A 57,671-nucleotide genomic window follows, 5' to 3' on the forward strand; every position below is an offset into this window, starting at 1 on the left:
ACCGCGAACGGGGCGAAGCTCGCCGCCGCCGCGACGGGACTGCTCCGCGCCGCCCTCGAGGACACCGCTCCTCCGGCGCGGACCATCACCCTCCTCCCGCCGACGCCCGCCCCGGCCGGCGCCCGCGCGTCAGGCCAGGCGCAGCAGGCGGCAGCCGTGCGGCTCGAGCTCGAGCTCGACGGCGCCGCCGAAGATCGGCAGCTCGGCGCCGCTCCACACGTCGACGGCCGAGGCTGCGCCGAAGCAGCCCAGGTCGGTCAGGTGCGCGGAGTAGGACCGCGCCGACGAGCCCAGCCAGAACACTCCGCGCCACTGCTCGTCGCCGCGCCACGCCGACCACACCACCAGGTCGCCGTCGCGGACGATCTCGCGGCTGCCGTCGCTGCCGAGGAGCGCGAGGACGTCGCCGTTCGTCAGCAGCGCGAGAGTGTCGGCGGGCGTGTCCGGGAGGTGCCCGCCCATCATCAGCGGCGAGCGGAGCAGGCACCACAGCGTCACGAGCGTCCGCTGCTCCGCGGGCGTGAACCGCGAGAGCCGGTCCTCGCCCACGTGCGCGCGCACGCCGATCCGCCCCAGCGGCAGCATGTCGGCGTCGGCCCAAGCGCCGGGGCGCTGGTGCGGCGCCCAGCGCGCGGCCCGCTGGAACTGCTCGTGCAGGTGCGCCCAGTCGTCCCAGAAGTCGTCCGAGATCCGCCACATCTGCGCGGTCGACCGCAGCAGCTCGAGGTTCTCGAGCGAGAGCTGCTTGCCGGGCGAGAGGCTCAGCACCATCGGGCGGCCGGTCGCGTCGATCGCGCGGGAGAGGGCGGCGATCTCCTCCGCCTGGATCGGCGGGTAGAGCACGTCGTCGAGCTTCACGAAGTCGACGCCCCACGAGGCCAGCTGCGCCATCACGGAGTCGTAGTACTGCTGCGCGCCGGTCGCGCTCATGTCGACGCCGTAGTTGTCGGGGTTCCACGGGCAGACGTTCCCGCGGTCGGCGATGTCGGTGCAGGTCGCCTCCGCCCCGAGCGCCGGCAGGCCGAGCTCGACGGCCCGCCGGGGGACGCCGCGCATCAGGTGCACGCCGAAGCGGAGGCCGAGGGCGTGCACGCGCGCGGCCAGCGCCGTGAATCCGCCCGTCGCCGCGGAGGGGAAGCGTCCGACGGCGGGCTGCGGGCGTCCCCAGTCGTCGAGCACCGGCTCCGACACCTCCTGGTAGTCGCTCGTGCCGGGATCGGGCTCGTACCACTGGATGTCGACGACGACCGTGTCCCAGCCGTGCGGCAGGAGGTGCTCGGCGAGGTACTCGGCGTTCGCGAGCACCTCCTCCTCCGTCACCGAGGCGCCGAAGCAGTCCCAGCTGTTCCAGCCCATCGGCGGGCGGCGGGCGGCCTCCGTGCGCGCGGCGATCACGAGAGCTCCAGCGTCACGGTCGCGAAGGAGTGCGGGGGCAGCGTGACGCGCAGGCCCGTCGCCGTGGTCTCGATGCCCTCGAGGGCGACGGGGCTCACCTCGTCGGCGGCGCCGGGCCGGTTGTGCGCGTCGGGGCGGTCGGCGGTGAGGAGGCGGCCGGTCGCGCCGGTCACGGTCCCACCGCGGAAGTCGAGGGAGACCTCGAGCGGCTCCTCCAGGTCGACGTTGGTCAGCGAGACCAGGACGCGGCCGTCCTTCGTGGAGGCGGAGGCGGAGGCGACGGGAATCTCGCGGCCGTCGACCGCGTGCGTCGGGCCGGCGACCGTGGTCGGCAGAACCGTCGCGTCGTGGTGCCCCTTGTTCATCTCGAACACGTGGTACGTCGGCGTGCGGACCATCTCGCCGCCGTCCGGGTCGGTCAGCAGCATCGCCTGCAGCACGTTCACCGTCTGCGCGATGTTCGCCATCGTCAGGCGGTCGGCGAAGCCGTGGAAGACGTCGAAGTGCCAGGCCGCGACCATCGCGTCGCGGATCGTGTTCTGCTGGAAGAGGAAGCCCGGGTGGGTCCCCGGCTCCACGTCCCACCAGGTGCCCCACTCGTCGAGCACCATCCCGTACTTCTTCTCGGGGTCGTGGACGTCCATCACCGCGGCGTGCGAGCGGAGCAGCTCCTCGATCCCCTGCGCGGCCACGATCGTGCTCCAGTAGGTGTCCGCGTCGAAAACGGTCGCGCTGCCCTTCGCGTGCCAGCTGCCGCCGATCGTGTAATAGTGCACCGAGACCGACTCCCACGGCACGGAGGAGAAGGGGTGTCCCTCGATCTCGGGGATCACCTCCATCAGCGTCTGCGTCCAGTGGGTGTCGGCGCCGTCGGCTCCGGCCGCCACGCGGTAGAGCGGAGTGTCGTTGCCGCTCTGCACGAAGGTCCCGAACTGCCGCGCCAGGTCGGCGTAGGCGCCGGCGCGCATGTTGCCGCCGCAGCCCCAGGTCTCGTTGCCGAGCCCCCAGAAGCGGACGGTCCACGGCTCCTCCCGGCCGTGGGAGCGGCGCAGATCGGCCATCGGCGACTTCCCCGCGCCGGTGAGGTACTCGGCCCAGTCCGCCATCTCCTGCACGGTGCCGGATCCGATGTTGCCCGAGATGTAGGCGTCGGCGCCGAGCAGCTCGCAGAGCGCCATGAACTCGTGGGTGCCGAAGGAGTTGTCCTCCGCGACTCCGCCCCACTGCGTGTTGATCAGGCCGGGGCGCTCCTCGCGCGGGCCGATGCCGTTGGTCCAGTGGTAGCGGTCGGCGAAGCAGCCGCCGGGCCAGCGGAGGTTGGGGATGTCGAGGGCGCGGAGGGCCTCGACGACGTCCAGGCGGATCCCGCCCTCGTTCGGGACGGGCGAGTCCTCCCCGACCCAGAAGCCGTCGTAGATGCACCGGCCGAGGTGCTCGGCGAAGTGGCCGTAGAGGTGGCGGCTGATGGTGGCGCCGGGGCGGTCGAGGTCGACGGTGACGGTGCTGTTCACGGGGTGCTCCAGGGTCGTGGCGGACGGGTCGGCGGCGGTGCCGGCGGTGTCGAGGACGCCGGGGTCGGCGGCGGTGCTCACGCGGTCTCGCGGACGAGCCGCAGGACGATCGCGCGGTCGGCGTGGAAGGTCGGCAGGTCCAGGCCCGCCTCGCCCAGCAGGCTCCCCGAGTAGGCGGGGGCCGGGGCGTCGGAGTCCAGCGGCACCGTCGACTCCAGCCAGTGCGGGCTCTGCCAGGGCGGGCCGAGCGAGCCGGGGCGCGCGGTCTCGATCCGGTAGCGCGCCCGCGGATCCAGGCCCGGGAGGCGGACGCGGCGGCGCGAGTCCGGGGTCAGCGCGGGCGTGACCAGCGTGTACAGCGCCTCCGAGCCGTCCGGCGCGACGACGCCGCGCAGCGACGGCGCGTCGGGGTCGGAGTCATCGCCCCCGACGACCCGGCCGGTCGCGATCAGGCCGCGGTGCTCGCGGTACGCCGCGATCCAGCCCGCCAGCACGGGCTCCTCCTCCGCGTCCAGCTCGCGGAGGTCCCACTCGATCCCGAAGTGGCCGAGGAAGGCGATCGCGCAGCGGGTGTGCAGGTCGCTGGTGCGACCGGTGACGGAGTTGACCGGCGAGGCGACGTGCGAGCCGAGCATCTCCGGCGGCACGAGCAGCCCGGTCCAGCGCAGCATCCGCGAGCGGTCCAGCGGGTCCTGGTTGTCGGAGGTGTGCACGCGGTCGGTGCGCTCGAGGATCCCCAGGTCGACCCGGCCGCCGCCGGAGGCGCAGCTCTCGATCTCGAGCTCCGGGTGCCGGGCGCGCAGCTCGTCGATCAGCCGGTACAGCGCGAGCGTCTGCTCGTGCACCGCGGCCGTCCCGGTGGCGGGGTGGCCCGCGTCGATCAGGTCGCGGTTGTGGTCCCACTTGAGGTACGCGACGCCGAGGTCGGCGACCAGGCCGTCGAGCACGCCGAGGATGTGCGCGAACGCGTCGGGGTTCGTCAGGTCGAGCACCTGCTGGAAGCGGAACCGCGGCGGCAGCTCCTCGCGGGCCCGCAGGATCCAGTCGGGGTGCGCGCGGGCGAGGTCGGAGTCCTCGTTGATCATCTCGGGCTCGACCCAGAGGCCGAACTCCATGCCCAGGCCGCGGACGTGCTCGGCGAGGGGGAGGAGGCCGTCGGGCCAGGCGACGGGGTCGGGCGTCCAGTCGCCGAGGCCGGCGCGGTCGTCGCTGCGGCCGAGGAACCAGCCGTCGTCGAGCACGTAGCGCTCGACCCCGAGGGCGGCGGCTCGGTCGGCCAGCTCGGCGAGGACGGCGAGGTCCTGGTCGAAGTAGACCGCCTCCCAGACGTTGAGCGTCACCGGGCGCGGCCGGCGCGAGGAGCGGGAGACCCCGCGGAGGTGGGCGTGGAAGCGGGCGGCCGCAGCGTCGAGGCCGTGGCCGAAGCTGCCGGAGATCCAGGGGGAGGAGTAGCTCTCGCCGCTCGCGAGGCGCACCTCGCCGGGCAGGAGCAGCTCGCCGCCGCGGAAGGCGAGCCAGCCGTCGCCGCGCTCCACCGCGTGCTCGTGGTTGCCGCCGATGCCGACGTGGCAGAGCCAGACCCGCCCGTCGGCGGAGTCGAAGCCGGGGGTGCCGACCGCGACGACCGTCGTCGCGTCCAGGCCGGTGCGGCCGCGCCGCGAGGAGCGGGAGTGGGTGCCGGTGACGACGGGGTGGCGCTGGGGGATCTTCTCGGTGCCCCAGCGGCCGGAGAAGTCCAGGATCTCGCGGGCCTCGGTCGGGATCCGGAGGGCGGGGTCGACGCCGATCACCTCGAGGTGCCCGGCGCCGTCGTTGCGGACCGAGACGCGGGTCCTGAGCAGTCCGGCAGGAGAGAGAACGATCTCTAGGACGACCCCGATCCGGGCCTGCGCGTCGTGCGCCTCGATGGTCACGGCGGCGCTGCCGGCCTGCGCGACCGCGCCCTCCGCGAGGGCCTCCCCGTCCACCGAGACGGTGTCCACGGTCAGCCTCGGCGACCAGCCGGCGCCCTCCCGGTGCACACGGAGACCCGGCAGGCCGGCCCAGCCGAAGGTGTGCTCGGGCAGGATCCCGGGCTCGTAGGGGACGTCGGAGGAGCCCTCGATCCCCGTCCGCACGGGAGTTCTTGCGAAAGCTGCGAGATCGTCGTCGCTCGCGTCGAGTCGCGGACCCCAGTGCAGCAGCACGGGCAGGTCGCCTCCCGACTGAGTGAGGAGGGCGGACACGTCATCGGCGACGAGATGGATCACTCTCGGGGATTGCATGTCCCCATTCCTATCGTCGATCCTGGTCTGAGTACAGCGAGAGATCGATCTCGACCCTCGGTCGGAGGGACCACCGCGCGGATCGACCCGCGCCGATCGACCACCGCTCGCACCGCTCACCCCCACCACCCACCGCCTCGACGAGGAGCACCCATGCCGCTGACCCACCCGGCCCCGCACGAGACCCGCCTGGAGCGCGGGGTGCTCGACGCGCGGCGGCGGCTCAACCGCGACTACCTCCTCTCGCTCACCGACGAGGGGCTGCTGCAGAACTTCCTGATCGAGGCCGGGATCGGCGACCAGGGCTGGCACCTGCACCCCTCGCAGGACTCGCGCGAGGCCCGCGGCCTCGACCGGCACTGGGGCTGGGAGACGCCGGGCTCGCAGCTGCGCGGGCACTTCCTCGGCCACTGGCTCTCCGCAGCGGCCCGCGAGGTCGCGGTCACCGGCGACCCGCTGCTGCGCGTCCGGATCGACTCCGTGCTCGACGGACTCGAGCGCTGCCAGGAGGAGAACGGCGGCGGCTGGATCTGGGCGATCCCGCGCGGCTACCTCGACCGCCTCGCGACCGGCCGCCCCATCTGGGCGCCGCAGTACGCGATGCACAAGCTGCTGATGGGCCTCGTCGACCTGCACCTCGACCTCGGCGACGAGCGGGCGCTGCGGATGGCGCGGGCCGCCGCGGTCCCGCTGCTGGAGTGGGTCCGCGGATTCGACGACGCCGCGTTCCAGGAGATCCTCGAGGTCGAGACCGGCGGCATGCTCGAGGTCTGGGCCGACCTCCTCGCGATCACCGGTGACCCCGTCTACACCGAGCTGCTCGGCCGCTACGACCGCCGCTCCCTCTTCGAGGGCCTGCTCGAGGGCCGCGACGTGCTGACCAACATGCACGCCAACACCACGATCCCCGAGGTCCTCGGCGCCGCCCGCGCCTACGAGGTCACCGGCGACGAGCGCTGGCGGAGGATCGTCGAGGCCTACTGGGAGCAGGCGGTCACCCTCCGCGGCACTTTCTGCACGGGCGGTCAGACCTCCGGCGAGATCTGGACGCCGCCCTTCGCGTTCGCCGCTCGCCGCGGCGAGAAGACGCAGGAGCACTGCGTCGTCTACAACATGATCCGGCTGGCCGACGTGCTGCTGCGCTGGACCGGCGACCTCGCCTACGCCGACTACATCGAGCGGAACCTCTGGAACGGCCTCCTCGCCCAGCAGAACCCGCGGACCGGGATGGTCGCCTACTTCCTGCCGCTCGAGGGCGGCGCCCGCAAGGACTGGGGCAGCCCGACCGAGGACTTCTGGTGCTGCCACGGCACGCTGGTGCAGGCGCACACGCGCCACTCCGGGCTCGTCTTCTACCGCGGCGGCGACGCCGAGCTGACGATCGCGCAGCACGTCGACGCGAGCCTGCGCCTGCCGACAGCCGCCGGCGACGCGGCGGTGCGGGTCGAGGTGCTCGACACCGCCGGCTACGTCGGCCCGGACGCCAACGCGGGTGCCGCGGGCGACGTGCACCGCCCCACCGCCTCGCGGATCCGGGTCGAGATCGTCTCGGAGGAGGGGGTCACGCTGCACGTGCGGCTGCGGGTGCCGGAGTGGACCGTCGGCGAGCCGGGGGTCGCGGGCGACGCCGAGCGCGTCCGGGCGGGCGACGGCGCGCTCCTGATCGAGCACCCCGGCGGCCGCACGAGCGTCGACCTCGCCTTCGGCACCGAGATCCGCGCCGAGCCGATCCCGGACGAGCCGGGCACGGTCGCCTTCGTCGAGGGCCCGATCGTGCTGGCCGGCCTCGTCGACCGCGAGATCGCGCTGCGGGGGCGCCTCGAGGACGCCCCCGCCCTGCTCGCCCCCGACAACGAGCGGCAGTGGACCCAGTGGCTGCGCGGCTACCGCGCCGTCGGCCAGCCCGCCGCCGTCCGCTTCCGGCCTCTGCACGAGGTCGTCGACGAACCCTTCTCGCTCTACTTCCCGGTCTCGGCCGGGAGCTGATGGACAGGATCCCCTCCGTGACCTGCGCTCCGCGCTCATGACCGCCTCCACCGCCTCCCCCGCCGTCCAAGCGATGCCCCGCGGCCGCCTCCTGCTGCCGATCTTCGCGATGCTGGTCGGCTTCGGGCCGCTCACCATCGACCTGGTGCTGCCGTTCCTGCCGACGCTGCAGGACGATCTCGGCGTCTCGGTGGCGACCGCCCAGCTGGTCGTCACCGGCGCCACCTTCGGCTTCGCGGCCGGCCAGCTCATCTCCGGACCGCTCAGCGACGCGGTCGGCCGCAAGTGGCCGCTCGGCGTCTCGGCGGCGCTGCACATCGCGGCGAGCCTCGTCGCGGCGATGACCTCCGACACCGCCGTGCTGCTCTCGGCCCGCTTCGTCCAGGGCGCCGCCTGCACCGCTGCGGGCGTCGTCGTCACCGCCATCGTCCGCGACCTCTACAGCGGCAAGCGGCTCGTCACGATGCTCGCGAACCTCGCCGTGATCGTCTCGGTCTTCCCGATCCTGGTGCCCTCCGTCGGCGCGCAGCTGACCAAGGTGATCGACTGGCGCGGCTCCTTCCTCGCGGTCGCCGCCTGGGGAGCGCTCGCGACCGTGATCGCGCTCCTGGTGCTGCCCGAGACGCTGCCCCGCGAGCGGCGGCACCAGGGCGGGCTCGGCCCGTCGCTGCGCAACTCCTTCGGGATGCTCCGGCGGCCGCGCGTGCTGGCGCTCGCCGCCGCCTCGGCCGCGGGCTGGTCGGTCGGCTTCGCGTATCTCGCGACCGCTCCCTTCCTCTACACGAACGTCTACGCGGTCGGTCCCGACCTGTACGGGCTGCTGTTCCTGGTCACCTCGCTCGTGACGATCGCGGTCGGGCAGACGACGGGACGGGTGATCGTGCCCCGGTTCGGACCCCGGTTCGCGATGTTCGCCTCGGCGATCGTCACGGCGCTCGGCGCCGTCGTGGTCGCGGTGCTCGCGCTCACCGGCACGCAGCCGCTGCTCGTCGTCGTCGGCGCGCTGACGTTCGCGCTGGCCGGCCGCTCGCTCGGCTTCGCCCCGGTGCAGTACCTCTCGCTGCAGGGCCCGTCGAGCGAGGCGGGCAGCGTCACGGCGATCCTCGGCACGGTCAGCTTCACGGCGGCCGGACTGGTGATGCCGGTGATGGGCGCGTGGGCCGAGATCTCGCTGATCCCGTTCGCGATCCTGCTGCTGCTCGCGGGCCTGGTCGAGGGCGGCGTGGCGCTGCTGTTCCGGCCGGGCTCGCGGCGCTTCGATCCCGGGGCGCAGCGGATCGAGGACGAGCGGGCGGGGGCCGCCCCATCGGCCGGCCCCCGCGCGCACGACGAGAAGAGCTGAGATGACCCTCCGGGAAGGAACCACCGTGGAACTGCGCTCCGGCGACTACACCCTCCGCGTCGAGGCGGGCGGCCTCGAGGTGCTCAAGGGCGAGCGCGTCCTCTACGCGAACGACCGGCCGCTGCGCGTCACGGTCAAGACCGTCGCCGCGATCAGCGAGTACTCCGGCGCGCCCTACGACGACGTCTCGCTGTCGGAGGGGGCGATCACCGCGAGCGGGACGATCACCGTCCGCTCCGGGTCGGCCTTCGCCGTCACCGACGTCTGGCGCGTCGCGGGCGACGGATTCTCCGTGCACCGCGACGTCGAGGTGCTGGCGGCCGGCGGCGACCTCGGCTTCTCCACCGCCGTCTCGCTCGGGCTGACCGGGTCCGACGACCTCCGCGACTACGAGTGCTTCGCCCCCGGCGCCTGGTACCGCGACAACGCCTTCGGTCCCGCCGACGCGATGGGCCGCGACCCCGGCAGCGAGTACTTCTGGCGCACCGAGACGCACTATGCGCTGCCGCTGTTCGCCGCGCAGAGCCTCGCGACCGGCGAGACCGTGGCGCTCTCGCGCTGGGCGGCCGACGCGACGCTGCCGCGCCTGGACGTGGTCCGCTCGGAGAACTTCACCGACCCGGAGTGCACCGTCGGCTCGATCGGCCTGAGCCGCCCGCAGGGCACGACGCTGAACTACCTCTACTACGGCTTCGGCGTGCGGACCCCGCTCGACGTGCCGCCCGCGGGCCTGTCGATCGACTACGTCCACCCGGGCGCCGACGGCGAGCGCCCGATCGACAACCCCTACTCCGGCCTCGACTACGACGCCGCCCCGAAGGCCCTGCAGCGGGTGAACCACCCGGTCGAGGTCGGCTTCCGCCAGCGCTACGCCGTCGCGGTCGACCTCGGCCGGTACGACGACTTCGCGACGATGATGCGCGCCACCTGGCGCAGCACCTACGCCCGGCTCCGCGACGACCTGTTCGAGGTCGACAACGAGCGGCACTTCCACCACGGCATGGCGATCCTCCAGCGCCTCACCCGCCGTTACGGCGACTCCTGGGGCCTGCCGTTCGCCTGTCAGCTGCCGGACCTCGACGTCTCGAGCGTCTCCTTCCAGTTCGGCTTCGTCGGGCAGCAGCCGGGCATCGGCTACCAGCTGCTGCGCTACGGCGACCGCGAGGGCGTGCCGGAGGCGTTCGAGCAGGGCGTCGGCATCGTCGACTTCTGGGCGCGGACCGCGCTGCCCGAGTCGGGCCCGCCGCGGATGTGCTTCAACCCCTCGCTCGGCGGCTTCGAGCCGTACCCGCACTACCTGCGGATGCTCGCCGACGGCGTCGAGGCGATCCTCGACGCCTACCTGCACCTGCGGGACCTCGGCGACGAGCGCCCGCTCTGGCTCGAGTTCTGCCGGCGGACCGCCGACTGGCTGCTCGAGGTGCAGGACGCCGACGGCAGCTTCCACCGCGCCTACAACGCCGACGGCTCGGTGCGGATGGACTCGCGCTCGAACACCCCGAGCGTGATCCGCTTCCTCGTGCAGCTGCACCTCGTGACGGGGGAGGGGCGCTACCGCGCGTCCGCCGTGCGCGCCGGCGAGTGGTCGTTCGCGAACATCCACCGCACGCTGGAGTACCGCGGCGGCACCTGCGACAACGCCGACATCCAGGACAAGGAGGCGGGCATCTACGGACTGTTCGGCTTCCTCGCGCTGTACGACCTGACGGAGGAGCCGCGCTGGCTGGAGGGCGCCGTCCGCGCCGCCGACTACACGGAGACCTGGACCTACGCGTGGTCCTTCCCGGTCCGCGCGCCCTGGGCGCATCCCTTCAACCGGTACTCGATCAGCGGACAGAGCATCATCACCCTCGGCGGCGGCGCCGACGTCTACATGGCGGCCTGCTCTTACAGCTACTACCGACTGCACCTGATCACGGGCGACGAGCACTACCTCGATTTCGCCGAGTTCCTGCACCGCAACACCCGCCAGTCGACCGACGTCGACGGCAGCATCGGCTACGCGATGCCCGGCCTCGGCCACGAGAGCGGCGACTTCGCGACCCAGACCCTGCGCAGCCACCACCACTGGCTGCCCTGGTGCACCTTCGTCGAGGTCGACCCGGCCTCGCGCCTGCGCGACACCTTCGGCGTCTACGAGATCGCCGATGCGCAGCGCCTGCCCGCCGCCGAGCGGGCGGCTCGCAACCGCGTCTACGACCGCTACGGGCACTCGCGGAGCTGAACCGACCCCACCGCATCCGGCGCGCGTCTCGTTCTCACGTCGACGCGGCCACACGGCGGGTCCGGCGGCCAGCGGGGACGACACCCGGTGCGCTGCTCCGCCTCCGTCGGCGGACCGGAGCTCGTTCCGCGTGCCGCAGCCGGACCCTCCGCAGCGCCCTCAGCCGCGCCACTCCACGTCCACGCGCACCGCCTCCGCACCGAGCTCCAGCCCGCTCGACACCTCGCGCCCGTCGACCCGCAGCACCGCGTCGCGCAGCGTGCGCACCCGCGTCCCGCCCGCCGGTGCCAGCCACTCCGCGCCCGGCACCCGCCGCACCCACAGCGACGCCCGCCCCGGCGACCACTCCAGCCGGTCCACGACCACCCCGCCGCGCGCGCGCAGCCCCGTCACGGCACCCCGCGCCCACGCGGACGGCAGTGCCGGCAGCACCGTCAGCGTCTCGTCATCCGATCCCAGCAGCATCGCCGCCACGAGCCCCGGCAGTCCGCCGCTGGCGTCGAGGTTGAAGATCCGCCCCGCGTCGTGCCGGGTCGTCAGGGTCGGTGACCAGTGCTCGACCGCGAGCCACTCCGCGCAGGTCAGCGCCGCCTCCCCGTCACCCAGCGCCGCCGCCGCGACGCCCACCTGCACCAGCCCGAACGCCATCTCCATCCGCCCGGGAGGAGCGGTCGGCGCCTCGGCCCGCCACGCGATCTTCGCCGCCACCGTCGCCGCCGCGGCGGCCCGCAGCCGCACCGCGGAGGCGCCGGGGCCCTCGAAGGCCGCGTCGCCCGCGTACCAGAGCGGGTACAGCTGCGACGCGTGCCGGTGCGCTATCTCCTCCGCGAACCGCGGGTCGATCCACTCCGCCAGCGTGCCGTCCTCGGCGACCCGGTACTCCGGCAGCTCCGCGACCACCCGCGCCCAGCGCTCGTCGAGCGAGTCGTCGCCGCGGGCCCGGCCGAGCAGCGCCGTCGCCCGCGCGGCGTCCCGCAGCACGGCGACGTCGATCGTCGCATCGACCGCTATCGGCGAGCGCGCACCACCCGGTGTGTTCTCGGGGGAGTAGGAGGGGACGATCCGGCGCACCCCGTCGACCACGGTCGTCCCGGTCTCGGCGAAGCGCAGCACGCCCTCGGCCAGCTCCCACAGCCGGTCGTCGACGATGCCGCGGTCTCCCGTGGCCGCGACGGCGTCGGCGGCCAGGCGCAGCACCCAGCCGCCGCAGCCCGTCCAGAAGAGGTGCGGGTAGCTCGCCGCGAAGTGGTCCGCGCGGCCGTGCGTCGACATCCGCGACGGCAGCAGCATCCCCTCCGCCCCGTAGACCCGGCGCGCGTTGTCGCGGTAGTCGTCGAGGTGCGGGAGCACCAGCTCCAGGATCGACAGCGCCAGCTCGGGCGTGCCGGTCGGGATCATGCCCGCCATCGCTCCGTTCTGGACGTTGCCGTTCAGCGTGTAGTCGGCCGACCACGCCGGCCGCCAGGTGCCCTGCCAGACGCCCTGCAGCGTCGGCGGCAGCTCGCCGGTCGACGCGACGATGTTGGCCCGGCCGCTCAGCCAGGCCAGCTCGACCACGCGGCGACGGGCGCCCGCGTCGCCGGAGCGGGCGGCGTCCCACAGGTCCTCGGTCAGCTCGGCGTCGGAGGCGCCGTCGAGATCCAGCACGGAGGCGCCGACCAGCCGGCCGTGCCCCTCGCGCTGGGCGTCGCGCAGCTCCTCCCAGGAGAGGTCGGCGGAGGCGTCGGGAGCCGCGCCGATCGCGACGTCCAGCCGGAGCACGCGGGCGACCCCCGCGGAGATCTCCACGTCCGAGACGGCGGCGCCCCCGGCCACGCGCCACGTCGCTCCGCTCGTCGCCCGCGTCACGGCGCGGATCGCGGTCGGGCCCTCGCCCGCCTCGGCCGTGAGCACCGCGGAGGCGCCGCCCTCGACGTGCGACGAGACCACGGCCGAGGCGTCGGGCACGCCGGTGTCGAAGGAGGTCGCCTCGCCGGCCCCGAGCGCGAGCTCGACGGTGACGACGGTGTCCGCGGAGGACTCCAGAGCCAGCCGGACGCCCTCGCCGCCGTGCGGGGCGAGCAGGCGCACGGCGTGGCGGCCGCCGTCCTCGTCGGTCCACTCCACCGCGGCCTCGCCGCCGAGCGGATCGATCAGGCGGACCGCGGAGGCGACGCCGCCGGGGGTGCGCAGCGTGACGGTCGCGCAGAGGCCGAGCGGGTCGGTCCAGATCAGGCCGCCGTCGTAGCCGCTGTCGCGGGCGGCGCGGGCGAGCAGGGCGGTGGCGGTGTCGGAGTCGCCGGCCAGCAGGGCGCCGCGCAGCTCGTCGCGGACGCCGGCGAGGTCGGGCGCGTCCGGGCGCGGATTGACGGGGAGGAACCAGCGCTCGTGGGCGAGCGGGACGGTCAGGGAGTCGGCCGGGCCGTGCACCACGGCGCCGACGCGGCCGCTGCCGACGATCAGGCCCTCCTCCCAGGTCGGGGCCGCAGTGGCGGTGACGAGGGTGGGCGTGCGCGACAGTGCGCCGGCGATCGGGGCGATGATCGGTTCCTTTCGGGCTCGCGGGAGTGCCTGATATGTTGCGTGAACCCTCAAATTACCTCTCCCGGTGCGACGGCGCGCGGGAGTCGAGAGTTAGGAATCCGCGATGACGCGACCGATCACCCTCTTCACCGGCCAGTGGGCGGACCTCCCCTTCGAGGAGGTGGCGCGCCTCGCGGGGGAGTGGGGCTACGACGGCCTCGAGATCGCCTGCTGGGGCGACCACATCGACGTGGCGCGCTGGGACGACGCGGAGTACGTGCAGAGCCGGAAGGACATCCTCGAGCGCAACGGCCTCCAGGTGTTCGCGATCTCGAACCACCTCACCGGCCAGGCGGTCTGCGACGACCCGATCGACGAGCGCCACCGCGACATCCTCAGCGACCGCGTCTGGGGCGACGGCGACCCCGAGGGCGTCCGGCAGCGCGCCGCCCAGGACCTCAAGGACACCGCCCGCTTCGCCGCCGCGCTCGGCGTGACGCAGGTCAACGGCTTCTCCGGCTCGTCGATCTGGAAGGGCGTGGCCATGTTCCCGCCCGCCTCCGACGAGTGGATCGCCGCCGGCTACCAGGACTTCGCCGACCGCTGGAACCCGATCCTCGACGTCTTCGAGGAGGTCGGCGTCCGCTACGCGCTCGAGGTGCACCCGAGCGAGATCGCCTACGACTACTGGACCGCCAAGCGCACCCTCGAGGCGATCGGCCACCGCGCCTCGTTCGGCTTCAACTTCGACCCGTCGCACTTCGTCTGGCAGCAGCTCGACAGCGTCGCGTTCGTGCTCGACTTCGCCGACCACATCTTCCACGTTCACGTGAAGGAGTCGGTCACCAACCTCGACGGCCGCAACGGCGTCCTCGGCTCGCACCTGCCGTGGGCGAACCCGCGCCGCGGGTGGACCTTCGTCTCGACCGGGCACGGCGCCGTCCCGTGGGAGCCGGTGTTCCGCGCGCTCAACGCGATCGGCTACACCGGCCCGACCAGCGTCGAGTGGGAGGACGCCGGCATGGACCGCCTCGACGGCGCCCCCGAGGCCCTGGCCTTCGTGCGGAAGCTCAACGCGATCACGCCGCCGGCCGACGCCTTCGACGCGGCGTTCTCGACCTCGCGCGACTGACCGTCCGCCGCACGCCTGCGTCCCGGAGGCCGGAAGGACCGACTGCCCGCGAGGGCCGTCCGGGCCTCCCGGCCTCCGTCGTGCTGCGACCGCGTCCGCAACCGGGGCCAGGACGCTGCAGCGGGCGCCGAACGGGCCGGAGAGGGCGATCCGACCTCGATCGCCGACGTGATCCAGGTCGGTCTCGGCGGCGGGCCCCCCGCCCCGACCCGGCGGCTCGCCGGGAACGACGGAACGGCCGACCCCCGCAGGGAGCCGGCCGTCCGGCCTCGCAGGATCTACAGGCCCTGGGAGAGGCGGTAGTACGCCGCGTTCGAGCGGATGTCGGACTCGAAGCCGCGGAGGGTGGTCGACTCGTCGATCACGAGGAGCTCGACGCCGGCGATGCGGGCGAAGTCCTCCCACGCCTCCAGCCCGATCTGCGTCGTCATCACCGTGTGGTGCGCGGCACCGGCGGTGATCCAGGCGGCGGCGCTGGTGCCGAAGTCCGGGGCGGGCTGCCAGACGGCGCGGCCGACGGGCAGGTGCGGGAGCGTCTGGGGCGGCTCGACGTTCTGGACCTTGTTCGCGACCAGGCGGAAGCGCTCGCGGACGTCGCTCAGGGCGACCACCACGGCGGGGCCGGCGTCGGCGGTGAAGACCAGGCGCACCGGGTCCTCGCGGCCGCCGATGCCCAGCGGGTGGATCTCGAGCGAGGCGCGCTTCGACGACAGGGACGGCGACACCTCGAGCATGTGCGCGCCGAGGATGAGCTCCTCGCCGGGCGTCATGTCGTAGGTGTAGTCCTCCATCAGGCTGGTGCCGCCGGGGAGGCCGGCGCCCATGACGGCGGCGATGCGGATGAGGACGGCGGTCTTCCAGTCGCCCTCTCCGCCGAAGCCGTAGCCGTCGGCCATGAGGCGCTGCACGGCGAGTCCGGGGAGCTGGCGGAGCCCGCCGAGGTCCTCGAAGCTGTCGGTGAACGCCTCGAAGCCGCCCTCCTCCAGGAACGAGCGCAGGCCGATCTCGACCGCGGCGCCGTAGCGGAGCGACTCGTGGCGCTCGCCGCCGGGGAGCAGCTCGGGGACCACGTCGTAGCTCTCGACGTACTCCGCGACGAGGGCGTCGATCTGCTCGGAGGTGGCGGCGTCGACGCGCTCGACGAGCTCGTTCACGCCCCAGGTGTTGACGCTGACGCCGAGGCGGATCTCGGCCTCGGTCTTGTCGCCCTCGGTGACGGCGACGTTGCGCATGTTGTCGCCGAAGCGGGCGACCTTCATGCTCTGCGAGGCGGACCAGCCTGCGGCCGCGCGCGACCAGGTGCCGATGGCCTCGGTGACGCGAGCGTCGCTCGCGTGGCCGACGACGGTCTTCCGGGGCACGCTCATCCGGCTGAGGATGTAGCCGTGCTCGCGGTCGCCGTGCGCGGCCTGGTTGAGGTTCATGAAGTCGAAGTCGATGTCCTGCCACGGCAGGGCGACGTTCGCCTGGGTGTGGAAGTGCAGCAGCGGCTTGGCGAGCGCGTCGAAGCCGTGGATCCACATCTTCGAGGGGCTGAAGGTGTGCATCCAGGTGATGACGCCCACCACGGAGTCGTCGGAGTTCGCCTCGATCATGGTGCGGCGGATGGCGTCGGAGCTCTTCAGCACCGGCTTCCACTCGACGGTCACGGGGATCGCGCTCGCCTCGTTGAGCTGCGCGACGACGGCCTGCGACTGCTCGGCGACCTGGCGGAGGGTGTCCTCGCCGTAGAGGTCCTGGCTGCCGGTCAGGAACCAGACGGTGCGGGTGGCGAGGTCGGGGATGATGCTCTGGTACACGCTCATGCGATGGCTCCGGTGGGGTTCTGTCCGTAGACGTTCTGGTAGCGGTCGAACAGGGCGTCGATCGACTCCTGCGGGATGGGGACGAGCTCGCCGCCCTGGCGCGCGAGGTGCACGGTGCGGGCGACGTCCTCGGCCATGACGGCCGCCTTGACGGCGTCCTTCGCGTCCTTGCCGATGGTGAAGACGCCGTGGTTCTGCATCAGGACCGCCCGCGAGCGGTGCCCGCTGAGGGTCGCGACGATGCCGCGGCCGATGGAGTCGTCGCCGATGATCGCGAACGGGCCGATGGGGATCTCCCCGCCGAACTCGTCGGCCATCGCGGTGATGACGCAGGGGATCGACTCGGCGCGGGCCGCCCACGCGGTCGCGTAGGTGGAGTGCGTGTGCACGACTCCGCCGACCTCGGGCATCTCGCGGTACACGTAGGCGTGCGCCGCGGTGTCGCTGGAGGGGCTGCGGTCGCTGCCGGGGGTGCCGGGGACGACGTTCCCGTCGAGGTCGCAGAGGATCATGTTCTCGGGCGCGAGGTCGTCGTAGGAGACGCCGCTGGGCTTGATCACGAAGAGGTCGGCGCCGGGCACGCGGCCCGAGATGTTGCCGCCGGTCCAGATGACGAGGCCGTAGCGGACGAGCTCGGAGTGCAGCCGCGCGACGTCCTCGCGGACGCGGGCGATCGCCTCCTCGACGGCGGGGGTCTGGGTGGTCATGCGGTGGCTCCCTGGTTCTGCGGGTCGGTGAGGGTCTCGACGGCGGTCTGCTCGACGGCGAGGCCGGCGCGGTAGCGCTCGAGGTAGGCGGAGAAGCCGGCGACGTCGTCCGCGTCGGGGGCGACGGTCTCGAAGCCGGAGTCGCCGAAGACCTGATCGGTGAGGTACGCGTCGAGCGCGACTCCGCTCTGCAGGCGGTAGGCGGCGAGCACCGCCATGCCCCACGGGCCGCCCTCGGAGGCGGTCGCGGCGACCGAGACGGGGGCGTCGAGCGCGCCGGCGAGGAAGCGCTGGGCGACCCCGGCGGTGCGGAACATGCCTCCGTGCGCGAACATCTCGTCGATCCGGACGCCCTCGCCCGCGAGGACGCGCATGCCCAGAGCCAGCGTGCCGAACACGCCGTAGAGCTGCGCGCGCATGAAGTTGGCGAGGGTGAGGCGCGAGTCGGGGGTGCGCACGACGAGCGGGCGGCCCTCGACGAGCCCGGCGATGGGCTCGCCCGCGAGGTGGTTGTAGGCGAGCAGTCCGCCCGCGTCCGCCTCGCCCTCGAGCGCCTCGGCGAAGAGGGTGCCGTAGACGGCGTCGCTGTCGGAGGGTCCGCCGGACGCGGCGGCGAACCGCGAGAACAGGCCGACCCAGCCGGCGAGCTCGCTGGCTCCGTTGTTGCAGTGGACCATCGCGACGAGGTCGCCGGCGGGGGTCGCGACGAGGTCGAGCTCGTGGTGCACGCTCTCCAGCGGGCCCTCGAGGACGACCATGGCGAAGATGCTGGTGCCGGCGCTGACGTTGCCGGTGCGCGGGGCGACGGAGTTGGTCGCCACCATGCCGGTGCCGGCGTCGCCCTCGGGCGGGCAGGCGGGGGCGCCGGGCCGGAGGGAGCCGGTGGGGTCGAGCAGGAGCGCGCCCTCGGCGGTGAGCGAGCCGGCGTCGGCGCCCGCGGGGAGCACGGCGGGCAGCAGCTCGCGCAGGGGCTTCACGGCGCCGGCCGCGCGCTCGTCGTAGAGGTCGACGACACGCTGGTCGTAGTCGCGGGTCGCCGGGTCGGTCGGGACCATGCCGGAGGCGTCGCCGACTCCGAGGACCTTCTCGCCGGTGAGGCGCCAGTGCACGTATCCGGCGAGGGTGGTGAGGAAGTCGATCCGCTCGACGTGCGGCTCGGAGTCGAGGACCGCCTGGTGCAGGTGCGCGAGCGACCAGCGCAGCGGGATGTTGGCGCCGAACAGCTCGGTGAGCTCGGCCGACGCGGGGCCTGTGCTGGTGTTGCGCCAGGTGCGGAAGGGGACGAGCAGCCCGCCGTCCGCATCGAAGGGGAGGTAGCCGTGCATCATCGCCGAGACGCCGAGCGCCCCGACGGAGGAGAGCTGCACGCCGTGGCGCGACGAGGCGTCGGCGACGAGGTCCGCGTAGGCGGCCTGGAGGCCCGCGTGGACGGCGTCGAGGGAGTAGGTCCAGCGGCGGTCGACGAACTGGTTCTCCCACTCGTGGCTGCCGACGGCGAGGACCACGGACGGGTCGGCCGCGTCGACCAGGCACGCCTTGATCCGGGTGGAGCCGAGCTCGATGCCGAGGGCGGTGGCGCCGCTCGTGATCACGTCGGCGGGGGTGGGCCTGCGCTGGTCCATCATGCTCCTCGCTCGGGCGATGTGACCGTTCACAAAGCCCCGGGTCAGCGTAGGCGAAACGGCTCGGGGTCGGCAAGCGAGGGGCCCGCCCGACGGGGTCCGACTGCTCCTCCTCCGCCGCAAGCCCCTTCCGCCGGGGGCCGCCCGCTTGGTCGCATGAGGCATGCGTGAGATCAGACTCGTCAGACTCGTCACCCGCCTCGAGAACGCCGCCGCCCTCGATCCGCTCGTCGGCCGGGTGAAGCGGGCCGTGAACGCGGTGGTCCGGCCGCAGCCGGTGCGGGACGTGCTGCACGGCGTCCCGGTCGGCCACCCCGTCCATCCGCTGCTCGTCCTCGTGCCCACCGGCGCCTGGGTGTCGGCGGCGGTGCTCGACCTGCTGCCGGGGAACCAGCGGGCGGCGCGGACCCTCGTCGGCGTCGGCGTGATCAGCGTCCTGCCGACCGCCGCCTCCGGCTTCACCGACTGGTCGGAGCTGCACGAGCAGCAGACCCGCGTCGGGCTGGTGCACTCGGCGGCCAACGTGGTCGCGACGGGCCTCTACGCCGCGTCGTGGGTGCAGCGCCGCCGCGGGCGCACCACGAGCGGGAAGGTGCTCGGGATGCTCGGGCTCGCCGTCGTCTCGGGCGGCGGCTACCTGGGCGGCCACCTCAGCTACCGGCAGGCGGCGGGGGCGAACCACGCGGAGGACGTGCCGCACCGCTTCCCCTCGGGCTGGCAGGAGCTCGGCGCCCTGGCGGACCTGCCGGAGCGCACGCCGGTGAGGAGGGAGGTCGCGGGCTTCCCCCTGCTCGCCTTCCGGCGGGGCGAGCGGATCGACGTGCTCTCGAACGTCTGCAGCCACCTCTCGGGCCCGCTCGACGAGGGCGAGGTCTCGGCGGACGGCTCGGGCGAGGCGTGCGTCGCCTGCCCGTGGCACGGCAGCGCCTTCTCGCTCGAGACCGGCGAGGTGCTGCGGGGGCCGGCCACCTCGCCGCAGCCGCGGTTCGAGACGCGGGTGCGCGAGGGGCGCGTGGAGGTGCTGCTGCCGCACGCGGGGTGAGGCGGGGGCCGGTGCTGCTCAGGCCTGAGCCGTCGACGCCCGCTCCACCAGCACCGGCGGCACCGGGCGGTCGACGGCGGGCTCCTCGCCGCGCAGCTCCGCGAGCACGACGCCGATCGTGCGGCGGCCGACCTCCGCGAAGTCCTGGCGGATGGTGGTCAGCGGCGGCGGGTAGTGCGCCGCCTCGGGGACGTCGTCGAAGCCGACGACGCTGAGGTCCTCGGGCACGCGCAGTCCCCGCTCGGTGCAGGCGTGCAGGAGTCCGAGGGCCATCTGGTCGTTGCCGGCGAACACCGCGGTCGGCCGGGGCGAGGAGTCGAGGAGGCGGAGGCCGGCGCGGTAGCCGGACTCGGCGCTCCAGTCGCCCTCCACGACGGCGACGGGGTCGAGGCCGGCCGCGCTCATCCCGGCGCCGAAGCCCTCGAGCCGCGCCTGCGCCTCCACCCAGTGCTGCGGACCGGCGAGGTGCGCGATGCGGGTGTGGCCGAGGCCGACGAGGTGCTCGGTGGCCAGTCGCGCTCCGGCCGCCTGGTCGACGAGGAGCAGGGAGTCGGCTCCGCGGTCCGTCGCGCCGAGCGTCACCGACGGGACGCCGATCGCGAGGCTCTCGATCGCCTCCAGCGCGCGCTCCTGCGGGGCGAGGACCACGATCGCCTCCACCGACTCCCGCTGCAGGTGGGCGAGACCGTCGGCCAGCGACTCCGCGTCCGGCGCCGCGTTCACGACCGGGACCCGGTAGCCCGCGTCGCGCGCCGCCTGCTCGATCGCGGCCATCGCGGTGGCGGTGCCGTAGAAGCTGTGGCTCTCGGCGGCGAGGATCCCGATCAGGCCGGAGCGGCTCGTCGCCAGGGCGCGGGCGGCGGCGCTGGGGCGGAAGCCGAGGTCCTCGATCGCGGCGAGCACGCGCTCCCGGGTGCGCGGCCGCAGCTGGGGGCTGTCGTTGAGCACCCGCGAGACCGTCTGGTACGACACTCCGGCCCGCACCGCGACGTCGCGGATGGTCGGCGCGCGGTCGAGGGGCATGGCCACACCGTAGCGGTGCGTGCGCCCCCGTCCCCTCCCGCGAGATGCCTCCCGGGTGCGCGTTCGTCGGCGGGTCGCGTACCGGAGCGGCGTCCCGCGGAGGGTGTCCGGGCGCGGGTCAGGGGCCGCCGAGCCAGTGGTCGATGCGGTGGTGGTCGGGGGTGAAGCCGTGGTCGACGCCCCAGAGGACGGCCTGCGTGCGGCTGGTCGCGCCGATCTTGCCGTAGACGCTGCGGATGTAGGACTTCACCGTGTTGGGGCTGAGATAGGTGAGCGCGGCGACGTCGGCGTTGCTCTTGCCCTGCGTGATGAGCGCGAGGATCTCCGACTCCCGGTCGGTGATGCCCTCGTGGCGGCCCGGCCAGTCGAGGCCCGGTGCGCTGCCCGCCCGCCGCGGAGGATCGCTGACGACGACCTCGCCCGCCGCCACCCGCTCGAGCGCGGCCACCAGCTCCCGCGCCGGCAGGGTCTTGGAGAGGTAGCCGTGGACGCCCTGCTCGAGGGCGTCCGCGATGAGCGTCGGCGCGAAGTTCCAGGTGTAGACGACCACGTGCTCGGCCCGCTCGTTGCGCACCAGCTCCGCGATCTCGTGGTGGTCCGACTCCGGCTGGGCGAACGAGTCGTAGAGGACGACGTCGATCCGATCGGAGAGGGAGGCGTTCGCGTCGATCTCGGCGACGACCACCCGATCGCGGTAGTGGTCGAACATGTGCGCGAGGCCCGTGAGGACGACGTCGTAGTCGTCGACGAGCGCGACGGTGAGGGGCGCGCGGCGGGTCATGGTCGGACGCTACCGCACGACTCGTCGGGGCGAGCACACCCCCAGGGGTGTACCGCCGCCTCCTCCGGGGTGGTTGCGTAGCCACCGGTCCCGCAACCGCGGAACCGATCAGCGGGCCCCCGCCCGCACAACGGAAGGACGACCGCCATGCTCGGTCTCATCATCAGCCTCATCGTCGTCGGACTCATCGCAGGAGCGCTGGCCCGCCTCATCGTCCCCGGGAAGCAGAGCATCAGCATCGGCATGACCATCGTGCTCGGCATCGTCGGCTCGTTCGTCGGCGGCTTCCTCGGCTTCCTGATCTTCCAGCACGACCCGATGGACGGCTTCTTCCAGCCCGCCGGCATCATCGGCTCGATCATCGGAGCGATCATCGTCCTGCTCGTCTACACCCGCTTCGCCGGCCGCTCCGCCGCGCGCCGCTGACCCGCAGCGCACGGCGACAGCGAGGTGGCTGCCGACCCGCGCTCCGCGGGCATGCAGGCACCACGCTGACCGGCGGCCCCGGCCCGGCTCCCTCCACGGGCCGGGCCGTCGTGCTGTCCGCGGGGTGCCCGGGCGACGACCGCGGTCTCCGACGCTGCGTCCGCGGGTTCCGACGCTCCGTCCGCGGAGCCCGCGCCGCGTCCTCCGACCTCCGTGGATCGGCGGCCGAGTCCGTCGACGCCGCGTCGGTGGCGGCCGAGTCCGTCGCCCCAGAGTCGGCAGCCGCGCAGCCCGTCGCCGCCCAGCCGCCGCGCACCGGGGTGCGCGATGCTCGGGCGATGCCGCTCGTCGTCCCCGATGCCCTCGTCCCGCTCGCGCTCCGGCTCGCCCGTGCGAACCGCACCTTCGTCAGCGCGGAGGGAGCCCGTCGCCGCATCCGGGAGCGCGCGCTCCGTCCCGCCTCCTACGGCCCGCCGCCCCGCCTCCGGCCCGGCGTGCGCGTCGACGTGGAGCAGGTCGGCTCCTGGCCGGTCTACACGATCCGCCCGCGGGTGATCCGCGGCGGCGTCGTCTACGTCCACGGCGGCGGCTGGGTGAACGAGATCGCGCCCCAGCACTGGTGGCTCGCCGCCCGCATCGCCGACGAGGCCTCCGTCGCGGTGACCCTCCCGATCTACCCGCTCGTGCCCTTCGGCACGGCGCTCGAGGCGCGCGACGGCGTCCGAGGCCTGGTGCTGCGAAGTCTGGAGCGGCACGGCGCGACCTGCCTCGCCGGCGACTCGGCGGGCGGCCAGATCGCCCTCTCGACGGCTCTCGCCCTGCGCGACGACGGGGTGGTCCTGCCGCGCACCACCCTCGTCTCGCCCGCGCTCGACCTCTCCTGGAGCAATCCGCGCATCCAAGAGGTGCAGCCGACCGATCCCTGGCTCGGCACCCCGGGCGGTCGCGTCCTCGCCGAGAGCTGGCGCGGCGCCCTCGACCTGCTCGATCCCGCGGTCAGCCCGCTGTTCGGCGACCTGGCGGGTCTCGGTCCGCTCACCGTCTTCAGCGGCACGCGTGACGTCCTCAATCCGGACGCCCACGTGCTGGCCGAGCGGGCGGCGGCCACCGGGGTCCCGTTCGAGCTCCACGAGGCCGTCGGGCAGGTCCACGTGTACCCGCTCGTGCCCACGCGGGCCGGCCGCGAGGCGCAGCACGACCTGGTCGAGGGGCTCCGCGCGGCGGTCTGACCACCGGCCGGCCCAGGCGTCCGGCAGGCTCCTCTCAGTCCGTCTTCCGGACGGCGGACGGCGCCTCCGCCCGCTCGTCCACGACGTCGAGGCGAGCCAGCGCGTTCGCCGTCCCCCGGCGGCCCCGTGTCGCGACCAGGCCGATCATCGCGGCCGCCGCGAGGACGAAGGCGAGCAGCGACCAGAAGCCGCCCTCGACGGCGAGCAGGGTCGACCAGCCGCCCGATCCCGCCGCCCAGCGCACGAGCCGCTGCCAGAGGAGCGGTCGCGGCTCGGGACGCAGGCGCACCACCGTCTCGCCGAGGGTCCGTCCGGACCGCAGCACGATCACGAGCTGGAGCAGCGGAGCGACGAACGGCAGGGCTCCGACAACCACGTCCCCGGGGCTCGAGCGCGTGTCCACCCCCGCGAGCACGAGGCCGACCCCGGTGATCGAGACGAGCGCGCCCGTGATGAGGCTCAGCGCGAGAACGTCGCAGAACATGCCGAACGCGCGGCGGCGGATCGTGACCGGGCGCGCCAGCTCCGGCACCGCGCCCTCGGTCCGGCGGGTGAAGAGGAGGAGGACGGGGGAGAGGAGGGTGCCGAGCAGGGCGCCGGCCGTGTTGGCCAGCAGGTCGTCGACGTCGAAGAGCCGGTAGGCGCACGGGTAGAGGAACCAGTCGCCCGTGAGCTGCGTGACCTCGATGAGGAGCGAGACGGCGAAGCCGACGGCGGTGCCGCCGATCATCCCGGCGACGAGGCGCCCGCGCAGAGCGAGGTGGCGGACGAGCATCCCGAGGGGGACGAAGAAGACCACGTTCAGGAGCACCTGCGCGGACGCGGGGTTCGTCAGCAGCGCGCGGGGCCCGTCGATCCCGCCCTCCTTCGCGATGTCGCCGACGAAGGCGAACAGGCGCAGCTGCGGACCCGATCCGGTGCGGCAGGCGGCGGTGACCGTCGCCTCGTCGGGCAGGGGGAGGAGCGTGTAGGTGACGAGGGCGAGCGCGTAGACCACGGCGGCGAAGGCCAGCACCGCGTTGCCGATCCCGAGGACGCCGCGCCGCCGGTACTGCAGGGCGGCCCAGGGCACGAGGCCCACGAGGGCGACGGCGGAGCCGAACAGGAGGGCGAGCACGGCGGAGGTCATGCGTCGACAGTAGGAGAGCGGAGGCCCTTCTCGACCGCCCGGCGCATCAGGGGCCTCTGACAGCGCGGTTCGTCCCTCCCCAGCGCGGGATCCGGGCGCTCCTCCACGGATCCGAGCGATCCCCGTCCGCCGCCTCCACGCCCTGCTAGCGTTTCCTGGGTCGCGTCCAAGAAACGCGTGCACCCCCGACCCCTCCACGAAAGACGTCATGCCGCTGCGCTCCCGCCTCCTCGCCCTCCCCGCCGCCGTCGCGGCCGCCGCGCTCCTGCTCAGCGGCTGCAACGCCGAGACGCCCGACGCCTCCAGCACCCCCGTCGACGGCGGGACGCTGACCTACGCGTCCGGCGACGCCGAGCCCACCTGCCTCGATCCGCACGTCGGCGGCAACTACCCGCAGGCGCTGCTCGCGACGCAGGTGCTCGAGTCGCTCGTCTCGCGCGACGCCGACGGCACCATCACGCCGTGGCTGGCCGAGTCGTGGACCGTCTCGGACGACGCGCTCAGCTACGACTTCACCCTGCGCGAGGGCGCGACCTTCACCGACGGCACCGCCCTCGACGCGGAGGCGGTCGCCGCGAACATCGCGCACCTGCAGGACCCGGCGACCAAGTCCTCCACCGGCTACCTCGCCGTGGCGAAGGTCGCCTCCGTCACCGCGGTCTCGCCGACCGTCGCCCGCTTCACCCTGACCGCGCCGGACAGTGCGCTGCTCGAGTCGCTCGCGCAGCCGTGGACCGCGATCGAGTCGCCCGCCGGCATCGCCCGCGGCGAGGCGGCCAACTGCGAGGCGCCCGTCGGCACCGGCCCCTTCACCGTCTCGGAGTGGGTCAAGCAGGACCACGTGACCCTCACCCGCAATGAGGCCTACGACGCGTCGACCGGCCCGACCGGGGACGGCCACGAGGGCCCCGCGCACCTGGCGAGCATCACCTGGCGCTTCATCCCCGACTCCGCCACCCGCTATGCGGCGCTGCAGTCGGGCGAGGTCGACGTGCTCGACAACGCCCAGCCCGACACTCTGAAGGCCGCGACCGGAGCCACCGACCTCGTCGAGCTCGACGCGCCCCGGCCCGGCTCGGTCAACCGCCTCGAGCTCAACTCCGGGCAGGCGCCGTTCGACGACGAGTCCGTTCGCGAGGCCTTCGTCCGCGGCGTCGGCGTGAACGACGCGATCGACTCCCTCTTCTTCGGCACCGCCGAGCGCTCCTACTCCCCGCTGTCCAGCCGCGAGGCGACCGCGTACTCCGACCCGTCGCTCTTCGAGGACGCCGGGTCCGACTCCGAGACGGCCGCCGCCGAGGATCTGCTCGAGAAGGCCGGCTGGGTGGACTCGGACGGCGACGGCATCCGCGAGAAGGACGGCACGCCGCTGACGCTGCGATTCCCCGTCAGCACCAACCAGTCGATCCCGGCCGAGCAGTCGCTGTTCGAGCAGATCCAGGCCTCGGCGAAGACCCTCGGCTTCGACGTGCGGATCAGCCTGCTCGACCTGTCGAGCTGGTACACCGCGCTCGCGTCGAACGAGTACGAGCTGGTGAGCGCCCCGTACACGAAGGTCGGACCCGACGTGCTGCGGATCCTCTACTCCTCCTCGGGCATCACCCCCGCGCCGAGCGGCTACTTCGCCAACCACGCGCAGATCGCCGACCCCGCGCTCGACTCGCTGCTTGAGCAGGCGAGCGCCACGACCGACGAGGACGCCCGCGCCGACCTGTACGAGCAGGCGCAGCGGATCGTCCTCGAGGGCTACTGGATTCTGCCGCTCTACGACCAGCAGAACCACTACCTGCACCGGTCGGCCGTCCAGGGCCTCGTCGCCCTCGACACCGTGTCGACCCCCTGGTTCGCCGACGCCTGGGTCTGACCCGGCCCCGGAGAGCCGCCTGCACCGATCGAAGAGCGGACGCATGCCGGTCGAGTAGTCGCCGCGGCGGCGCATCGAGACCCCGCGATCGGGACGGGCGGATCTCGATGCGCCCGCTCCGCGGGCTGCTCGATCAGCAGGGATCCGTCCTCCATGCTGGTCGAGTAGCCGCCGACGGTCGCGCATCGAGACCCCGTGCTCCGGAGGGAGCGGACCTCGACGAAGCCCCGCCCCTCCATCGCCCCGACCAGAGAGGACGCCCGCCCGCATGATCCGCCGCGTGCTCCTCCGCCTCGGCGGCGCCCTCGTGGTGCTGTGGGCCGTCGCGACCGCCGTCTTCGTCCTCATCCGCCTCGTCCCCGGCGATCCGGCGCAGGCGATCCTGGGCGGTCCGGGCTCGCAGGCGTCGCCCGAGGCGCTCGCCGCGGTGCGGGAGCAGTACGGCCTCGACCGGCCGCTCCTCGTGCAGTACCTGGTGCAGCTCGGCAGGCTCGCGCGCGGCGACCTCGGCACCTCCTACTCCCTGCGCACTCCCGTCGCGCAGATCCTCGGCGAGCAGCTGCCCGGCACCCTCCTGCTCGCCGTGCTCGCGCTCACCGCCGCATGGATCCTGGCGCTCGCGACCGCCCTCTGGTCGACCCGGGGCGGCCGCCTCGCCGCCGCGGTCGGGTCCGGCCTCGAGCTCACGGCGGCCGCGCTCCCGCACTTCTGGCTGGCGACCGTGCTGATCGCCGTCTTCGCGACCGCGCTGCGCTTGCTGCCCCCGGTCAGCACCGGGTCGCCCGCCGGGCTGGTGCTGCCGACGCTGACCCTCGCGATCCCGCTGGCGGGCTTCCTCGGCCAGGTGATGCGCCGCTCCCTCCTCGATGCGCTGGAGTCGCCGTTCGTGCTCGCCGCTCGGGCGCGCGGCGAGGGCGAGCTCGGCGTCCGCGCCCGCCACGCCCTGCGCCACGCGGTCCTGCCGGGCGTCTCGCTCTCGGGCTGGGCGTTCGGCTACCTGATCGGCGGGGCCGTGGTGGTCGAGACGATCTTCGCGAGGCCGGGGCTCGGCCGGACTCTGCTCGCGGCGGTGACGATCCGTGACGTGCCGGTGGTGACGGGTGTCGTGCTGGTCACGGCGCTGGCGTACATCGTCGTGACCCTCGCCACCGATCTGCTGACCCGCGTGATCGACCCGCGGCTGGCCCGGCGGGAGGCGGTCGCGTGAGCGAGCTCGAGCTGCGCGCCGCCCGCCCGCTCCGCCGGGGTCCCTCCCGCCTCCGCGCCGGCGAGGTGCTGGCCGCGTTCTTCGTCGTGCTGCTCCTGCTCGCCGCCGTCGCGCCCGGGCTGCTCGCCCCCTCCGATCCGCTCGCCGTCGCCCCGCGCGACGCCTTCAACCCACCGGGTGCCGCGCACCTGCTCGGCACCGACGAGTCCGGTCGGGACGTCCTCAGCCGCCTCATCGCGGGGGCCGGCGCGTCCCTCCTGATCGGCGCCAGCGCCACCGCGATCGGCCTCGTCCTCGGCGCGGTGCTCGGGGTGGTCGCGGCTTTCGGCGGCCGCGTCGTCGACGGCGTGATCGGCCGCGTGCTCGAGGTGCTCTTCGCCTTCCCCGCGCTCCTGCTCGCGCTGCTCGTGATCGTGGTCACGGGTCCCGGAGTCGTCCCCGCCACCATCGCGGTCGGCCTCTCGACCGCGCCGGGGTACGCCCGCATCCTGCGCACGCAGCTGCTCGGCATCCGCGACTCCGGCTACGTCGAGGCGGCGCGCGTGCTGGGCCACGGACCCGTCCGCATCCTCGTCCGGCACGTCCTCCCCAACACCTTCGGGCCGCTCGCCGTGCTGGCGACCCTCGGCGTCGGCCAGGCGATCGTCTGGGCCTCGGCCCTCAGCTACCTGGGCCTGGGCGCCGAGCCGCCCGCGCCGGAGTGGGGCGCGATGCTCTCGGCGGGCCGCACCTACCTCGCGAGCGCGTGGTGGCTGACCGTGTTCCCGGGGCTGGCGATCGTGCTGACCACGATCGCGACGACGGTCCTCGGCGGGCGTCTGCGGGGTGCGCGGTGAGCGCGGTCGTCGTCGAGGGGCTCCGGGTCGCCTTCGACGGAGTCGAGGTGGTGCACGGGGTCTCGTTCCGCGTGGAGCCGGGGGAGTGCGTCGCGATCGTCGGCGAGTCCGGGTCGGGCAAGAGCGTCACCGCGCGAGCGCTGCTGGGGCTGAGCGGAGGCGCCGTGACCGGGAGCGTCCGCGTCGGCGGGACCGAGGTGGTCGGAGCGGGCGAGCGGGAGCTGCGGCGGCTGCGCGGCGGATCCGTCGGCTTCGTCCCGCAGGACGCGCTGCTCTCGCTCGACCCGCTGCGCCCGATCGGCCGCGAGATCGGCGACGTGCTCCGCCTCCACGGCCGCCTCCCCGCGGCCGAGCGCGCGCAGCGGACGGTCGAGGCCCTGGCGAGCGTCGGCATGCCGGAGCCGGCCGAGCGGATGCGGGAGCACTCCGGCGACCTCTCCGGCGGTCTCCGCCAGCGCGCCCTCCTCGCGGCGGCCGTGGCGCTCGATCCGCCGCTGCTCGTCGCCGACGAGCCGACCACCGCGCTCGACGTGACCGTGCAGGCCCGCGTGCTCGAGCTCTTCGCCGAGCAGAAGGCGCGCGGCCGGGCGCTCGTCCTGGTCTCGCACGACCTCGCGGTGGTGGCGGGCCTCGCGGACCGCATCCTCGTGCTCGCCGACGGCCGCGTGGTGGAGGAGGGGACCGCGGCCGAGGTGCTGCGCGCGCCCCGCAGCCCCGAGGCCCGCGCGCTCGTGGCCGCTGTCCCCGCCGGGCGCCCGCGCGGCTCCCGGCTCACCGACCCGACCGCACTGGCGACCCCGCCCGAGACCCCCGGCGAGGTCGTGGTCGCGGCCCGCGGACTCGCCGCCCGCTTCCTGCTGCCCGGCGGAGGAGTGCGGGTCGCGGTCGACGACGTCGACCTCCGGCTGCGGCGCGGCGAGACCGTGGGGCTCGTCGGCGAGTCCGGGTCGGGCAAGAGCACGGTGGCCCGGCTCGTGCTGGCGCTGCGGCGTCCGGACGCGGGCGCCGTCGAGCTGTTCGGCGAGCCGTGGTCGGCAGCGACCGAGCGCTCCCGCCGTCCCCGCCGCCCGCGGATCGGCGCCGTCTACCAGGACAGCCTCTCCTCGTTCGACCCGCGCTGGAGCGTCGGCCGCCTCCTCCGCGACGCCGGCGCAGCCTCCGTGCCCGCGCTGCTCGAGAGCGTGGGGCTCGACCCCGCCCTGGAGCGGCGCTCGCCGCGGACCCTCTCCGGCGGTCAGCGCCAGCGCGTCTCGATCGCCCGGGCGCTGGCGACGCGCCCCGACGTGCTGATCTGCGACGAGCCCGTCTCGGCCCTCGACGTGTCGGTGCAGGCGCAGATCCTCGACCTGCTCGACGACCTGCAGCGCCGTCACGGCCTCGCCCTCCTCCTCATCTCGCACGACCTCGGCGTGATCGCCCACATGAGCGATCGCATCGCCGTGATGCGCGAGGGTCGGATCGTCGAGGCGGGGCCGGCCGCGTCGCTCCTCGCCGCACCGCAGGAGGAGTACACGCGCCGCCTGCTCGCCGCCGCCCCTCGCCTCGAGCGCTGAGCCGTCCGCGGCGCGGCGCCCGCCCGCACCACCGAGGCGCCGCGCTGCCCGCCGGGACACCGCCTCAGCAGCGGTGTCCCTCGAGCGCAGCGGTGTCTCGAAGCGCCCCCGCGCAAGCCCGCGCCGCGAATCCGCCGCACCTCCACCACGTGTCGGACCTGCGGCGTAGCGTTGCCGAGGTGATGCGCCCGACGACCCAGACCCTCGGCCAGCTCCGTGCCTCCGGGCACGTGCAGAAGAGCCTCCGCACCGAGATCCGCGACAACCTGCTCGACGCCCTGCGCGAGGGCCGCGACCCCTGGCCGGGCCTGCACGGCTTCGCCGAGACGGTCATCCCGCAGGTCGAGCGCGCCGTCATCGCCGGCCACGACATCGTCCTGCTGGGCGAGCGCGGCCAGGGCAAGACCCGCCTCCTGCGCACCCTCGTCGGCCTGCTCGACGAGTGGACGCCCGTCATCGAGGGGTCCGAGCTCGGCGAGCACCCCTACGAGCCGATCACCACGGAGAGCCGCCGCCGCGCGGAGGAGCTGGGCGAGGACCTGCCCGTCGCGTGGAAGCCCCGCGAGGAGCGCTACGTCGAGAAGCTGGCCACCCCCGACACCAGCGTCGCCGACCTCATCGGCGACGTCGACCCGATGAAGGTGGCCGAGGGCCGCAGCCTGGGCGACCCGGAGACCATCCACTTCGGCCTCATCCCGCGCAGCCACCGCGGCATCGTCGCGATCAACGAGCTGCCGGACCTGGCCGAGCGGATCCAGGTCGCCATGCTCAACGTGATGGAGGAGCGCGACATCCAGATCCGCGGCTACGTCCTCCGCCTCCCCCTCGACGTCCTCGTCGTCGCGAGCGCGAACCCGGAGGACTACACGAACCGCGGCCGGATCATCACGCCGCTGAAGGACCGCTTCGGCGCCGAGATCCGCACCCACTACCCGACGGCTCTCGTCGACGAGGTCGCCGTCATCCGGCAGGAGGCGGACCTCGTCGCGACCGTGCCCGATGCGCTCATCGAGATCCTCGCCCGCTTCACGCGGGCCCTGCGCGAGTCGAGCTCCGTCGACCAGCGCAGCGGCGTCAGCGCCCGCTTCGCCATCGCCGGCGCCGAGACGATCGCCGCCGCCGCCCTGCACCGCGCCACCCGCCGCGGCGAGGAGGAGGCGGTCGCCCGCCCCATCGACCTCGAGACCGCCGTCGACGTGCTCGGCGGCAAGATCGAGTTCGAGTCGGGGGAGGAGGGCCGCGAGGACGAGATCCTCGACCACCTGCTCCGTCAGGCCACCGCCGAGACCGTCCGCGCCCACCTGCGCGGCGTCGACCTCGGGCCGCTCGTCGAGGCGGTCGAGAACGGCGCGATGATCACGACCGGCGAGCAGGTGACCGCCCGCGAGTTCCTGGCCGGCCTGCCGCTGCTGGGCGAGGCCCGCGTGTACGACGAGGTCGCCGAGCGCCTCGACGCCGTGGGGGAGGGGCGCCGCGCCGGAGCGGTCGAGCTCGCCCTCGAGGGCCTCTACCTCTCGCGCAAGCTGAGCAAGGAGACGGGCGGGGGCGAGGCCGTCTATGGCTGATGCTCCGCGCGGCAACCGGCGGCTGAAGCGCGACGCGCGCTACGCGAAGTACGACGGGGGACCCGATCCGCTCGCTCCTCCGGTCGACCTGAAGGAGGCCCTCGACGCGATCGGCGAGGACGTGATGGGCGGCACCTCGCCCGAGCGCGCCCTGCGCGAGTTCCTCCGCCGGGGCACCCGCGACCGCGAGGGCCTGGACGACCTGGCCGCCCGCGTCGCCGAGCGGCGTCGCGAGCTCACGCAGAGGAACAACCTCGACGGCACGCTCCGCGAGATCCGCGAGCTCCTCGACAAGGCCGTCCTCGCCGAGCGCAAGCAGCTCGCCCGCGACACGCAGATGGACGACGGCGACCGCGCGCTCGCAGAGATCCAGCTCGACAGCCTCCCGCCCTCGCCGGCCGCGGCCGTCTCGGAGCTCCGCGACTACCGCTGGCAGAGCCCCGAGGCGCGCGCCGACTTCGAGCGGATCCGCGAGCTCCTGGGCCGCGAGATGCTCGATCAGCGCTTCGAGGGGATGAAGCAGGCCCTCGAGAACGCGAGCGACGAGGACCGCGCCGCGATCGACGCGATGCTCCGCGACCTGAACGAGCTGCTCGAGGCGCACGCGCGCGGGGAGGACACCCCCGAGCAGTTCGACGCCTTCATGGAGCAGCACGGCGAGTACTTCCCCGAGGGCCCGGAGTCGGTGGACGAGCTGATCGACGCGCTCGCCGCCCGCGCGGCCGCGGCCCAGCGGTTGCGCAACTCGATGACCGCCGAGCAGCGCGCCGAGCTCGACGCCCTCGCCCAGGAGGCCTTCGGCACGCCGGAGCTCATGCAGTCCCTCGGCCGCCTCGACGAGACCCTGCGGGGGCTCCGTCCCGGCGAGGACTGGGGCGGCTCCGAGCGGATGGACGGCGAGCAGGGGCTCGGCCTCGGCGACGGGACGGGCGTGTTCCAGGAGCTGGCCGACCTCGACGCCCTCGCCGACCAGCTCGCGCAGACGGACCGCTCCTCCCTCGACGACCTCGACCTCGACCTGCTGGCGAAGCGCCTCGGCGAGGACGCCTCCGTCGACGCGCAGACGCTGAAGCGCCTGGAGCGGGCCCTGCGCGACTCCGGGACCCTGCGCCGCGGCTCCGACGGCCGCCTCGCCCTCAGCCCGAAGGCCATGCGCCAGCTCGGCAAGGCGCTCCTGCGCGACATCGCCGAGACCGTCTCCGGCCGTCAGGGCGCTCGCGACGTCCGGCGTGCGGGCGCGGCGGGCGAGCGCTCCGGAGCGACGCGCTCGTGGGAGTTCGGCGACACCGAGGCCTGGGACATCCCCCGCACGGTGACCAACGCCCTCACCCGCAGCGCCGGCGAGGGCCGACCGGTCGGCTCGGGGGTGCGCATCCTGATCGACGACGTCGAGGTGCAGGAGACGGAGGCGCGCACGCAGGCCTGTGTCGCGCTCCTCGTCGACACCTCGTTCTCGATGGCGATGGACGGCCGCTGGGTGCCGATGAAGCGCACCGCGCTCGCCCTGCACACCCTGATCAGCAGCCGGTTCCGCGGAGACGCGCTGCAGCTCGTCGCCTTCGGCCGACGCGCCGAGGTGATGGACGTCGAGCAGCTGGTGGGCCTGGACGCGGAGTGGGACAAGGGCACGAACCTGCACCACGCGCTGCTGCTGGCCAACCGCCACTTCCGCAAGCACCCGAACGCGCAGCCGGTGCTGCTCATCGTCACCGACGGCGAGCCGACCGCGCACCTCGAGCCCGACGGCGGCGTCTTCTTCGACTACCCGCCGGACCCGCTGACGGTCGCCGTCTCGGTCCGCGAGCTCGACGCGTCGCTCCGCCTCGGCGCGCACACCACGTTCTTCCGCCTGGGTGACGACCCGGGCCTCGCGCGCTTCATCGACTCGCTCGCCCGCCGGGTCGGCGGCTCGGTGGTGAACCCGGAGGCGGAGGACCTGGGAGCGGCCGTCGTCTCCTCCTACCTCGGCGCTCGCGGCGCGGGTCCGGGAGGCGGCGGGACGCCGGGCGAGGAGCTGTTCGGCCGCGGCTGGAGCTTCTGAGCCGTTCAGGATGCAGGAGGGATCCGCTCCCGCGCCTGAGGATCAGCGCGTCTCCGCCGCTCCGGAGGCGTTCGTCCCGAGTTCCGACCGCGCCCGGCTCAGAACAGCGGCCAGGGCACCGCGGGCATCCCGCCCCGCGGGCCCGGGAAGCGGCCGAAGGAGCCGAGCCGCTCGCAGCGCTTCGCGAACGCGGCGACCTCGTCCTCGGTGAGCAGCTCCGAGAGCGCCTCGCCGAGCGGTCCGTCGATCTGCGCGCGCAGGAGCGCCAGCGCCGTCAGCTCCTCCTCGAGCAGCGGTTCGCCGATCCAGCCCCAGAGGACCGTGCGCAGCTTGTGCTCGGAGTGGAAGGTGAGGCCGTGGTCTACCCCGTAGCGGTGGCCGTCGGGCAGCGCGAGCACGTGCCCGCCCTTCCTGTCCGCGTTGTTGGCGACCACGTCGAACACGGCCATCCGGCGCAGCGCCGTCGAGTCCTCGTGCACGAGGGAGATGTCGCGGTCCTCCTCGTCGCTGCCGTCGAGGACGTGCCGCCATCCGTCGGGCACGGCGTCGGCGGGCACCAGGTCGACCGCGTCCTGGTCCGGATCGATGTCCTGCCAGAGCTGGACCATGCCCGGCCCGAGCGGACCGTCGCGGAGCCACGTGCGCGGCACCACGTTCCAGCCGAGCGCCTCCGAGACGAGGTAGGCGGCGACCTCGCGGCCCGCGAGCACGCCGTCCGGGAAGTCCCACAGCGGCTTCTCGCCCGAGATCGGCTTGTAGACGACCGATGTCTCGCCGAGCTGCGCGAGGAACGTCGCGTTCGAGGCGATCGTGATCCGGCCGGCCAGCTCCAGCTCGCCGTCGAGCCCGCCCGGGTCGCTCATGCGAGCGGGCAGTCGTGCCCGTCGGGATCCATCGGCTCGCCGCAGCGGGGGCAGAGCGGACGTCCGGCGCCGACGACCTCGAGGGTGCGCTTCGCGAAGGCGCGCGCCGTGCCGACCGGGATCTTCACCTGCAGCATCTCGGTGGGCTCGGGCTCCTCCTCGGAGTCGTCCTCCGCCTCGGTCAGCGGGTAGGCCTCGATCACGATCTGCGCGGTGGACGGGTCCCAGCCGAGGCTGAGACCGCCGACGCGGAACTCGGGCTCCACGGGCTGGTCGAGGGGGTCGTTGTCGACGAGCTCCGGGGGAGTGCCGGCGGGGACGCTGACCGGGTTGCCCTGGGCGGTCATCAGCTGGTCGAGGATCTCGTCGATCTTCTCGGCGAGGAGGGCCGACTGCTGCTTCTCGAGGCCGACGCTGACCACGCGTGGCCCGGTCTTGGCCTGGAGGTAGAAGGAGCGCGAGCCGGGTGAGCCGACGGTCCCCACGACGACGCGATCGGGCCAGTCGAATCCGTGCACGATCGGAGGCATGCCCCCAGTCTACGAGCGCCCGCCTCCGCAGTGGCTGCGCGCGTCGGGCTCGGGCGGCCTGCTGATCGAGTCGCCGTCTCTTCTGCTGACCGAGCCCTCCGCGGAGCGGACGCATCGAGATCCGCCGCCGCCGAGCACCCGCATCCCTGCCGCTCGATCGAGCCTTGAAGCGGCCCTCCGGAACCCCGCCTACTCGTGCCCCGCCCCGCCCCCCACGGCGGCGTCCGCCACGGGGGCCGCCTTCCGCAGCCAGCCCAGGTCCCCGGCGTCCGTGTTCATCGAGACGACCTCGGGTCGCCCCGCGCCGTAGCGGATGATCGACACCGACGCCGGTCCGACGCTGAGCCTCTGGAACAGGTCGAGGTGCATGCCGAGCGCGTCCGCGAGGATCGCCTTGATCGTGTCTCCGTGGCTGACCGCCGCCCACGCCGCGCCGGCCCCGTGCTCCTCCGCCACCGCCGCGTCGTGCCGGCGGATCGCCGACACGGCCCGGGCCTGCATCGCGAGCATCCCCTCGCCGCCGGGGAACACCACCGCGGAGGGCTGGTTCTGCACCGTCGCCCAGAGCGGCTCCGTCGCGAGATCCCGCAGCGAGCGCCCCGACCAGTCGCCGTAGTCGCACTCGGTGATGCCCTTGTCGATCACCGTCGCCGGCGATCCCGTCTGCCGCTCGAGGACGAAGCGCGTGGTCTGCCGGCACCGCTCGAGCGGGCTCGACACCACGGTCGCGAGCTCGACCGCCGAGAGCCGCTCCCCGGTGCGCGCCGCCTGCGTGCGTCCGACGTCGTCGAGCCGCACTCCCGCGGTGCGTCCGGCGAGGATCCCCGCGGTGTTCGCGGTGGTGCGTCCGTGCCGGACGAGGAGGAGCGTGGGCATGGGGCCAGCGTAGGCGGCCGTGCTCCGCCCCGCCCCGCCGAGGGGCCGGGGCCGCGCGACTCCATCGCGGGACGGATGCCCCGGCCGCAGCGCCTGCCTAGGGTGGAGGGGCGGCCGCCCACCGCGGCCCGGAAGGGACACACATGGACGGGACGACGCCCCCCGGCATTCCCCAGGACGGCACGGACACCGAGAGCCCCGCCGCGCGCACCGCCGCCGACGGCACCGCTGCCGAGCACACCGACTCCGCGCACACCGACTCCGCGCACACCGACTCCGCGACCCCCGCGTGGGCCGCCCCCGAGGCCTCCGGCCGCCACGGCGAGGTCGCCCTGCGGATCCGCGGCCTCCGCAAGCGCTTCGGCGACAAGGAGGCCGTGAAGGACATCGACCTCGACGTCCCCGCCGGGTCCTTCTTCGGGCTCGTCGGCCCCAACGGCGCGGGCAAGACGACGACCCTCTCGATGGCCACGGCCCTGCTCCGCCCCGACAGCGGCGTCGTCACGATCCACGAGGTCGACGTCTGGAAGGACACCCTCGAGGCGAAGCGGCTGATCGGCGTCCTCGCCGACGGCGTCAAGCTGTTCGACCGCCTCACCGGTCTCCAGCTCGTCACCTACTACGGCCTGCTCTGCGGGCTCGAGCGCTCCGTCGTCGTCGAGCGGACCGACGACCTCCTCGCCCTGCTCGGCCTCGATCCGGCCGACCGCACGCTCGTCGTGGACTACTCCGCGGGCATGACCAAGAAGATCGCGCTCGCCTGCGCGCTCGTGCGCGCCCCGCGCCTCCTGGTGCTCGACGAGCCGTTCGAGTCGGTCGACCCGGTCTCGGCGGCGAACATCCGCGACATCCTGACCGGCTTCGTCGCGTCGGGCGGCACGGTCATCGTCTCGTCCCACTCCATGGACCTCGTCGAGCGGATGTGCGACCGCGTCGCCGTCATCGCCGACGGCCGCGTGCTCGCCTCCGGCACCCTCGAGGAGGTCCGCGCCGGCTCCAGCCTCGAGGAGCGCTTCGTCGAGCTGGTCGGCGGCCGCACCCACCAGGAGGGACCGGCATGGTTGCGCATCTCCTGAGGCTGCGGCTGCTCCTGCTCCGCAACTCGCTGACGCGGAACGTGTGGCAGCTGATCGGCGTGATCCTCGGCGGTCTCTACGCGATCGCGGTGCTCGGCCTGGTCTCGGCCGGCCTGGTCGCGCTCGGAGGCACGGACCCGGCGTTCGCGAACGTCGCGATCGTCCTCGGCGGCTCCGCTCTGATCCTCGGCTGGGTGCTCGGGCCGATCTTCCTGTCCGGCTCCGACCAGAGCCTCGACCTGCCCACCCTCGCGACCTTCCCGATCCCGCTGCGGACCCTCCTCCTCGGGCTCGCCGCCGCGGGCCTCGCGGGCATCCCCGGCGTGGTGACCACGCTCGGGGCGCTCGCCTCCGCGGCCGCCTGGTGGAGCCGTCCGATCGGCATCCTGCCCGGCCTCGTCGCCGCGGTGATCGGCGTCGCGACCTGCGTGGTCGCGTCCCGCCTGATCGGCGCGCTCACCACGGGCCTGGGCTCGAGCCGCCGCTACCGCGAGGTGATCGGCGGCGTCGTGCTCGTCGTCGTCATCCTGCTCGGACCGCTCTTCTTCGGCCTGACCAACGTGATCCGCGACGGCCTGGACGTCCTGCCCGTGATCGCGGGCGCCCTCGGCTGGTCGCCGCTCGGCGCGATCTGGGCCGTCCCCGGATCCGTCGTCGCGGGCGACTGGGTCGCGGCGATCGCGCGCCTGCTGATCGGGCTCGCGACGCTGGCCGCCCTCGTCTGGGCGTGGGCCCGGGCGCTGCGGCACGCGCTCGCGGAGCCCGCCGCGTCCGGCGCGCACTCCGCCTCCGGATCCGCGGGCCTCGGCCTGTTCGGGCGCTTCCCCGGCACCCCGACCGGCGCCGTCGCCGCGCGTGCCCTCGGCTACTGGTGGCGCGACCCGCGCTACAGCCGTGGGCTCCTCGTCATCCCCGCCGTCGTCGTCCTCGCGGTGTTCTACTCCGCGATCGGCAGCGGCGGCGACACCTTCGTGCTGCTCTCGGCCGTGCTCGTCGGCCTGATCTTCGGCGTGACCCTCTGCGCCGACGTGTCGTACGACGGCACCGCCTGGGCGGCGCACGTCAGCTCCGGAGTGACGGGGTCGGCCGACCGCGCCGGTCGCGTCATCGCGGCCGCGATCATCGGCGTCCCTGCGGTGGTCGTCGTGGCGGTGGGCACCGCGCTGTACGCGGGACGCGCCGACGCGATCCCGGCCGTGCTGGGCATGGCGCTGGCCCTCGTTCTCAGCGGGTTCGGAGTGTCGAGCGTCGCCTCGTCGCTCGTCGTCTACCCCGTGCCCGGGCCGGGGGACAGCCCGCTGAAGACGCCGCCGGGCTCCGGGATGATCTCGAGCGTCGTCATGCTGGGGAGCATGGCCGCGACCGGCCTGCTGGCGCTCCCGTCGATCGTCCTCGGCGCGATCTCGCTCATCGGCGGCGACCCGGCCTTCGGCCTGATCGGACTGGCGGCCGCCCTCGTGCTGGGCTCCGTCTTCGCGCTGGTGGGCATCCGCGTCGGCGGTCGGATCGTCGACCGCCGAGCGCCGGAGCTGTTCGCCGCCCTCGTGACGATCGGCTGACGCGGGGGCGGGGCGCGGGTGGGCGGTTCCCGCCCGCCGCCCGTCTCCGCCCCGCTCCCCGCCCCCGCGAGTGCGCGAAAGTTGTCGCACTCGAGCTCGAGTGCGACAACTCCTGCACACTCGCGGGAGCGCCGAGTGCCGAGTGCCGAGTGCCAAGCACTCAAGAGTCGTCGTAGTCGAGCGCGAGCACGATGACTTCTGCGCACTCGAGGGTCGCTCGAGTGGACGAGTGTCGAGTCTCCAAGAGTCGTCGCAGTCGAGGGCGAGTGCGACAACTCCTGCGTGCTTGCGAGTGCGACGACTCCTGCGCACTCGCGGGAGCCGACGAGGACCGCGCGCGCCCGCGAGTGGCCGCGCGCCTGCGAAGGCCCGCACACAGGAGCCGCGGCAGAATGTGGACATGCGCAGCCTCGAAGTCCTCCTCGATCCGGAGTCGGAGGCTCGCGTCCGCAGCCAGTGGGAGGCGCTCGAGGCGGCCGGCGTCCCGAGCCTCGCACTGCACACGTCCGCCAGCAACCGCCCGCACCTCACCCTTATCGCCGGGCCCGAGCTGACCGCCCCGGAGCCGGGCGCGCTCGGTCCGCTGCCGGCGACGGCCGACCTCGGTGCCGTCCTCCTCTTCCCGCACGCCGGGCGCTTCGTCCTCGCCTGGGGAGTGGTCCGCTCGCCCGCCCTCGACGCGCTGCACGGCCGTGCCACGCGCCTCGTGCCGGGCGGCGTCGACACCTCGCTGCCGGACGCCTGGACGCCGCACATCAGCGTCTCTCGCCGCCTCCGCGCCGAGCAGCTCGGCGACGCCGTCCCCCTCCTCGGCGAGCCGTTCACCGTCGGCCTCGCGGGCGTCCGCTTCTGGGACGGCGACACCCGCACCCTCACCGACCTCTGAGCCGGGCGCCGCAGAAGACCCCCGACCTCCCCGCAGCCGCCTCCCCAGCTCCCTCCCTGCGGCCCTTCTCCACAGTTCCCCGGACCCCCGGGGCGGCGTCGGAGGCGGCGGGTAGAGTTCCCCGGGTGACAGAGCCCACCGCGACAGCCCTCCCCGCCCCGCCGCTCGCCGACCTCTCGGCGGAGTCCCGCGGCGGCGTCCGGAGCGACGCGGCGAGCGGCGCCCCGGGATCCGGATCCTCCGAGGCGCAGGCGATCCTCGAGAAGGTCTTCGGCTACGGCTCCTTCCGCGGCGAGCAGCAGGCCATCGTCGAGCAGGTCATCGGAGGCGGCGACGCCGTCGTCCTGATGCCCACCGGCGGCGGCAAGTCGCTCTGCTACCAGATCCCCGCCATCGTGCGCCCCGGCACCGGCGTGGTCGTGTCCCCGCTCATCGCGCTGATGCAGGACCAGGTCGACGCCCTCCGCGCGAACGGCGTCCGCGCCGAGTTCCTCAACTCCACCCAGGACGCGGGCGAGCGCAGCCGCGTCGAGCGCGCCTACCTCGACGGCGAGCTCGACCTGCTCTACGTCGCCCCGGAGCGCCTGGGCAACGAGGGCATGAAGCAGTTCCTCGCCCGCGGCCGGATCGCCCTCTTCGCGATCGACGAGGCCCACTGCGTCAGCCAGTGGGGCCACGACTTCCGCCCCGACTACCTCGCACTGGGCGAGCTCGCCGAGCGCTGGCCCGACGTCCCGCGCATCGCCCTCACCGCGACCGCCACCGAGGCGACGCACCGCGAGATCACCTCGCGCCTGCACCTCGGCGCCGCCCGCCACTTCGTCTCGAGCTTCGACCGCCCGAACATCCAGTACCGGATCGTCAACAAGGTCGAGCCGCGCAAGCAGCTGATCGACTTCCTGCGGCGCGAGCACGCGCACGACGCGGGCATCGTCTACGCCCTCTCCCGCAAGAGCGTCGAGGCGACGGCCGAGGCGCTGCGCTCGGCGGGCTTCGACGCCGTCGCGTACCACGCGGGCCTCGACTCGCGGGTGCGCGCCGCCGCCCAGTCGCGGTTCCTCCGCGAGGAGGGCGTCATCGTCTGCGCGACCATCGCCTTCGGCATGGGGATCGACAAGCCGGACGTGCGGTTCGTCGCGCACATCGACCTGCCCAAGTCGGTCGAGGGCTACTACCAGGAGACGGGTCGCGCCGGCCGCGACGGACTGCCGTCCACCGCCTGGCTCGCCTACGGCCTGCAGGACGTGGTGCAGCAGCGCCGGATGATCGACGAGTCGCCGGGAGACCTGGCGCACCGTCGGCGGATGTCCGCGCACCTGGACGCGATGCTCGCGCTCTCCGAGACGGTCCAGTGCCGCCGGGTGAACCTGCTCGCCTACTTCGGCCAGGAGAGCACCGCCTGCGGCAACTGCGACACCTGCCTCGAGCCGCCCGCCTCCTGGGACGGCACCGTCGCGGCGCAGAAGTTCCTGTCGACGGTCGTCCGCCTCAAGCGGGAGCGCAACCAGCAGTTCGGCGCCGGACACATCATCGACGTCCTCCGCGGCAAGACCACGCCGCGCACCACTCAGCACCAGCACGACGGCCTGGCCACCTGGGGCATCGGCGCCGAGCTCAGCGACACCCAGTGGCGCGGAGTCGCCCGCCAGCTCCTCGCGCAGGGCCTGCTCGGCGTGAACGACGACGGCTTCGGCACTCTCGTGCTCACGCCCGCGTCCGGCTCCGTCCTCAGCGGCGAGCGGAAGGTCGAGCTGCGGCAGGAGCCGGAGAAGCCGGCCCGCTCCAGCGGATCCTCCCGCTCCGGGCGGTCCACCGTCGCCGAGCTGTCGGGCGAGGCTCAGCCGCTGTTCGAGCGGCTCCGGGAGTGGCGCGCCGCGCAGGCCCGCGCGCAGGCGGTCCCGGCCTACATCGTCTTCAACGACGCGACCCTCCGCGAGATCGCGACCGCCGAGCCGGCGACGATGGACGCGCTCAGCATCATCGGCGGCGTCGGCCAGAAGAAGCTGCTCACCTACGGCGGGGCCGTGCTCGCAGTCGTCGCGGGGGAGAGCCCCGAGATCGCCGTCCCGGAACCCGGTGAGGAGGCTCCCGCTCCCCGCCGCGCGCCGGCCGCCCGTGGCGGGTCGTCCCGCTCGCAAGGGGCGAAGCCCTCGTTCGGCCGCGAGTCGTCCGGTCCGCCGGTGTCCGCCGCGCAGCCGCCGGAGGACGACTGGGTGCCGCCGGACGAGCCCGACTGGGAGCCCGGCTGGGACAGCTACTGATCCGTCGTTGAGGCGCGCGATTCACCGCCCGCGACGGAGGCGGGCGCCGGCGCGGGCGATCGTGTTCCGGGCTCCGCGTCGACGATCGTGCCCACCTCGTCACCGACGCGAGCGTCCTCGGTCCGAGGCGCCGGCGAGCGCCCTCAGCCGTTCGCGCCCGTCGACGCCATCCACCCGCCGAGCAGCGTGCAGCAGAACGACACCGCGAGGCCCGCCACCGGCACCCAGAACGCGATCCGCCGCCGCACCAGCAGCACGATCGAGACGACCAGCGCCGCGAGGAACGGCACCCACACTCCTCCCGCGGCGAGGACCATCCCGCCCTCGATCAGGCCGATGTCGCAGGCGTTCGATCCGCCGCACGAGTCGCTGGCCATCGCGAAGAACAGCCCGAAGAACGACAGCAGCAGCGTCACCGCGGAGGCCACGAGGATCAGCACGATCGTCAGCACCAGGTCCCAGACGCGGACCGGGTGCCGATGCGGCACCCCGGATCCCGGCGCGGCCGGAGGCGCGGGAGGCGCGGCCGCGACGTCCACGGGCGGCGCACCCGGAGTCCGGGGAGGCGCTGCCGCGACGTCCGCGGGCGGCCCGGCCGCCGGGTGTCGGGCGGGCGGAGGGGGAGGCAGCGGCGGCTCGCTCATGCCGAGAGACTAGCGAGGCGGCCTCCGGTGCGGCGTCCCTCCTCCGCAGAAGCAGCCCGCAGGGACAGCCCGTTCAGCACACGGACGAGCCGCCCCCTCCTCCGCTCCCGTCGGCAGGGACAGCCCGTCCAGCGCACAGACGAGGCGCCCCGCCTCCGCCTGGTCGGTTCCGACAACGCGCTTCCGCCTCCGCCCGGCGCCGTTTGTGCCCGGGCGACGGAACGTTTCCGCCGCGCCGCCGCGCGACCTACCGTGCGAGGACCGCCTCCGCTGCCGCGCCCGTCGGCACACGACGCACCGGGAGCGGCCCGAACCGCAGACGGTCGAAGGGACACGAACACCATGGTCAGCACCGCTCCCCACCCCCGCTCCGCCGCCGACGCCGCCGACCGGGCGGCCACCGGGCGCACGCGGGCCCGGCGCTCCCGCTCGGGCTCCATCGCGCCCACGCCGCCGGTGGACTCCCTCGGCTCCGAGGTCGACGCGCGCCTGGACGAGGACGGCGCCCCCTCCGTCGACGTCGCCGCCCTCGGCGAGACCCTGCTCGGCGCCTGGCGCGAGCAGCGCCTCGCCAGCCGCGCCCTGACCGCCCGCCCCGAGCTGCACCGCACCGACGGCCTCCCGATGAAGGAGCACCGCCTCCGCGTCTCGGAGCAGATGCGCGTGCTCGCGGCCGAGGGCGGCGTGCACCGCGCCTTCCCGGTCGACCTCGGCGGCGAGGCCGACCACGGCGGCAACATCGCCGGCTTCGAGGAGCTGGTCACCGCCGACCCCTCGCTGCAGATCAAGTCCGGCGTGCAGTGGGGGCTCTTCGGCGCCGCGGTCCTGCACCTGGGCACGCGCCCGCACCACGAGAAGTGGCTGCCGGGGATCATGAGCCTCGAGATCCCGGGCGCCTTCGCGATGACCGAGACCGGGCACGGCTCCGACGTCGCGTCGATCGCCACGACCGCCACCTACGAGGACGGCGAGTTCGTGCTGCGGACGCCGTTCCGCGCGGCCTGGAAGGACTACCTCGGCAACGCGGCGGTGGACGGGCGCGCGGCGGTCGTCTTCGCGCAGCTGGTCACCCAAGGGGTGAACCACGGCGTCCACGCCTTCTTCGTCCCGATCCGCGACGAGCAGGGCGCGTTCCTGCCCGGCGTCGGCGGGGAGGACGACGGCCTCAAGGGCGGTCTGAACGGGATCGACAACGGCCGCCTCCACTTCGACGGCGTCCGCGTCCCGCGCGAGAACCTGCTGAACCGCTACGGCGACGTCGCCGCCGATGGCACCTACTCCTCGCCGATCGCGAGCCCGGGCCGCCGCTTCTTCACCATGCTCGGCACGCTCGTGCAGGGCCGTGTCTCGCTCGACGGAGCCTCGGTCGCCGCGGCGAAGATCGCGCTGACGGTCGCCGTCACCTACGGCGATCAGCGCCGCCAGTTCACCGGCGGCGGCGAGCGGGAGGAGGTGCTGCTCGACTACCAGCGGCACCAGCGCCGCCTCCTGCCGCGCCTGGCCACCACCTACGCCGCCGCCTTCGCGCACGAGAAGCTGCTGACGGCGTTCGACGAGGTCTTCTCCGGCGCGAACGACACCGAGCAGTCGCGGCAGGACCTCGAGACCCTCGCCGCGGGGCTGAAGGCGCTCTCGACCTGGCACGCTCTCGACACGCTGCAGGAGGCGCGCGAGGCCTGCGGAGGCGCGGGCTTCCTCGCGGAGAACCGGCTCACGCAGCTGCGCGCCGACCTCGACGTGTACGCGACCTTCGAGGGCGACAACACCGTGCTCCTCCAGCTGGTCGCCAAGCGCCTGCTGACCGACGTCGGACGCCGCTTCAAGGGCGCCCAGCCCGCGGAGCTCGCGCGGTACGCCGCCTCGCAGGTCGCGGGGGCGACCGTCGACAACTCGGGTCTGCGCCGTCTGGCCCAGGTCGTCGCCGATCGCGGATCGACGGCCCGCTCGGTCGGCCAGCTGCGGGAGGACCAGCGCGAGCTGCTCACCGGCCGCGTCGAGAGCATGGTCGCGGGGATCGCCTCACGGCTGCGCCCGGCGTCGAAGCTGCCCTCCGACGAGGCGGCCCGCCTGTTCAACGCGCACCAGAGCGAGCTCATCGAGGCGGCGCGCGCGCACGCCGAGCTGCTGCAGTGGGAGGCGTTCACGGAGGCGCTCGCCGGCGTCGAGGACGCGGGCACGCGCACCGTCCTCACCTGGCTCCGCGACCTGTTCGGCCTGGGCCTGATCGAGAAGCACCTCGACTGGTACCTCATCCACGGGCGCCTGTCGTCGCAGCGAGCGGTCGCGGTGACGTCCTACATCGACCGGCTGCTCGCCCGCATCCGCCCGCACGCCGCCGACCTGGTCGCGTCGTTCGGCTACGGGCCCGAGCACGTGCGCGCGGCGATCGCGACCGGCGCCGAGGCGGAGCGCCAGGAGGAGGCGCACGCCTGGTACGAGGCCGCCCGCGCCTCCGGCACCCTCCCCACTCCGGAGAAGCGCCGCTGAGCCCCTCCTCGAGATGCCGCTCCGGTACGCGACACGTCGCGCGAGGCGCACCGGAGTGGCATCCCGTGGCGACAGGACGGGGAGGGGCGCGTCAGGACGCGAGGAACGCCAGCGCCTGGTCGCGCTCGGCGCGCAGCTCGAGCACGGACTCGTCGATCCGCGCGCGGGAGTGCGCGTCGATCTCGAGCCCCTCGATGATCCGCCACTCGCCGTCGACGGAGCGGACCGGGAACGAGGAGATCAGCCCCTCCTCCACCCCGTAGGAGCCGTCCGACTCGACGGCGGCCGAGGTCCACGACGTGCCGTCGACCCAGTCGCGCACGTGATCGATCGCGGCGGAGGCGGCGGACGCGGCCGAGGAGGCTCCGCGGACCTCGATGATCTCGGCGCCGCGCTTGGCGACCCGCGGCTCGAACTCCGTGTGCAGCCACTCCGCGTCGACCAGCTCGGGCACCGGCCGTCCGCCGACGGTGGCGTGCGTCGCGTCGGGGTACTGCGAGGCGGAGTGGTTGCCCCAGATCGCGACGCCCTCGATCGCGTCGACGGGGGCGTCGAGCTTCGCGGCGAGCTGCGCGACCGCCCGGTTGTGGTCGAGGCGCGTCATCGCGGTGAAGCGGCCGGCGGGGATGTCCGGGGCGCTGCGCCGCGCGATCCAGGCGTTGGTGTTGGCCGGGTTGCCGACGACCAGCACGCGGATGTCGGAGGCGGCGTGCGCGTTCAGCGCGGCGCCCTGAGGCCCGAAGATGCCCGCGTTCGCGGCGAGCAGGTCGGCGCGCTCCATGCCCGCGCTGCGCGGCCGGGCGCCCACGAGGAGGGCGACGCTCGCGCCGTCGAACGCGGCGGCCGGGTCGTCCGTCGCCTCGATCCCGCGGAGGAGGGGGAAGGCGCCGTCCTGCAGCTCGAGCGCCGTGCCCGCGGCCGCGCGGAGGCCGGAGGGGATCTCGAGCAGGTTCAGGCGGACGGGGACGTCCGGCCCGAGGAGCTGACCCGAGGCGATGCGGAAAAGGAGCGCGTAGCCGATGGCGCCTCCCGCTCCCGTGACCGTGACCGTGACCGGAGTGCGCTGCTGGTTCATGCGCCGAGCGTATTCCCGCCGGCTGGGGGAGGGGGAGGAGTCAGCCGGACGGCGGGCCCTCGGCGGGAGGCGCCGTCGACCCGCGGAGCACGAGCTTGTTGCGCAGCCGCACGTGCTGCTCGGTCACGCTCCCGCCGTCGATCAGCGTCAGGAGCGCCCGGGCGGCCGCGCGCCCCACGCGGTGCAGCGGCTGCCTCACCGTCGTGAGCGCGGGGACCACCCGGGAGGCGTCGGGCACGTCGTCGTAGCCCACGACCGACAGCTGCCCCGGCACCGAGAGGCCCAGCGCCCGGGCCGCCTCGATCACGGCGATGGCGGAGGCGTCGTTCGCGGCGAGGACCGCCGTCGGGCGGTCGGGCAGCAGCAGCAGCTCGTGGGCGGCGGCGAGGGAGGGGTCGTGCCGGTAGTAGCCGACCCGTACGAGCGCGGGGTCGTAGGGGAGGCCGGCGTCCGCGAGCGCCCGCTGGTAGCCGGCGCCGCGCCGGTGCGACGACTCCAGGTCGGGGCGGCCCGCGACGAAGCCGATGCGGCGATGGCCGAGCCCGATCAGGTGGCTCGTCGCCAGCTGCGCTCCGCCGAAGTCGTCGGTCGCCACCGAATGCAGCTCGGTCTGCGCGGTCAGCGGATCCACGACGACGAGCGGCAGGTCCGACGAGGGGATCACGCCGGAGGGAGTCACCAGGATCGCTCCCGCTACGTGCGCCTCGGTGAGGCGCCGCAGGGACTCCTGCTCCCAGCCCGCCCGGCCCCGGCGGCTCGCCCCGCTGCCGGCGAGGAGGTCGAACCGGGTCCCCCGGAGCGCCGTCGCCACTCCCTGCAGCACCTCCGTGCCGAACGGCTCGAAGTCGCCCAGGAGCACGCCGATGACGCCCGAGCGCTCCGCGCACTCCGTCGTCACGACCTCCTGCTCGGCCTCCGCCGTCGCCGCCCCTGCGGACATCCTCGTCCCCTCCCGCCGTCCCCGCCCGGCCGCGGCGGAACGCGGTGATCGCCTCGCTGCGCTGCTCCGGACGGTTGAGAACACGTCCTTGCAATCGGGAATGTTCCCGGTAACATTGCCCGCAAGACTAGCTGAGGGAAAGCTCAGCAGTCGAGAGAGACGAGTGTCGGGCAGCCTTTCTCCCCTCAGTGCTGAGGGGGTCGAGAGCTGGAGCTCGCGTGGCCACGCTGTGGAAGCCGCCGCGCACGAGCCGTCCGCCGCTCTCCGCGCGTCCTGCGCTCCAGGCGCGGCCGAACGCCCCTCGGGCTGCGCCGCGCTCCGTCCTCTCGCGGCCTCGGGCCGCGCCACCACTCCGCGCCGTCCGGCGCTCGACCTGATCGGCGACGATGCCGATCGAGTGAGGAACACCATGTCCACGCGACGCACCCCCCGACCCCTCTGGCTCGTCCGCTCGGGCGCAGCTCTCGCCGGCTGCCTGCTCCTGTCCGGCGTCGCCGCCGCGGCCGCGGCCGCCGACACCGAGTACGGCTCCGACGACGTCGACGTGAACGTCAGCATCGAGGAGCTGGAGCAGCCCGGCGCCCTCTCGATGTCGATCGACGGCACCTCCGCCACGCTCGCCGAGGAGGGCTCCACCCCGACCGTGCGCGCCTTCACGGGGCAGCTGCCCGACGTGACCGTGACGGACACCCGGACCGTCGACGAGATCCCGGCCGGAGCCGGCTGGTACGTCCTCGGCTCGGCGAGCGCCTTCACCGGCGACGCGGACCAGGAGGACATCTCCTCCGACCACCTCGGCTGGACGCCGGTCCTCGTGGACGGCGGCGAGTCGGGCCTCGTGTCCGAGGGCGACCCGGTCGACACGATCCTCGACGAGGGTGCCGACGCCGTGGGCCTGTTCGACCAGGAGCTGCTCGCGCTGTCGCTCGACTCGCAGGAGACCGCGACGGACGGGTCCTGGACCGTGTCCGCGGGCCTCACCCTGAAGACCGAGGCCGACGTCGCCCCCGGCGACTACTCCTCCGTCCTGACGCTGTCGCTGTTCGAATGACCCCGATGCGCGCAGTCGCCTCCACGGCGATCGGCGCCCTCCTCGCGGCGGGCCTGCTCGCCTCCGGCGCGGCTCCGGCGACCGCGGCCGGCGCCTGGTCGCCGAAGGCCTCCTACACGTCGACGGACCGCGGCGACGGCACCTACTCCGTGCCGCTGCTGAACGCCGACGTGCCCGACGTCAGCGTCGAGCGCGTGCCCGCGTCCGAGAACGACGAGGGCCGCGACATTTACTACATGATCAGCACCACGATGCACCTCAGCCCGGGCGCCCCGATCATGAAGTCCTACGACCTCGTCAACTGGGAGATCGTCAACTACGTCTTCGACCGGCTCGAGATCGGCGACCGCTTCTCGCTCCGGAACGGGCAGAACTCCTACGGCAACGGCCAGTGGGCCTCGTCGCTCCGGTACCACGACGGCCGCTACTACGCGGTCTTCAACACCAACAACCTCGGCGGCTCCTACCTCTACTCGACCGACGACATCGAGGACGGAGCCTGGACCCGCACGGCCCTCGGCCGCGCCTTCCACGACCCGTCGCTCTTCTTCGACGACGCGGACGGCGGCACGCCGTACATCTTCTACGGCTCCGGATCCACCAGCGCCGTGAAGCTGAGCGAGGACCTGACGACCGTCGTCGCCGAGTACCCGAACATCCTCCGCACCTCGGACTACCCGGGAGCCGGCTACCTCGGCGGCCTGTTCGAGGGCGCGCAGGTGCAGTACATCGACGGGCAGTACTACATCGTCATCATCACGTGGCCCTCGGGCCAGGGCCGCCAGGTGGCGCTGTTCCGCTCGTCCGAGCTGCTGGGCCGCTACGCGACCGCCGACGGCAGCAACCCCTACGAGGGAAAAGGCGTGCTGAACTCCAGCGGGTTCGCCCAGGGGAGCCTCGTGCCGATCGCGAAGGAGGACGGCTCGACCGCCTGGCACGGCATGTTCTTCCGCGACAGCTTCCCGACCGGCCGCATCCCCGGGCTCATCCCGGCGACGTGGAAGGACGGCTGGCCGACGTTCGGGACGAACGGCTCGGTGCCGGTGGGCGGGAGCTTCCCGAAGCCGATCCGCCTCAGCCCCGAGGAGGAGCTGTTCGAGCGGCAGAAGAGCATCGTCGTCTCGGACGACTTCGACAACGACGCCCCGGCGAAGGCCTACCAGGACGAGTCGTGGACGATCCCGCCCGCGCCCTCCTACGACGCGTCGCTGCTCGGCGTGCAGCTGCTCCAGAACCCGGGAGCGGAGTCGGGGACGGCGCCGTGGGCAGGCCAGTTCGGCGCGACGCTGTCGGCCGACACGACCGACCCGGCGTCCGGCACCGCCGCGCTCCGCGTGGGCACCCGCACGCTCAACGGCTCAGGCCCGAGCCAGGTGCTCGCGAACAAGCTGCAGCGCGGCGTGACCTACACCGTGTCCGCGAAGGTGAAGTACACGACCGGCCCCGCGTCGGTCCGCTTCAACCTCTGCGCCGACTTCGGCGCGGGACCCGTGACGATGGCCTCCGCCGCCGTCACGCAGGGGCAGTGGACGACGATCACGGGGACCTACACGGTGCCCGAGACCGCGAACGTCGGCAGCGTGAAGTTCGCCGTCGAGACGCCGTGGGGCAATCCGCAGCCGGCGTCCTCGAGCACCGAGTACCTGCTCGACGACGTCTCGCTCGTCGGCGCCGCTCCCACCCTCGAGCGCCCGACGGCCGCCGAGATCGAGCCGAACGGCTCGACCCTCGCCCTCCCCTGGCAGTGGAACCACGCCCCCGACAACCGCTACTGGTCGCTGACCGAGCGCGAGGGCTGGCTCCGCCTCACCAACGGGAAGGTGCTCAGCGGAACGGCCGCGCACACGCGTCTCTCGGGCTCGCCCGAGATGACGTACCTGGAGGAGGCGCGCAACACGCTCTCCCAGCGCATCGTGGCTCCGAAGCAGTCGGCGGAGGCGGCGTTCGACGTCTCCGGGATGAAGGACGGCGACGTCGCCGGCCTCGCGGCCTACAACCGCGGCTTCTCCTACGTCGCGGTCAAGCGCGTGGACGGCGTCACCACCGTCGGCGTCGTGAACCGCAGCCAGCCGTTCGCGACCACGTTCGACCAGGCGGCCGTGGAGTCCTTCCTCCCCGGCACCACCGCCGCCCTCGGCGACGCCTCGCAGGTGCGCCTGAAGGCCGACCTCGAGCTCTCGGCCCCGGCCGGACAGCTCTGGACGACCTTCTCGTACAGCCTCGACGGGACGAGCTGGACGAAGCTCGGCAGCCGCGTCGGCCCGCAGACCCTCGACGGTCAGCTCACGCACTTCATGGGCCACCGCCTCGGGCTGTTCAGCTACGCGACGAAGACCGCCGGCGGCCACGTCGACGTCGACGAGTTCCTCCTGAGCGACACCCTCTCCTCGGAGGGGAAGGCGCTCGACCGCTCGCAGCTCGACGCGGCCGTCGCTCACGCGGCGACGCTCCGCTCCGACGACTACCCGGCCGACGCCTGGTCCGACCTCCAGTCGGTCCTCGCGAAGGCGCAGGCGGTCGGCACCGCGGGAACGCAGAACCAGATCGACGCCCCGGAGCGCGCGCTCAGCTACCAGCTGGCCCGCCTCGGGACGCTGAAGGAGGCGTCGCTCGATGTGACCGCCGCCGCCGCGACCCGCTGCATCGCGGGGAAGGTTGTCGTGACCGTGCGGGCGACCAACGCCGACGACGTGCCCGTCGCCCTCCGGATGGAGAGCGCCTCCGGCACGAAGACGGTCGCCGCGCTCGCACCCGGCGCCACGACGAGCCACGCCTTCACCACGCGGGCGGCCTCGGTCCCCGCCGCCGAGGTGGTCGTGACCGCGACCGCCACCCTCGACGGCGAGCCGGTGACGACCACGGTGAGAGCGCCCCACTCGGCCGCGTCCTGCGGCTGAGCACTCCGGGGGCGGCCCGCGCGGCCGCCCCCGCCCCCGAACGCGTCAGCGGCACCCGTCGCCGACGATCTCCTGCACGACACGATCAAGGAGGATCCGTGAGATCACCACAACGAGAAGCCGCTCCGAAGGGGCGGTTGCGGCTGAGGCTGCTGGCCACGGCCGCGCTGACCGCGCTCCTGGTGGCCCCCTTCGCCGCCCAGACCTCGTCCGCCGCTGAGGCGGAGCTCATCGTCAACGGCGGCTTCGAGAGCGGCATCAGCAGCTGGTTCGTCAACAACGGCAACGCCGCCGACGCCGGCACCATCGCGACGACCACGGATGCGCGCACCGGCACCGCCGCAGCGCTCGTCACCGGCCGCACGACCACCGGCGCGGGCGCCATGCAGGACCTCAGCGGCAAGGTCGTCGCCGGCCAGACCTACCAGGTCAAGGCGCAGATCAAGTACGAGAACGCCGCGAGCCCCGCGACCAAGCAGTTCTTCGCCACCATGCACTACGGCGGAGGCACCTACACGAACCTCGCGAGCGTCACCGCCACGAAGGGGCAGTGGGCGACGATCAACGGATCGTTCACCATCCCCGCCGGGCAGAGCGTCGCCACCGCGCGCCTCTTCTTCGAGACGCCGTGGACGGCGACTCCGTCGGCCGCGCCCGAGACGCACCTCATGGACTACAAGCTCGACGACGTCTCGCTGGTCGGAGCGGCGCCGCCCGCGCCCGCCTCGCGCACCATCGAGGTCGTGGGCAAGATCCCGGGCGACCACAACCCGCTCATGGGCTGGAAGTTCGGCGCCGACGGCTTCGGCTTCGTCGAGAACGGCCGCGTGTACATGTACATGACGAACGACACCCAGGGCTACGCTCCGAACCCCGCCACGGGCGTCTCGGCGGGCATCGACTACGGCAAGATCAACCAGATCACCGTGATCTCCTCGGACGACCTCGTCAACTGGACCGACCACGGCGAGATCCAGGTCGCCGGCTCCACCGGAGTCGCGCCCTACACCGGCAACTCGTGGGCTCCCGGCATGGCGAAGAAGACCGTGAACGGCGTCGACAAGTACTTCCTCTACTACGCCAACGGCGGCGGCTCCAGCAACGTGATCACCGGCGACTCGCCGGTGGGCCCGTGGACCAGTCAGCGGACCTCCACGCTCATCAACGCGTCCACCCCGGGCGCCGAGGCGGTCGCGTGGAAGTTCGACCCGGCACCGCTCGTCGACGACGACGGCCAGGGCTACCTGTTCTTCGGAGGCGGACCCGCCTCGACCGCGCTCCCCGCGGCCGAGCGCTTCAACAACCCGAAGAATATCCGCGTGATCGAGCTCGGCGACGACATGATCTCGACCCAGGGCACTTCCGCCGTCGTGGACGCGCCCGTCGCGTTCGAGGCGGCCCAGGTGTTCAAGCGCCAGGACAAGTACTACCTCTCGTACTCGTCCCACTTCGGCGGCAACGACTTCGGCGGCAACCAGACCCGCGAGCCCGGCTACCCGGGCGGCGGCGAGATCGGCTACATGATCTCGGACGACCCGATGTCCTGGCCCAAGGAGAACTACGCCGGCGTGATGTTCCCGAACCAGAGCCGCTTCTTCGGAGCCGGCACCGGCGGCAACAACCACCAGTCGGTCTTCGAGCTGGGCGGCAAGTACTACTTCACCTACCACGCGCCGACGCTCAACAAGCGGATCAACGGCGACACCACCCAGGGGTACCGCAGCCCGCACATCCAGGAGCTGCAGTTCAACGCCGACGGCACGGTGCAGCAGGTGGTCGGCGACTACAAGGGCGTCGACCAGGTGAAGGACTTCGATCCGTACCGCACCTTCCCGGCCGAGACCATCGGCTGGAGCAAGGGCATCGCGACGGCGCCGCTCGGCACCCCCGCCGCGGGCGCGACCCAGAACCTCGTGCTGAAGGACCTCGACAACGGCGACTGGACCGCGCTGTCGGCCGTCGACTTCGGGGACACCGGAGCCGCGACGTTCACCGCGAAGGCCAAGGCGCTGCAGGCCGGCGGCACCGTCACCGTCCGCCTCGACTCCGAGACCGGGCCCGTCGCGGGCACCGTCGCGGTGAACGGGACGACCGGCGAGTGGACCGACGTCAGCGCAGCGCTGACCGGAGCGACGGGAGTGCACGACGTGTACTTCAGCTACTCCGGACCCTCCGGCGACCTGTTCGAGCTCGACACCTTCGCCTTCACCGAGGGCGAGGCTGCTCCGGCGCTCGACATCACGGCGAGCGCTGCGACCCGCTGCATCGCGGGCAAGGCGATCGTCACCGTCCAGGCGAGCAACGGCTCCGACGTCCCCGTCGGCGTGACCTTCACGTCGACGTCCGGCACGAAGTCGTTCACCTCGGTGGCGCCCGGCAAGACCGTGTCGCACGCCTTCACCACCCGTCAGGCGAACCTGCCCGCCGGTGCGGTGACCGTCGAGGCCACGGCCATGATGAACGGCGCCCCCGTCGAGACGGAGGTGAGCGCTCCGTACGCGGCGCGCCCGTGCTCGTAGCGCACGGCTGAACCACCGGGGAGCGCCCCCGGCCCTGCGGGGCCGGGGGCGCTCCTGCGCGTGCGGGGATCTCGATCGCCCCTCCGGGGCCGCTCGATCAGCATGTTCGCCGTACTGCTGGTCGAGCAGCGGCGCCTCGAGATCCCAGCTCGATCAGCGGGCGCCGGCCAGGCGCATCGTGCCGCCGGCCTGGGCGGCGAAGGCGCGGGCGGTCGCCGCGATGGTGCGCTGCATGACCCGCGCCGCGGCGGTCGGCGCGAGGTCCGCCGGGCGCGCGAGGCTGATCGTCCGGGTCAGGGTGGGCTTCTCGAGCGTCGGCTCCTCGAGGCGGATCGAGCGCAGCCCCGGGCGCCCCTGCAGCACCATCGCCGGGACGACCGCGACGCCGAGGCCCCGCTCGGCGAAGCGCAGAACCGCGTCCATCTCGGCGCCCTCCAGCACCACGTCCGGCTCCAGGCCCGCGGCGGCGAACGCGGCGTCGGTCGTGCGGCGCAGGTCGTAGCTGGAGTTGAAGACGATCTGCGGGAGGCGGGCGACCGCCGCCAGGTCGAGCGCGCCGGTCGCGGCGAGGGGAGGCTCTGCGGCGGAGGAGACCACGACGAGCTCCTCGACGAGCAGCGGGGTCACCGTGAAGGCGCCGGGAGCGGCCGCGGTCGAGGTCGTCACCAGCGCCAGGTCGAGCTCGCCCCGGGCCAGCCGGTCGAAGAGGCTCCGCGACCCGTCCTCGGCGAGGTGCAGCTCCACGGCGGGATGCACGGAGTGGAAGGCGTGCAGCACCTCCGCGACGAGGCTGATGCAGAGCGTCGGCGTCGCGCCGAACCGTACCCGGCCGCGCTCGAGCCCGGCCAGCTCGGCCAGCTCGCGGCGCACCGATCCGGCGTCGGCGAGCATGCGCCGGGCGAGCGGCAGCAGCAGCTCGCCGGCCGGTGTGAGGGTGCTGCCGGAGCGCGCCCGGTGGAAGAGCTCGGAGCCGAGGTCCTGCTCCAGCGCGGCGATCCGGCGGCTCAGGGAGGGCTGCGCGAGGTGCAGCTCCTCGGCGGCGCGGGTGAAGCTGCCGAGGCGGGCGACCTCGACGAAACCGGTGAGCTGCTCGAGATCCACGTGCATACCCTACGCGCATGGCCGTGCCCAGCATTATGCATTGGAGTAATCGAAGCGCCGTGCCTAGCGTGGAGGCATGACCACTTCAGAGACCACCGCACCGGAGCGTCGGATCTCCACCTCCGTCCTCGTCATCGGCACCGGCGGATCGGGCCTGCGCGCCGCGATCGAGCTCGCCGAGGCGGGCGTCGACGTCCTCGCGCTCGGCAAGCGCTCGAAGTCGGACGCGCACACCTCCCTCGCCGCCGGCGGCATCAACGCCGCCCTCGCCACGATGGACCCCGACGACAGCTGGCAGCAGCACGCGGCCGACACCATCACCGAGTCCTACCAGCTCGCCAACCCGCACACGGTCGAGATCGTCACCTCCAACGCCGCCCGCGGCATCCAGGACCTCGAGCGCTACGGCATGCCGTTCGCCCGCGAGGACGACGGCCGCATCTCGCAGCGCTTCTTCGGCGCGCACACCTACCGCCGGACCGCCTTCGCGGGCGACTACACCGGCCTCGAGATCCAGCGCACGCTCGTCAACCGGGCCGCCCAGCTCGAGATCCCGATCCTGGACACCGTGTACGTCACGCGCATCCTCGTCAACGAGGACGGAGCCGTGTTCGGCGCCTACGGCTTCGACCTCGTCGACGGCACCCGCTACCTGATCCACGCGGATGCGGTGATCCTCGCCGCGGGCGGGCACAACCGCATCTGGCGGCGCACCTCCTCCCGTCGGGACGAGAACACGGGCGACTCGTTCCGCCTGGCCGTCGAGGCCGGCGGGCGCCTGCGCGACCCCGAGCTCGTCCAGTTCCACCCGTCGGGCATCATCGAGCCCGAGAACGCGGCGGGCACGCTGATCTCCGAGGCCGCGCGCGGCGAGGGCGGCATCCTCCGCAACGGCCTCGGCGAGCGCTTCATGGGCAAGTACGACGCCGAGCGCCTCGAGCTCTCGACCCGCGACCGCGTCGCCCTCGCCTGCTACACCGAGATCAAGGAGGGTCGCGGCACGCCGAACGGCGGGGTCTGGCTCGACGTCTCGCATCTGCCGCGCGAGACGATCATGACCCGGCTGCCGCGGGTGTACCAGACGATGCTCGAGCTGCAGATGCTCGACATCACGAAGGACCCGATCGAGATCGCGCCCACGGCGCACTACTCGATGGGCGGGGTCTGGGTGCGCTCGGACGACCACAGCACCGACGTCCCCGGGCTCTACGCGATCGGAGAGGCCTCCAGCGGACTGCACGGCGCCAACCGCCTCGGCGGCAACTCGCTGATCGAGCTGCTGGTGTTCGGCCGGATCGTCGGGCAGGCGGCGGCGGAGTACTCCGCCTCGCTGACCGCCCAGACCCGCTCGGCCGCGTCCGTCCAGGTCGCCCGCGACGAGATCGCCGGCCTGCTCGCGGCCGACGGCACCGAGAACGTCCGCGCCCTGCAGCGCGCGATCCGCAACACGATGACCGAGCACGCCGGAGTCGTCCGCGACGAGGAGGGCCTGCTCGCCGGGCTCGCCGAGCTGGACGCGATCGAGGCGCGCATCGCCGACATCGGCGTGCACCCGGACATCGCCGGCTTCCAGGACCTCGCCCACGCCTTCGACCTCAAGTCGGCCGCGATGGCCGCGCGGGCCACCCTCGAGGCAGCGCTCGAGCGCCGGGAGAGCCGCGGCTGCCACAACCGCAGCGACTACCCCGACATCGACCCGGCCCTCCAGGTGAACCTCGTCTGGTCGCCCTCCACGGGGATCACCCGCGAGGAGATCCCCGCGGTGCCGGAGGAGATCCAGGCGCTGATCAGCGGCGAGGTCGCCACCGCGGGCAAGCTGCTCGAGTAGCAGGAACCGCGAGGGCACGACGCCGGCTCTCTTCCGAGGGGCCGGCGTCGTGCTGTGCGCGGCGCTCGCCGTCCTGATCGTCACCGCTGACCCGCCGGCGCCGCGCCGGTCCACGGTGAAGCCGCGGAGCATCCGTCGAGGAGGAGCGGACGATGCAGCCCGGAGGCCGGCGCCCGCGTCCGCGCGGGAGGCGGCAGCGCATCCCCGCCGGACGCCCGGCCCCTCTCGACTCGCCGACGGCGCGGTCCTACAGTGGCTGCGACGACCCTCGACTCCCGCCGCGGGACCGACGGCGCCGTCGCGAGCGGAGGGAAGCCGTGTCCTCGACCGCCCCCGTGCCCGGAGCCGACGCCGACACCTCGACGAGGCTCCGCGACTTCCACCAGATCCTCCTCAACACCGCCGTCGCGAACGTGACGACGAGCTTCCTCTGGTTCGCGCTCACGTTCTGGGTGTACCTCGAGACGCGCTCCGTCCTGGCGACCGGGATCATCGGCGGCGCCTACATGCTGCTCGTCGCGGTCTTCGCGATGGCCTTCGGCACGATCGTGGACCGGCACCGCAAGTTCCGCGTCATGGTGTTCGCCGGCGCGGTCACGCTGGTGTCCTTCGGCGTCGCAGGCGGTCTCTTCCTCGCGCTGCCCGAGGCGGCGCTCCTGGACTTCCGCGCCCCGTGGTTCTGGGTGTTCTCGGGCACGATCCTCTTCGGCGCCGTCATCGAGAACATGCGCAACATCGCCCTGTCCACGACGGTGACCCTGCTGGTCCCGGTGGAGGGGCACGCCCGCGCGAACGGCCTCGTCGGGACGGTCCAGGGCCTCGCCTTCGTGGTGACGAGCGTCTTCAGCGGGCTCGCCATCGGCCTGCTCGGCATGGGGTGGACGCTGGTGATCGCGATCGGTCTCTCCGCCGCCGCGCTCCTGCACCTCCTCTTCCTGCGCATCCCGGAGGACCGGCCCGCGCCGACGGGGGAGAGGGCGCCGCTGATCGATCTCCGCGGCAGCATCACCGCGGTGCGGGCGGCGACCGGGCTGTTCGCGCTCATCGTCTTCTCGACGTTCAACAACCTGATCGGCGGCGTCTACATGGCGCTGATGGACCCGTACGGCCTCGAGCTGTTCCCGGTCGAGCTGTGGGGCGTGGTGCTCGGAGTGACGGCGACCGGTTTCGTCATCGGCGGTCTGCTCGTCGCGAGGTTCGGTCTCGGGAGGAACCCGATCCGGACGATGCTGCTGCTCGTGATGGCGATGGGCCTGATCGGCGCGGTCTTCACCCTCCGCGACTGGTGGTGGCTCTACGCCGGCGGCATCTGGATCTACATGACCCTGATCCCGGCGGTCGAGGCCGCCGAGCAGACGGTGATCCAGAAGGTCGTCCCCTTCGAGACCCAGGGGCGCGTCTTCGGCTTCGCGGCGGCGTTCGAGTCGGCCGCCGCTCCGATCACGTCGTTCCTCATCGCCCCGATCGCCGAGTTCGCGCTCATCCCGTACATGGAGTCGCCGGCCGGGCGCTCGGCGTTCGGCGGGCTGCTCGGCGACGGCATCGGCCGGGGGATCGCGCTGGTGTTCCTGGTCGGCGGAGTCGTCATGATCATCGCGGCCGGCGCGGCGATGCTCACCCGCTCCTACCGCGTCATGTCGGCGCAGTACCTGCGGGAGGCCGCGGCGAGCGGGGAGGCGGAGCCCGTCCGCACGGAGGCGCCGGAGACGCACCGGACCGCGCCGAGCACCGTCGAGCAGAACCGCTAGCGCCCGCAGACGCCGCCCGTCATGCGCCTCCGGGGGGTCCGGCGGACCGGACGGCGCGGACACGAGGGGGACGTGCCGGACGCCCCCTCCCCAGGGTGCGGCGTCCGGCACGTCGGCTGCGACCACCCGGTCGAGGGGCCCTCC

Annotated in this window: 40 protein-coding genes; 23 read left to right on the forward strand and 17 right to left on the reverse strand. The window is 73.6% G+C overall.

Annotation, left to right across the window (positions count from 1 at the left end; all coding sequences use genetic code 11):
• Positions 1–129: 129 nt before the first annotated feature.
• The 3 genes from C5C30_RS12540 to C5C30_RS12550 all read right to left on the reverse strand — a co-directional run bounded on the left by C5C30_RS12540 (position 130) and on the right by C5C30_RS12550 (position 5,170).
• Positions 130–1,395 carry a glycoside hydrolase family 27 protein gene (locus C5C30_RS12540; protein WP_258065935.1) on the reverse strand — a complete coding sequence of 422 codons (1,266 nt, stop codon included), beginning with the start codon at positions 1,393–1,395 and terminating at the stop codon, positions 130–132.
• Positions 1,392–2,906, reverse strand: a complete 1,515-nt coding sequence (locus tag C5C30_RS12545; protein ID WP_104333877.1) for an alpha-N-arabinofuranosidase — start codon at positions 2,904–2,906, stop codon at positions 1,392–1,394. The genes C5C30_RS12540 and C5C30_RS12545 overlap by 4 nt, the downstream gene beginning before the upstream one ends.
• Before the next feature lie 77 nt (positions 2,907–2,983).
• The gene (locus tag C5C30_RS12550; protein ID WP_104333855.1) at positions 2,984–5,170 is read right to left on the reverse strand and encodes an alpha-galactosidase; all 2,187 of its coding nucleotides are present in this window, start codon (positions 5,168–5,170) and stop codon (positions 2,984–2,986) included.
• A gap of 153 nt (positions 5,171–5,323) precedes the next feature.
• Here C5C30_RS12550 and C5C30_RS12555 point away from each other — a divergent pair, with 153 nt between their 5' ends.
• Genes C5C30_RS12555 through C5C30_RS12565 form a run of 3 tightly spaced genes read left to right on the forward strand, consistent with a single transcriptional unit; the run spans position 5,324 to position 10,722 of the window.
• Entirely contained in the window at positions 5,324–7,156 is a 1,833-nt protein-coding gene (locus C5C30_RS12555) for a beta-L-arabinofuranosidase domain-containing protein (protein WP_181131569.1), read from the forward strand.
• A gap of 37 nt (positions 7,157–7,193) precedes the next feature.
• Positions 7,194–8,498: a multidrug effflux MFS transporter gene (locus C5C30_RS12560; protein WP_104333857.1), complete on the forward strand. Its 1,305-nt coding sequence runs from the start codon at positions 7,194–7,196 to the stop codon at positions 8,496–8,498.
• A gap of 25 nt (positions 8,499–8,523) precedes the next feature.
• On the forward strand, positions 8,524–10,722 hold the full coding sequence (locus C5C30_RS12565) for a hypothetical protein (RefSeq protein ID WP_104333878.1): 2,199 nt from the start codon (positions 8,524–8,526) through the stop codon (positions 10,720–10,722).
• 159 nt (positions 10,723–10,881) lie between these two features.
• On the opposite strand, the gene C5C30_RS17370 is transcribed toward C5C30_RS12565, so the two are convergent.
• Positions 10,882–13,296: a glycoside hydrolase family 95-like protein gene (locus tag C5C30_RS17370; protein WP_146081541.1), complete on the reverse strand. Its 2,415-nt coding sequence runs from the start codon at positions 13,294–13,296 to the stop codon at positions 10,882–10,884.
• A 52-nt stretch (positions 13,297–13,348) separates the two neighbouring features.
• Here C5C30_RS17370 and C5C30_RS12575 point away from each other — a divergent pair, with 52 nt between their 5' ends.
• Entirely contained in the window at positions 13,349–14,356 is a 1,008-nt protein-coding gene (locus C5C30_RS12575) for a sugar phosphate isomerase/epimerase (RefSeq protein ID WP_104226056.1), read from the forward strand.
• Between the two features lie 278 nt (positions 14,357–14,634).
• On the opposite strand, the gene araA is transcribed toward C5C30_RS12575, so the two are convergent.
• From araA to C5C30_RS12590, 3 genes are read right to left on the reverse strand one after another with little or no spacing between them, the layout of a single operon-like run.
• Positions 14,635–16,161 (reverse strand): L-arabinose isomerase, encoded by a 1,527-nt coding sequence (gene araA / locus C5C30_RS12580; RefSeq protein ID WP_104233641.1) that lies wholly within the window; start codon positions 16,159–16,161, stop codon positions 14,635–14,637.
• Positions 16,158–16,868, reverse strand: a complete 711-nt coding sequence (locus C5C30_RS12585) for an L-ribulose-5-phosphate 4-epimerase (RefSeq protein ID WP_104224687.1) — start codon at positions 16,866–16,868, stop codon at positions 16,158–16,160. Before C5C30_RS12585 ends, araA begins: the two co-directional genes overlap by 4 nt.
• Complete coding sequence (locus tag C5C30_RS12590; protein ID WP_104248018.1) at positions 16,865–18,490, reverse strand: xylulokinase; 1,626 nt, start codon at positions 18,488–18,490, stop codon at positions 16,865–16,867. Before C5C30_RS12590 ends, C5C30_RS12585 begins: the two co-directional genes overlap by 4 nt.
• Positions 18,491–18,653: 163 nt before the next feature.
• On the opposite strand from C5C30_RS12590, the gene C5C30_RS12595 reads away from it, so the two are divergent.
• Positions 18,654–19,532: a Rieske 2Fe-2S domain-containing protein gene (locus C5C30_RS12595; protein WP_104333859.1), complete on the forward strand. Its 879-nt coding sequence runs from the start codon at positions 18,654–18,656 to the stop codon at positions 19,530–19,532.
• Between the two features lie 18 nt (positions 19,533–19,550).
• Here the strand turns inward: C5C30_RS12595 and C5C30_RS12600 are convergent, their stop codons facing one another.
• Entirely contained in the window at positions 19,551–20,555 is a 1,005-nt protein-coding gene (locus C5C30_RS12600; RefSeq protein ID WP_104297246.1) for a LacI family DNA-binding transcriptional regulator, read from the reverse strand.
• Between the two features lie 118 nt (positions 20,556–20,673).
• Positions 20,674–21,336 (reverse strand): response regulator transcription factor, encoded by a 663-nt coding sequence (locus C5C30_RS12605; RefSeq protein WP_104225041.1) that lies wholly within the window; start codon positions 21,334–21,336, stop codon positions 20,674–20,676.
• A 147-nt stretch (positions 21,337–21,483) separates the two neighbouring features.
• Here C5C30_RS12605 and C5C30_RS12610 point away from each other — a divergent pair, with 147 nt between their 5' ends.
• Together C5C30_RS12610 and C5C30_RS12615 are read left to right on the forward strand one after the other, a co-directional pair.
• On the forward strand, positions 21,484–21,762 hold the full coding sequence (locus C5C30_RS12610) for a GlsB/YeaQ/YmgE family stress response membrane protein (protein ID WP_104225042.1): 279 nt from the start codon (positions 21,484–21,486) through the stop codon (positions 21,760–21,762).
• A 338-nt stretch (positions 21,763–22,100) separates the two neighbouring features.
• Complete coding sequence (locus C5C30_RS12615; protein WP_104333879.1) at positions 22,101–22,991, forward strand: alpha/beta hydrolase fold domain-containing protein; 891 nt, start codon at positions 22,101–22,103, stop codon at positions 22,989–22,991.
• 34 nt (positions 22,992–23,025) lie between these two features.
• Here C5C30_RS12615 and C5C30_RS12620 read toward each other — a convergent pair whose 3' ends face one another.
• Complete coding sequence (locus tag C5C30_RS12620) at positions 23,026–24,120, reverse strand: VanZ family protein (protein ID WP_181131571.1); 1,095 nt, start codon at positions 24,118–24,120, stop codon at positions 23,026–23,028.
• A gap of 208 nt (positions 24,121–24,328) precedes the next feature.
• Here C5C30_RS12620 and C5C30_RS12625 point away from each other — a divergent pair, with 208 nt between their 5' ends.
• The 6 genes from C5C30_RS12625 to C5C30_RS12650 all read left to right on the forward strand — a co-directional run bounded on the left by C5C30_RS12625 (position 24,329) and on the right by C5C30_RS12650 (position 33,186).
• Positions 24,329–25,984 carry an ABC transporter substrate-binding protein gene (locus C5C30_RS12625; protein WP_104333861.1) on the forward strand — a complete coding sequence of 552 codons (1,656 nt, stop codon included), beginning with the start codon at positions 24,329–24,331 and terminating at the stop codon, positions 25,982–25,984.
• A gap of 268 nt (positions 25,985–26,252) precedes the next feature.
• A complete protein-coding gene (locus C5C30_RS12630) occupies positions 26,253–27,191 on the forward strand; it encodes an ABC transporter permease (protein ID WP_104333862.1) in 939 nt (312 codons plus the stop codon).
• Positions 27,188–28,027 (forward strand): ABC transporter permease, encoded by an 840-nt coding sequence (locus C5C30_RS12635; protein ID WP_104333863.1) that lies wholly within the window; start codon positions 27,188–27,190, stop codon positions 28,025–28,027. Before C5C30_RS12630 ends, C5C30_RS12635 begins: the two co-directional genes overlap by 4 nt.
• Positions 28,024–29,580: an ABC transporter ATP-binding protein gene (locus C5C30_RS12640; RefSeq protein ID WP_104333864.1), complete on the forward strand. Its 1,557-nt coding sequence runs from the start codon at positions 28,024–28,026 to the stop codon at positions 29,578–29,580. The genes C5C30_RS12635 and C5C30_RS12640 overlap by 4 nt, the downstream gene beginning before the upstream one ends.
• A gap of 182 nt (positions 29,581–29,762) precedes the next feature.
• Positions 29,763–31,145, forward strand: a complete 1,383-nt coding sequence (locus C5C30_RS12645; protein WP_104262318.1) for a magnesium chelatase — start codon at positions 29,763–29,765, stop codon at positions 31,143–31,145.
• Complete coding sequence (locus C5C30_RS12650; protein ID WP_104333865.1) at positions 31,138–33,186, forward strand: VWA domain-containing protein; 2,049 nt, start codon at positions 31,138–31,140, stop codon at positions 33,184–33,186. Before C5C30_RS12645 ends, C5C30_RS12650 begins: the two co-directional genes overlap by 8 nt.
• 98 nt (positions 33,187–33,284) lie before the next feature.
• Here C5C30_RS12650 and C5C30_RS12655 read toward each other — a convergent pair whose 3' ends face one another.
• From C5C30_RS12655 to C5C30_RS12665, 3 genes are all read right to left on the reverse strand, one after another.
• Entirely contained in the window at positions 33,285–34,049 is a 765-nt protein-coding gene (locus tag C5C30_RS12655; RefSeq protein ID WP_104226043.1) for an SCO1664 family protein, read from the reverse strand.
• A complete protein-coding gene (locus C5C30_RS12660; protein ID WP_104225051.1) occupies positions 34,046–34,579 on the reverse strand; it encodes a DUF3090 domain-containing protein in 534 nt (177 codons plus the stop codon). Before C5C30_RS12660 ends, C5C30_RS12655 begins: the two co-directional genes overlap by 4 nt.
• A 189-nt stretch (positions 34,580–34,768) precedes the next feature.
• Positions 34,769–35,455: a histidine phosphatase family protein gene (locus C5C30_RS12665; protein WP_104225052.1), complete on the reverse strand. Its 687-nt coding sequence runs from the start codon at positions 35,453–35,455 to the stop codon at positions 34,769–34,771.
• Between the two features lie 143 nt (positions 35,456–35,598).
• Here C5C30_RS12665 and C5C30_RS12670 point away from each other — a divergent pair, with 143 nt between their 5' ends.
• From C5C30_RS12670 to recQ, 4 genes are all read left to right on the forward strand, one after another.
• Entirely contained in the window at positions 35,599–36,531 is a 933-nt protein-coding gene (locus tag C5C30_RS12670) for an ABC transporter ATP-binding protein (protein WP_104333866.1), read from the forward strand.
• Positions 36,513–38,090, forward strand: a complete 1,578-nt coding sequence (locus C5C30_RS12675; RefSeq protein ID WP_104333867.1) for a transporter — start codon at positions 36,513–36,515, stop codon at positions 38,088–38,090. Before C5C30_RS12670 ends, C5C30_RS12675 begins: the two co-directional genes overlap by 19 nt.
• Before the next feature lie 400 nt (positions 38,091–38,490).
• Entirely contained in the window at positions 38,491–38,976 is a 486-nt protein-coding gene (locus C5C30_RS17735; protein WP_181127356.1) for a 2'-5' RNA ligase family protein, read from the forward strand.
• 254 nt (positions 38,977–39,230) lie between these two features.
• Positions 39,231–41,237 (forward strand): DNA helicase RecQ, encoded by a 2,007-nt coding sequence (recQ, locus tag C5C30_RS12680; protein ID WP_258065941.1) that lies wholly within the window; start codon positions 39,231–39,233, stop codon positions 41,235–41,237.
• Between the two features lie 143 nt (positions 41,238–41,380).
• Here the strand turns inward: recQ and C5C30_RS12685 are convergent, their stop codons facing one another.
• Positions 41,381–41,881, reverse strand: coding sequence for a DUF6264 family protein (locus tag C5C30_RS12685; RefSeq protein WP_219814946.1), 501 nt, complete (start codon positions 41,879–41,881; stop codon positions 41,381–41,383).
• Positions 41,882–42,223: 342 nt separating this feature from the next.
• On the opposite strand from C5C30_RS12685, the gene C5C30_RS12690 reads away from it, so the two are divergent.
• Positions 42,224–44,368 (forward strand): acyl-CoA dehydrogenase, encoded by a 2,145-nt coding sequence (locus C5C30_RS12690; protein ID WP_104261146.1) that lies wholly within the window; start codon positions 42,224–42,226, stop codon positions 44,366–44,368.
• A gap of 91 nt (positions 44,369–44,459) precedes the next feature.
• Here C5C30_RS12690 and C5C30_RS12695 read toward each other — a convergent pair whose 3' ends face one another.
• Positions 44,460–45,443 carry a malate dehydrogenase gene (locus tag C5C30_RS12695; protein ID WP_104224379.1) on the reverse strand — a complete coding sequence of 328 codons (984 nt, stop codon included), beginning with the start codon at positions 45,441–45,443 and terminating at the stop codon, positions 44,460–44,462.
• 40 nt (positions 45,444–45,483) lie between these two features.
• Entirely contained in the window at positions 45,484–46,383 is a 900-nt protein-coding gene (locus C5C30_RS12700; protein ID WP_104333868.1) for a LacI family DNA-binding transcriptional regulator, read from the reverse strand.
• Between the two features lie 409 nt (positions 46,384–46,792).
• On the opposite strand from C5C30_RS12700, the gene C5C30_RS12705 reads away from it, so the two are divergent.
• The 3 genes from C5C30_RS12705 (at position 46,793) to C5C30_RS12715 (ending at position 52,850) form a co-directional block, all read left to right on the forward strand.
• A complete protein-coding gene (locus tag C5C30_RS12705) occupies positions 46,793–47,434 on the forward strand; it encodes a hypothetical protein (RefSeq protein ID WP_104233676.1) in 642 nt (213 codons plus the stop codon).
• A 5-nt stretch (positions 47,435–47,439) separates the two neighbouring features.
• Positions 47,440–50,331: a family 43 glycosylhydrolase gene (locus C5C30_RS12710; protein ID WP_258065939.1), complete on the forward strand. Its 2,892-nt coding sequence runs from the start codon at positions 47,440–47,442 to the stop codon at positions 50,329–50,331.
• Positions 50,332–50,429: 98 nt separating this feature from the next.
• Positions 50,430–52,850, forward strand: coding sequence for a family 43 glycosylhydrolase (locus C5C30_RS12715; RefSeq protein ID WP_219827802.1), 2,421 nt, complete (start codon positions 50,430–50,432; stop codon positions 52,848–52,850).
• A gap of 153 nt (positions 52,851–53,003) precedes the next feature.
• On the opposite strand, the gene C5C30_RS12720 is transcribed toward C5C30_RS12715, so the two are convergent.
• Entirely contained in the window at positions 53,004–53,957 is a 954-nt protein-coding gene (locus tag C5C30_RS12720) for a LysR family transcriptional regulator (protein WP_104333871.1), read from the reverse strand.
• Positions 53,958–54,027: 70 nt separating this feature from the next.
• On the opposite strand from C5C30_RS12720, the gene C5C30_RS12725 reads away from it, so the two are divergent.
• Complete coding sequence (locus tag C5C30_RS12725) at positions 54,028–55,779, forward strand: L-aspartate oxidase (protein ID WP_104224384.1); 1,752 nt, start codon at positions 54,028–54,030, stop codon at positions 55,777–55,779.
• 317 nt (positions 55,780–56,096) lie between these two features.
• On the forward strand, positions 56,097–57,527 hold the full coding sequence (locus C5C30_RS12730; RefSeq protein WP_374953805.1) for an MFS transporter: 1,431 nt from the start codon (positions 56,097–56,099) through the stop codon (positions 57,525–57,527).
• Positions 57,528–57,671: the final 144 nt, after the last annotated feature.

It is taken from the genome of Rathayibacter sp. AY2B5, from assembly GCF_002931645.1.
Taxonomy (GTDB): Bacteria; Actinomycetota; Actinomycetes; order Actinomycetales; family Microbacteriaceae; genus Rathayibacter.

Coding starts and splice junctions, on each gene's coding strand:
- C5C30_RS12550 (WP_104333855.1), bottom strand. CDS start 5,170: ATGCAATCCCCGAGAGTGATCCATCTCGTCGCCGATGACGTGTCCGCC.
- C5C30_RS12555 (WP_181131569.1), top strand. CDS start 5,324: ATGCCGCTGACCCACCCGGCCCCGCACGAGACCCGCCTGGAGCGCGGG.
- C5C30_RS12560 (WP_104333857.1), top strand. CDS start 7,194: ATGACCGCCTCCACCGCCTCCCCCGCCGTCCAAGCGATGCCCCGCGGC.
- C5C30_RS12575 (WP_104226056.1), top strand. CDS start 13,349: ATGACGCGACCGATCACCCTCTTCACCGGCCAGTGGGCGGACCTCCCC.
- araA (WP_104233641.1), bottom strand. CDS start 16,161: ATGAGCGTGTACCAGAGCATCATCCCCGACCTCGCCACCCGCACCGTC.
- C5C30_RS12585 (WP_104224687.1), bottom strand. CDS start 16,868: ATGACCACCCAGACCCCCGCCGTCGAGGAGGCGATCGCCCGCGTCCGC.
- C5C30_RS12590 (WP_104248018.1), bottom strand. CDS start 18,490: ATGGACCAGCGCAGGCCCACCCCCGCCGACGTGATCACGAGCGGCGCC.
- C5C30_RS12595 (WP_104333859.1), top strand. CDS start 18,654: ATGCGTGAGATCAGACTCGTCAGACTCGTCACCCGCCTCGAGAACGCC.
- C5C30_RS12600 (WP_104297246.1), bottom strand. CDS start 20,555: ATGCCCCTCGACCGCGCGCCGACCATCCGCGACGTCGCGGTGCGGGCC.
- C5C30_RS12605 (WP_104225041.1), bottom strand. CDS start 21,336: ATGACCCGCCGCGCGCCCCTCACCGTCGCGCTCGTCGACGACTACGAC.
- C5C30_RS12610 (WP_104225042.1), top strand. CDS start 21,484: ATGCTCGGTCTCATCATCAGCCTCATCGTCGTCGGACTCATCGCAGGA.
- C5C30_RS12615 (WP_104333879.1), top strand. CDS start 22,101: ATGCCGCTCGTCGTCCCCGATGCCCTCGTCCCGCTCGCGCTCCGGCTC.
- C5C30_RS12620 (WP_181131571.1), bottom strand. CDS start 24,120: ATGACCTCCGCCGTGCTCGCCCTCCTGTTCGGCTCCGCCGTCGCCCTC.
- C5C30_RS12625 (WP_104333861.1), top strand. CDS start 24,329: ATGCCGCTGCGCTCCCGCCTCCTCGCCCTCCCCGCCGCCGTCGCGGCC.
- C5C30_RS12630 (WP_104333862.1), top strand. CDS start 26,253: ATGATCCGCCGCGTGCTCCTCCGCCTCGGCGGCGCCCTCGTGGTGCTG.
- C5C30_RS12645 (WP_104262318.1), top strand. CDS start 29,763: ATGCGCCCGACGACCCAGACCCTCGGCCAGCTCCGTGCCTCCGGGCAC.
- C5C30_RS12650 (WP_104333865.1), top strand. CDS start 31,138: ATGGCTGATGCTCCGCGCGGCAACCGGCGGCTGAAGCGCGACGCGCGC.
- C5C30_RS12655 (WP_104226043.1), bottom strand. CDS start 34,049: ATGAGCGACCCGGGCGGGCTCGACGGCGAGCTGGAGCTGGCCGGCCGG.
- C5C30_RS12660 (WP_104225051.1), bottom strand. CDS start 34,579: ATGCCTCCGATCGTGCACGGATTCGACTGGCCCGATCGCGTCGTCGTG.
- C5C30_RS12665 (WP_104225052.1), bottom strand. CDS start 35,455: ATGCCCACGCTCCTCCTCGTCCGGCACGGACGCACCACCGCGAACACC.
- C5C30_RS12670 (WP_104333866.1), top strand. CDS start 35,599: ATGGACGGGACGACGCCCCCCGGCATTCCCCAGGACGGCACGGACACC.
- C5C30_RS12675 (WP_104333867.1), top strand. CDS start 36,513: ATGGTTGCGCATCTCCTGAGGCTGCGGCTGCTCCTGCTCCGCAACTCG.
- C5C30_RS17735 (WP_181127356.1), top strand. CDS start 38,491: ATGCGCAGCCTCGAAGTCCTCCTCGATCCGGAGTCGGAGGCTCGCGTC.
- C5C30_RS12685 (WP_219814946.1), bottom strand. CDS start 41,881: ATGAGCGAGCCGCCGCTGCCTCCCCCTCCGCCCGCCCGACACCCGGCG.
- C5C30_RS12690 (WP_104261146.1), top strand. CDS start 42,224: ATGGTCAGCACCGCTCCCCACCCCCGCTCCGCCGCCGACGCCGCCGAC.
- C5C30_RS12695 (WP_104224379.1), bottom strand. CDS start 45,443: ATGAACCAGCAGCGCACTCCGGTCACGGTCACGGTCACGGGAGCGGGA.
- C5C30_RS12700 (WP_104333868.1), bottom strand. CDS start 46,383: ATGTCCGCAGGGGCGGCGACGGCGGAGGCCGAGCAGGAGGTCGTGACG.
- C5C30_RS12705 (WP_104233676.1), top strand. CDS start 46,793: ATGTCCACGCGACGCACCCCCCGACCCCTCTGGCTCGTCCGCTCGGGC.
- C5C30_RS12710 (WP_258065939.1), top strand. CDS start 47,440: ATGCGCGCAGTCGCCTCCACGGCGATCGGCGCCCTCCTCGCGGCGGGC.
- C5C30_RS12720 (WP_104333871.1), bottom strand. CDS start 53,957: ATGCACGTGGATCTCGAGCAGCTCACCGGTTTCGTCGAGGTCGCCCGC.
- C5C30_RS12725 (WP_104224384.1), top strand. CDS start 54,028: ATGACCACTTCAGAGACCACCGCACCGGAGCGTCGGATCTCCACCTCC.